The following is a 57,671-nucleotide window of genomic DNA, read 5'->3' on the forward strand; positions in this document are numbered from 1 at the left end:
CACTGCACGTAGTGGGTCGTGCACGACTCGTCGTTGGTGTTGAGCGTGCTGAGCACCTTGGCGATCTCGAGCGGTGCAACGGCGCAGCCGAGGCGTGAGCCGGTCATCGCGAACTTTTTGCTGAATGTGTACAGGATGACGGTGCGCTCGGCCATGCCCGGAAGAGATGCGATCGAGCTGGAGACGCCCTCGTAGCGGGTCTCGAAGTAGGCCTCGTCGGAGAGCACCCACAGGTCGTGCTCCTGGGCGAGCTGTGCGATGGCCTCCCGCTCGCCCGCCGTCGACTCCGCCGAGATGGGGTTCTGCAGGTCGTTGTAGATGATGGCGACCGTGTTCGGAGTGATTGACGCGCGGATCTGGTCGAGGTCGATCGCGAAGCCCGTGCTCGTGGGCACGTAGCGGTAGGGCACGGCCGTGCCGCCAAGGTACTCGATCTGCGATTCGTAGATCGGGAAGCCGGGGTTCGGGTAGAGCACTTCCTGGCCGGGGTTCATGACCGCCTGCAGGAACTTCGTGATGACGGGTTTGCCGCCCGTCATCACCACGACGTTGTCCGGGGAAAAGTCGATGCCACGGCGCGAGCCAATGTCCCCGGCCAGCGCTTCGCGCAGCTGCGGGATGCCGGGGCCGGGGCAGTAGCCCGTGTAGCCGTCCGCGATGGCCCGGTTCATTGCTTCCACGATGTTCCCGGCCGTGGGGATGTTGATGTCACCAAGATGGAAGGGGTACACACGGTTCCCCTTCGCCTTCCAGGCGGCCGCGGCCTGGGCGACGCTGAAGGCGGTTTCGGTGCCCAGGCGTTCGAGCCGGTGCGCGAGTTGCTTCATGCTGTTCCACTCCTCGTTGAGTTGACGATCAATTCTCCGGCGAATTCGGATCAAGTTCAGGACTAATATATCAAACCATGAATTAAGATATACGAACAGTCCCAAGGGGACCAATGGTTCTTGTTTACGAGGTAAATCGTCTCTGGCGTACGGTCCACGACGGGCGTAGCGTCGGTTACATCCACACGGGAGCAGCAAAGGTCCACCCGCGCCCCGGGCGGGTCAGGAGTGCATTCGTAAGAAGGAGCCGGCAGTGGCTGGATGGAATGCCGACACGGCGGCTGGACCCCTTGGGTCAGGCACAGTGACTTTGGTTGAAGGATCGTCCTTCTGCATTTCATCGGCCAATGGAGACATCCATCCCGAACTCCCACACGGGGTCTTTCACCTGGATACCCGCATCCTTTCCCGCTGGAACCTAACCATCAACGGCCAGCCCCTCGAACCCTTGGCTGCCGAGACGAAGGAACCATATCGGGCCATTTTCGCCGGCCGCCTGCAGCTCTCGGATGGGTATGCGGACAGTCCTCTGATCGTAGAGCGGCTGCGTGAGGTGGGGGCAGGGATCCGGGAACGGATCACCATCCGCAACTACTCGACGAAGCCCGTTGAATGCCAGATTGTGCTGGCCGTCGAAGCGGACTTCGCCGACTTGTTCGAAGTGAAAGAGGCACGAATCCAGCGTCGCTGGGCGGAGACACGCGGTCACGACGGCGACGCCCTGGAAATCCAGGCCACATGGCACGACGTCCGGAAGGGCGTCGTCGTCAAGGCGGATGGGGCCAAAGCCACACCTGAAGGGCTGATATTTGAGATAGTCGTCCCGCCCTATGGGCAGTGGAGTACTCGATTGAATGTTGTGCCCACGGACAACGGCGCACGCCCCGAGGCCCCATTTGTCCATCCGGCGCCTGGCGAAATGTCTCCGAGTGACCGGCGCCGTCAAGAGTGGGTGGCGAAGATTCCGGCACTGCAGATGGGCAACCGTTCCATCCAGCGGACTCTGCGGCGAAGCTACGACGACTTGGGAGCGCTGAGAATCGAGGACCCTGGCCATCCTGAACGGGTGGTCGTCGCCGCCGGAGCGCCCTGGTTCATGACCCTGTTCGGTCGCGATTCGCTCTGGGCTTCGGAAATGTCGCTTCCAGTGGATCCTTCCCTTGCATTGGGCACTCTGAAGACCCTGGCTGACCGCCAGGGCGCCGTCGTGGACGCGATGAGCGAAGAGGAGCCCGGCAAGATCCTCCACGAGGTGAGGCTCGATGTTTCTACCGGCCTGGCGCTGGGTGGCAAATCCGCCTACTACGGAAGCGTCGACGCAACTCCACTGTTCGTGGTGGTCCTGGGGTCCGTCAGCCGCTGGGGTTTTGACAGAGAGACCATCGACGCCCTTCTGCCCAACGCTGACCGCGCCTTGGAGTGGATCCGCGAATACGGGGACCGGGATGGGGACGGTTTTGTCGAGTATAAGCGCCTCAACGATCATGGGTTGGTCAATCAGGGATGGAAGGACTCCTGGGACGGCATCAACTTCGCCGATGGAACCCTGGCGGAACCGCCGATCGCCCTTTGCGAGGTCCAGGCTTACGTCCACGGCGCATACGTGGCGCGCTCCTGGATGGCGTACGACGCCGGCGACCTCGCCTTGGCAGCCGAACTTCGGGACCGGGCCGCGACGCTGAAGCGGCGGTTCAACGAACAGTTCTGGCTGCCGGACAAGGGGTACTACGCCGTCGCGCTGGACCGCGATAAGCGGCCGGTGGATGCCTGCGCTTCCAATATGGGCCACTGCCTCTGGTTCGGCCTTGTGGATGAGGACAAGGCGCCACAAATGGTGGAGCATCTGATGTCCCCGGAGATGTTCAGCGGATGGGGAATACGGACCCTCGCCAGCGACATGCGGGCGTATAACCCTGCCAGCTATCACAACGGATCGGTCTGGCCCCACGACAACGCGCTTATTGTGGCAGGGCTGCTCCGGTATGGGTTTGTGGAAGAGGCACAGCGGATAGCCACTGCACTGCTGGAGGCGGCCGAATACTCCGGCGGGCGGCTGCCCGAGCTGTTCTGCGGCTTCGGCCGCGACCAGTTCGCCGAACCGGTACCCTATCCCACGGCTTGTTCCCCACAGGCCTGGGCCGCCACCACACCGATCCTGCTGGTGACCAGCCTGATGCGCTACGACGCACACATTTCCCAAGGGGGGCTTTGGTTGGACCCTGTGCTGCCGGATTCCTACGGCGAACTTCACATCACGAACGCCCCTATGGGCTCGGGCCGGATCACCATCGACATATCCGGTTCAGCAGCGTCCGTGCAGGGCGTACCGGAAGGCCTGGTACTGCACCGCGGGCAACGGCCGTGGATCAGCGATCTCGTGGAGCAAGCCAAACTGCATCCGGACAAGTAGCGTTCCCACCACGATCACTCCAGCTTGGACATCGGAGGAGGGCGGTCTTCCTACGCAGCAAACAGCGCTGAACGGACCGCCTTTTCGAAGCCGTCTACGTGAAGTCGCGCCAGTTCCGCAGCCCTGGCCTCGTCGCCGTCGATCACGGCGCCAAGAAGGTCGAGGTGTTCATGCACGTGGCGGGAAAGATCCGGCAGGCGATCGAGCACCATGCACCAGATCCGTGTCGCCAGGTTGTCGTAGCGGATCAGCACATCTTCGAGGTGGGGATTTGCCGCTGCCGCATAGATCCCCTGATGCACACGGGCATCAAGGCGCAGTGTCTCCACCACGGAGGCGCCGTCGACCTCGAATGACTCGACTGCACGCATCACGGAGCGCAAGTTCTCCCTGGCTGCCGGTGTTGCAACCCGAGCCGCCCGCGCGGCCGCCAGCGGTTCGAGCTGGGCGCGAATCTCCGAAATGAACGCCAGATCGGTCACCTCTACGCGCGTGGCGAAAGTTCCCCTGCGTGGATAGCTAATGACCAGACGGTCCAACTCGAGGCGCTTCAACGCTTCCCTCACAGGAGTGCGCCCGATGCCAAGGTCCCTCGCCAGCACGTCGTCGTTCACCAAGTCACCCGGCTTGATGTCCAGCGTCAGGAGCCTGTCGCGTATCCGCTCGTAGGCCACTTCCGCCAGGGATCTCGGACCGGCGGCATCCACCGCTGCCAGCGCTTCAAATACCACGGTACCGACCTTTCGCGTCCAGCCAAGCGGACTATTGACCTCACTCGAACTCCAGTATACGCTATATCCCAATCTGATATATCAGTTATCGAATCGAAAATATATCTTAAGGAGGAGACATGACGCTCGTGGAGACCACTCCAATAAAAAGCACACTTCCGCAGGCGAGTGCCTCTGAAGACGACGGTTCGCGGAGGTTCGTGCTCACATTGTCGTGCATTGAACGCGCCGGCATCGTCCAGGCGGTCACGACGTTCCTGTTCGAACGGGGATTCAACATCGAAGAGCACCAGCAGTTCGACGACGGACTCCGCCAGACCCTGCACCTGCGCACGGCGTTTTCCGGATCCCCGGAGTACTCACCGGACGCGCTCGAGGAAGAGTTCCGGGCGATCGCCGACCGTTTTGACATGAAGTTCGGATTCCATGACGAGACTAAGCAGCGCGTCCTGGTCATGGTGTCAAAGTTCGGGCACTGCCTGAACGACCTGATTTTCCGCTGGCGTGGGGGCAGCCTGGGCGGGGACCTGGTGCTGGTAGTTTCCAATCACGAAACCCACCGGGCCATGGCCGAGGCTGCCGGGCTTCCATTCGTACACATTCCGGTGACGCCGGACACCAAGGCGGATGCGGAACGGCGCCTTCTCGAACTGGTTGACGAGTACAACATCGATTTGGTGGTTCTCGCCCGCTACATGCAGGTTTTGTCCGACGAGCTGAGCCGCGCCCTGGAGGGCAGGGCGATCAACATCCACCACTCATTCCTGCCAGGCTTCAAGGGCGCGCGTCCTTACCACCAGGCGTACGACCGCGGCGTCAAGCTGGTAGGTGCCACGGCACACTATGTCACCGCGGATCTTGATGAGGGACCGATCATCGAACAGGAAGTCATCCGCGTAGACCACAGCTATGGGCCGACTGCCCTTTCCACGGTCGGGCAGGACGCCGAAGCACTCGCGCTCTCCCGGGCCGTGCGGTGGCATTGCGAACACCGCGTGCTGTTGAACCAAACCAGCACCGTCGTCTTCCGCTAGCCGACGCCCGACAACAAGCAGCAGCAGTAGCCCAACCACGAGAAATAGCAGGAGAAACCACATGGCATCGACGCCACGCATAGTCATCATCGGAGCTGGGATCGTCGGCACCAACCTGGCAGATGAACTGGTCGCCCGCGGCTGGAACAGCATCACTGTCCTGGACCAGGGACCGTTGAACATGCCCGGGGGCTCCACGTCCCACGCCCCGGGGCTGGTCTTCCAGACCAACGCCTCCAAGACCATGGCAGCTTTCGCCAAGTACACGGTCGAAAAGCTCCTGTCGCTGACCGAGGACGGCGTCAGTTGCTTCAACCAGGTAGGCGGCCTGGAAGTCGCCACCACGGAGACCCGGCTCGCCGACCTCAAACGCAAGCTCGGCTACGCCGCATCCTGGGGAATCGAAGGCAAGATCCTTTCCCGCGACGAGTGCAAGGAGCTCTACCCGCTCATCAACGAGGAAGACATCCTTGGAGGCCTCCATGTACCTAGCGACGGGCTGGCCCGCGCCGCCCGCGCCGTCCAATTGCTGATCAAGCGCACTGAGGCAGCCGGGGTGGAGTACCGTGGCTCCACGACCGTGACCGGGATCGAGCAATCCGGGCGCCGGGTCACCGGAGTCCGCACCTCCGACGGTGTCATCCCTGCGGACATCGTTGTCTCCTGCGCAGGCTTCTGGGGCGCCAAGATCGGCGAAATGATCGGCATGTCCGTTCCCCTCCTGCCCTTGGCCCACCAATATGTCACGACAACTCCCGTACCGGCACAGCAGGGCCGGAACGAACTACCCAACGGCGCTTCCTTGCCCATCCTGCGCCACCAGGACCAGGACCTCTACTACCGCGAGCACGGCGACCGCTATGGCATTGGCTCCTACGCCCACCGCCCCATGCCGGTGGACGTCGAGAAACTCGGCAGCTACGCGCCGGACAGCATCAGCGAACACAACATGCCTTCCCGCCTTGACTTCACCCTCGAGGACTTCCTCCCGGCCTGGGAGGCGACCAAGCAGTTGCTTCCGGCGCTGGCGGAAAGCGACATCGAAGATGGCTTCAATGGCATCTTCTCCTTCACCCCCGACGGCGGCCCGCTGGTGGGCGAATCAAAGGAGCTCGATGGTTTCTTCGTCGCCGAAGCCGTGTGGGTCACCCACTCGGCCGGCGTTGCCCGCGCTGTTGCCGAACTGCTGACCACGGGCAAGTCCCAGATCGACCTGGGCGAATGCGACATCCACCGCTTCGAAGACGTCCAGCTCACCCCCGAATACGTCAGCGAAACGTCCCAGCAGAACTTCGTGGAAATCTACGACGTCCTGCACCCGCTCCAGCCCAAGCTCTCCCCCCGCAACCTCCGCGTCAGCCCGTTCCACGCCCGCCACAAGCAACTGGGAGGATTCTTCCTCGAATCCGGCGGCTGGGAACGCCCCTACTGGTTCGAGGCCAACGCCGAACTGCTGAAGGAAATGCCGGCCGAATGGCAGCCCCCGGCCCGCGATGCCTGGTCCGGAATGTTCAGCTCGCCCATCGCCGCCGCCGAAGCGTGGAAGACCCGCACCGCGGTGGCCATGTACGACATGACACCGCTCAAGCGCCTCGAGGTCTCCGGCCCCGGAGCACTCAAGCTGCTCCAAGAGCTCACCACCGCGGACCTGGACAAAAAGCCAGGTGCAGTGACCTACACCCTCCTGCTGGACCACGCAGGCGGTATCCGAAGCGACATCACGGTGGCCCGCCTGAGCGAAGACAGGTTCCAGCTCGGGGCCAACGGAAACATCGACACCGCCTACTTTGACCGGGCCGCGCGCCACCAGACCGAAAGCGGCTCCGCCAGCGACTGGGTCCAGGTACGTGACACGACGGGCGGCACTTGCTGCATCGGTCTCTGGGGCCCCCTCGCCCGGGACCTCATCAGCACCGTCAGCAGCGACGATTTCTCCAACGACGGTCTCCGTTACTTCCGGGCCAAGAATGTCGTCATCGGCGGAGTCAACGTCACCGCCATGCGCCTTTCATACGTCGGCGAGCTCGGCTGGGAGCTTTACACCAGCGCGGACAACGGCCAGCGCCTCTGGGACGCACTGTGGAAGGCAGGGCAGCCCTTCGGTGTCATCGCGGCGGGCCGGGCCGCCTTCAGCTCGCTCCGGCTTGAAAAGGGCTACCGCTCATGGGGCACCGACATGACCACTGAGCACGACCCCCTCGAAGCAGGCCTCGGATTCGCCGTGAAGATGGCCAAGGACAGCTTCGTCGGCAAAGCCGCTCTGGAAGGGCGAACCGAGGAAAACTCCGCCCGCCGCTTGCGCTGCCTGACCGTCGACGACGGACGCAGCGTCGTCCTGGGCAAGGAACCGGTCTTCTATAAGGACCAGGCGGTCGGTTACATCACCAGCGCCGCCTATGGTTACACCGTTGCCAAGCCGATCGCCTACGCATACCTCCCTTCCGGCGTCTCCTTGGGTGACTCCGTCGAGATCGAGTACTTCGGACGGCGCATCCAGGCAACGGTCACGGCCGATCCGCTGTACGACCCCACGATGACCAGGCTCCGAGGCTAAGACCGGCCCGGCATCCAAAGGCACGCGGCCCGGACTCATCCTCGCAACCAGAGTCCGGGCCGCCGTCTTTCCGACTCTTCTGCCGCCCCTGCCTAGGAAGACACACAACAGGAAGACCCATGATCAGTTCAGAAACAATCAACAATTACCTCACCAGGCTTGCTTCACGTGAGCCGACCCCCGGCGGAGGCGCGGCCGCTGCGCTTCACGCCGCCCAAGGTGCCGCCCTCGTTGCAATGGTCGCCAGGTACACCACGGGCGCCAAATACGAGCAACACGCCGCATTGGTCTCAAGGATCATCGCGGCCGCGGACGAACTTGTAGACGAAGCCCTGCGACTTGCGGAAGCCGACGAACTAGCCTTCCAAGGGGTCATCGATTCCTACAAGCTGCCCTCAGGGACGGAGGCCTCCAACGAAGCGCGGTCGGCCGCCATCCAAGCTGCCCTCATTCACGCAGCGCAGACCCCGGCACAACTGGTCAAGGTCTCAGGAGCCGTCGTCGAACTGGCCACGGAACTGTTCGACGTCGCAAATGCCAACGTGATCAGCGACGTCGCAGCCGCCGCGGATGCCGCCCGCGCAGCTGCCAGCACGGCGCGGGTGAATATCGACATCAACATTGTGGCCATCAAGGACGGTGTTACCCGTTCCCAGCTTGCCCAGCAGACCGACGGGATCGAAGAGAAGGTCGTCTTGGCAGCAGACGCGCTCGTGAAGCGCGTACGCGAAAGGATCCTCGGTTGAGCGCCACCCTCCTTTCCGGCAAGCCGCTCGCAGCAGTCATCCAGCTGAGAGCCCGGGATGAGGCAATGAAGCTCGAAAACGAAGGAGCGCGCCCGGTCCTCGCGGTGGTGGTGGCAACCGACGACGAGTCCACGCATTGGTACGTCCGCTCCATTGAACGTGCAGCCGACCGCGCGGGCATCGGCTGCCGGATTGTCGACCTTGGCCCTGGCGCCACAGAGCACGTCCTGGCCAGCGTCCTGAAAGACCTCAGCGCGGATCCGTCCGTCAACGGAATCATCCTGCAGACGCCCCTGCCCGCCGGGGTCGGGACGGATGCCCTGGTCAGCCACATCGCACCAGAGAAGGACATCGACGGCGCGAACCCGCTCAGCCTCGGCCGGCTGGCCGTGGGGCAACCCGCCTTCGCACCTGCTACCGCCCGGGCCGTCGTCGAGATCCTCGACCACTACGGCATCCCGGTGGCGGGCCGGAACGTCGTCGTCATCGGCCGTTCCGCCGTCGTCGGCAAACCGCTTTCGCTGCTCCTCCTGGAACGCGACGCCGCCATCACCGTCTGCCATTCCAAGTCGGGTCCGCTCGAGAGATACACGGAGACTGCCGACATCGTTGTCGTCGCAGCCGGGCGGACCGGCCTGCTCACGGGCGCCCATGTTTCCTCCCGGTCGATAGTGATCGACGTCGGCACGAACGTCCTTGCCGACGGATCCCTCGTCGGGGACGTGGACGAAGCCAGCGTGCTTGGCGTCGCGGCAGCACTGACGCCCGTTCCCGGCGGCGTCGGAACGGTGACCACCGCACTGTTGCTTCTGCACACCGCCGAGGCCGCCCGTGAACAGTCGCGCTCTTTGATCCCTGGACCTGTCGGCTGACACAAAGGGCAAAACCATGCCCGGCCGCCGAAGGGAACGGCGCCGGGCATCCGGGACGCTCAATCTTGCTAGAGGACCGCCCGGATCAGGTTCTCGAAGTCGGTAACGTGCTTGGCGGTCAGGTCTGCAGCCGCTTCTACCTCGCCATCCGCAATGTATTCAAGCAGCTCCACGTGCTGGGCAATGTGTTCGGAAACCGGCGGGAGCTTCTCCAGTACGAGACTCCAGATACGGGTCGCCAGGTTGTCACAGCGAATCAGGACATCCTCCAGATGCCGGCTGCCAGTCGCCCGGTAGATGCTGCGGTGCACTCGCATGTCCAAGCGCATGAGGTCCCGCTGTGCCAGGTGGTCGGCCAAGAGCTGCCGAACCTCCCGGGCAAGCTCCCTTAGCTCCTGCCGCGTCCGGTCCGATGCCATGCGAGCGGCACGTGCAGATGCCGCAGGCTCCAAGAGTTGACGAATCTCGGAGATTTCGGCAAGGTCCGTAATATCCACGCCCGCGGCAAAGGTTCCCCTGCGTGGATAGGCCACCACCAGGTGGTCGCTTTCCAGCCTCTTCATGGCTTCCCGGATAGGCGTTCTTCCCACACCGAGCCGACGCGAGATCTGGTCATCATTCAAGGGCTCCCCGGGCTTGATATCAAGGACGATCAGCTCATCACACAGCACCCGGTACGCATACTCGGCATAGGACTCGTCATCCTGCCTCGCAGGCACTTCCGACTCCCCCATGACCGATAACTTGCCGCTGCTCTCCACGTCTGATCCTTCCTGTTCGGTGACGGCGCCCTTGACTCACCGGCCCCGTGAACATAGTATCCCTACAACTGATATATCAATATGCGCGGGATAAGAATGTCACGGACTTCCTCCTCCTCACCGCCAGACCTCTCTATCCGGCCAAGATCTGAAGGAAAAGCCCATGGACTCAAAAGCCCCCCGTGAAAATATCGACGAGTCAAAGCTGACTGTCACCAAACCCAAGTCGAAGGCCGTGGGCCTCCCGGCCGTCACCAATGCGCTGAAGATCTCCCTCGAGCAGATGGGCCCACTGCGCAGCGTCCAAACATTGCTGGCGGTCAACCAAGTAGACGGGTTCGACTGCATGGGCTGCGCCTGGCCGGAGCACGACAAACGGCATACGGCCGAGTTCTGTGAGAACGGCGCGAAGGCCGTCGCGGAAGAAGCCACACGCCGCCGGGTCACACCGGAGTTCTTCGCCTCGCATTCCATAGCTGAACTGAAGACACGGGACGACTACTGGCTGGGACAGCAGGGGCGTCTGACGCATCCGATGCTCCTGGACGAGGGCGCGACGCACTACAGGCCCGTCGAGTGGGATGATGCCCTGGAGCTGATCGCACAGGAGATCAGGGACATGGACAGCCCGGACCAGGCGGTGTTTTACACCTCCGGCCGCACGTCAAACGAGGCGGCTTTCGCCTACCAGCTCCTCGTGCGCGGCGTCGGGACCAACAACCTTCCGGACTGTTCCAACATGTGCCACGAATCCTCCGGTTCGGCCCTCGTCGAGACCATCGGCATCGGCAAGGGCTCCGTCAGCCTCAAAGACGTGGAAACAGCGTCGCTGATCTTCGTTGCCGGCCAAAATCCAGGCACGAACCACCCGCGCATGCTCAGCTCGCTGGAGAAGGCCAAGAAAAACGGTGCGGTTATCGTGTCCGTGAATCCACTTCCCGAAGCCGGACTGCTCAAATTCGAAAACCCGCAGAACGTGGTTGGCATGATGGTTGGCACCGAGCTGACCGACGACTTCCTGCAGATCAGGGCCGGAGGCGATCAGGCGCTCTTCCAGGGACTGGGCAAATACCTGCTGGAGGCCGAAAGTGCCGGAAGGACCAGCCCGGGCCTGCGCACGGTGTTCGACCATGACTTCATCAGCAAACACACCGTCGGCCTCGATGCCTATGTGAAGCAACTGGAAGACGTGGCATGGGAGGACATCCTCGAAGCGACCGGGCTGACGATGGAACAGATCGAGGCCACCGGTGAGCGTCTCCTGGCTTCGAAAGCAACCATTGTCTGCTGGGCCATGGGCCTCACACAGCACAAGCATTCCGTGCCTACGCTCCGCGACGTCGTCAATGTCCTCCTTCTTCAGGGCAACATCGGCAAGCCCGGGGCCGGAGTCTGCCCCGTCCGCGGGCATTCCAATGTCCAGGGCGACCGCACCATGGGCATTTTCGAGCAAATGCCGGAGAAGTTCCACGACAGGCTGGACCAAGAGTTCCAATTCCTCTCCCCCCGGGCCCACGGCTACGATACCGTCGCAGCCATCAGGGCGATGCGGGACGGCAAGGTCCGGGTTTTCATCGGGATGGGCGGCAACTTTGTGCGGGCGGCCCCCGACTCTGAGACCACGGAGCAATCGCTGGCCAGCACTCGCCTTACGGTCCAGATCTCCACTAAATTGAACCATTCCCACCTGGCAACGGGGCGGCGCGCCCTGATCCTTCCCACGCTCGGACGCACCGAGAGGGACACGCAGCGGACAGGTGATCAAAGGGTAACGGTGGAGGATTCCATGAGTGCCGTCCACGCGTCCCGTGGACGCCTCAAGCCCGCAAGTGAGCACTTGATGTCCGAAGTGGCGATCGTCTGCAACCTGGCCCACCGGCTCTTCACGGACAGCGACGGCCACCCCCTGCCGAACACCCCGAAGGCCGCCTGGCTCGCGCTCAGGGACGACTATTCACTGATCAGGAAACACATCGAAGCGGTACTCGACGGCTTCGAAAATTTTGAGGAGAAGGTCCAGAACCCGGGAGGCTTCGTTCTCCCCCACCGGCCCCGGGATGCCCGGGAATTCGACACCGCTTCCGGCAAGGCCCACTTTACGGCGAACCACTTGGAGTACCTCCGCGTCCCGGAGGGCCGCCTCATCCTCCAGACGCTGCGCTCCCACGACCAGTACAACACCACCATCTACGGCAAGGACGACCGCTACCGCGGCATTCACGGCGGCCGCCGGGTGGTCCTCGTGAACGAATCCGATGTGTCCGAACTTGGTTTCGAGGACGGCGACATGGTTCACCTGGTATCCGAATTCCGGGGTACCGAGCGACGGGCGGAGAATTTCCGCATCGTTTCCTATTCGACGCCAAAGGGCTGCGCAGCCGCCTACTACCCGGAGACCAACGTCCTCGTACCGCTGGACTCGGTAGCCGACATCAGCGGAACCCCGACGTCAAAGTCAGTCATTGTCCGCCTCGAGCCGGCAGGCGCAGGCAGCCATGGGTGACAGCCGGGGCGCGGTTGCGGTGTCCTCCCCAGGGGTTGACCGTCCGCGGGTGGAACGGGCCGTCCGGGAATTCCTCCTGGCCGTAGGCGAAGACCCGGACAGGCCCGGCCTGGTTGAGACCCCCGCGCGCGTCGCCCGCGCAGCGGCGGAAATGTACGGCGGCCTCCACGAAGACCCCCTCGCCGTGCTGGACAAGACGTTTGACCTTGGCCATGAAGAACTCGTCATCGTCAAGGACATACCCTTTTACTCGACCTGCGAGCATCACCTGGTCCCGTTCCACGGCGTAGCCCACGTCGGATACATCCCCTCCCCGGATGGATTCGTCACGGGGCTGAGCAAGCTCGCCCGACTGGTGGACACCTTCGCTCGAAGGCCCCAAGTTCAGGAGCGGCTCACGACGCAGGTGGTTGATGCCCTGGTCACTTCGCTTCGACCCCTCGGTGCGATCGTCGTCGTCGAGTGTGAACACCTGTGCATGTCCATGCGGGGCGTCAGAAAACCAGGGTCAAAGACCATCACCTCCGCGGTGCGGGGCGAGATCCGGCTGCCGGCCGCCCGCGCAGAAGCACTGAGCCTCATACTCGGCCGCTGAAAACCTCTGGACATGACCCGTTCGGCTCACGTAACATATTTCTGATATATCTTTAATCTAAGATCGCCATATCAGCATGGTTGCCTCTCTCATCCCCTGAACCGGTCTTGGGGAATCGCGTTTCCCGTAAGCGGTGCTTCGGTTGCCTGAATGCCTGGGGAGGTAAGCGCCGGAGCACCGCTTACGGGCAACGGGCAAGCCGTTGGCAACTGTTTTAGCGAATGTCCGACCACTGAATCAAAACACCATGAAATGGCCCTTAGGAGTGTCCATGTCAGGAAACAGAGCAGTCGCATACAAGGAACCTGGCGTAGTCGAGATCATTGACACCGACTACCCGACGTTCGAGCTCAAGGACGGCCCCGGCGTCAACCCCGCCAATGTCGGGCGGAAGGTGCCCCACGGAGCGGTCCTGCGCACCGTGACCACAAACATCTGCGGCTCCGACCAGCACATGGTGCGCGGCCGCACCACCGCACCGCGGGACCTGGTCCTCGGTCATGAGATCACCGGCGAAGTGGTGGAAGTTGGCCCGGATGTGGAATTCATCAAGGTCGGCGACATCGTATCGGTGCCTTTCAACATCTCCTGTGGCCGCTGCCGGAACTGCAAGGAACGCAAGACCGGCATCTGCCTGAACGTCAACCCGGACCGGCCAGGCAGCGCCTACGGCTACGTCGACATGGGCGGATGGGTCGGAGGCCAGGCCGATTATGTTCTGGTGCCTTATGCGGACTGGAACTTGCTGAGGTTCCCGGACCGGGACCAGGCCTTGGAGAAGATCATGGACTTGACCATGCTCTCGGACATTTTCCCCACCGGCTTCCACGGAGCAGTCACGGCCGGGGTCGGGGTCGGCTCTACCGTCTACATCGCAGGCGCAGGCCCGGTCGGCCTGGCGGCGGCCGCCGGAGCGCAACTGCTCGGCGCAGCAGTCGTCATTGTGGGTGACATCAACGAAAACCGCCTCGTCCAGGCCAGGTCATTCGGTTGCGAAACCGTCAATGTCTCCAAGGGCGACCCCAAGGACCAAATCGAGCAGATCCTCGGCGTGCCCGAAGTGGACTGCGGCGTGGACGCCGTCGGATTCGAAGCCCGCGGACACGGCAAGGACGCCTCACACGAAGCGCCGGCCACGGTGCTGAATTCCCTCATGGACATCACGGCCGCCGGAGGGGCCCTGGGCATCCCTGGCCTGTACGTCACCGGCGATCCAGGTGGAATCGACGACGCCGCCCAGCATGGTTCCCTCTCACTCTCCCTCGGCACGGGATGGGCCAAATCCCTGTCCTTCACCACAGGCCAGTGCCCCGTGATGAAGTACAACCGGCAACTGATGATGGCGATCCTGCACGACAAAGTCCAGATCGCCAAAGCCGTCAACGCCAAGGCCATCGCGTTGGAGGACGCACCCCGCGGGTACGCCGAGTTCGATGCGGGAGCCGCCACGAAGTACGTGCTGAACCCCAACGGTTACGTCAAGGCCTAGGCGCCGCGTTTTACGGGCCGGGCCTGGTCTGGCTCGTTTGCTCCCCGAAGGGACGGCGTTAAGGGCCAAGAAGGTGCCTTAACGCCGTTCCCGGGGAGCAGCATCCCATTCGGAAAGCCTTCAGATAAGGGGCAAGGCTTGCCTGCTCACGATTTAATCGATCGCGGCGGTGAACAGCGTTGGCCTTCGGGTCGACCGGCCGTCGGGAAGTCCGCGACGAGCTGGTCTGAGGCCCGCCGATTGGCATTCGAATGTGCCGCCCCCATCCGGGCGCTGCCCGTGCCCCTGGCGGAAAGCATCGGACGCACGCTTGCCCGGGCCGTCACAACGAGCCAAGACCTACCGCACTACGCGTCCTCGGCCATGGACGGCTGGGCCGTCAGCGGCAGCGGACCCTGGACCTTGGTGAAACCGGGCCAACCGCTGGCACTGCACCGTGCCAGCCCCATAGCCACCGGCGGAGTGGTGCCTGCCGGTACCGACGCCGTATTACGCCGTGAAAGTGGCCGGACAAGCGATGACATGGCGGGCGTGCCCACTCTGACCTCCTCCGGGCTGCCCGGGCCGGGTCAGGTCAGGGACGCCTTCGGCCCGCAACTGGGCACGGTGCTGGCAATGCTGGGAGGCGTCCCGGCGGGACAGCGAAGAATCGGGGACTCCTATCACGAGTGGCTCGCCGCCCTCAGCGATACGGGCAGCCGCCCGGTGGAGCGGCCCGACGTCGTCATCACCACAGGCGGAACCGGCCGCTCCGGAACGGACCACTTTCGCAACGCCACAGCCGCGCTAGGCGGCGGCGCCTCCCAGCGGCGCGCGGGCAGGGGACCCGGTTCCCGCACTGCCGCTCCCGTGGACCCAAACCCTGACCGCCGGATCGGCGGGAAGCCACCCGTTCAATGCCTCTGTGGTTCCGGTCTAGGATTTAGAGAAACAAGGGGGAAGTTCCAGCCTCTTGTTTCGCCGCAGAAAGACGTAGGTATGGCTCATGGCCACGATTGACTTTGACTCCGAAAAAGGCGGAAACGGGCAGCCCGGTGGCGTGCAATCCGTTGACCGCGCCCTCCAGATCCTCGAAATCCTTTCCCGTGACGGACACGCCGGCGTGAGCGAAATCGCCGAGGAAATCGGCATCCACAAATCCTCGGTCTCTCGACTGCTGGGCTCGTTAGTGAACAGGGAGATGGTCCACCAGAACAGCGACCGGGGAAAGTACCAGCTGGGCTTTGGCATCCTGCGGCTTGCCAGCTCGATTCCCGGCCGGCTCAGCTTGGTCCGCGAGGCCCGGCCAGTGTTGGAGAGTCTTGCGGAGGAGTTCAAGGAGACGGTGAACCTCGCTGTCCTGCGCTCGAACTATGCCGTCAACGTGGATCAGGCCATGGGACCGTCGTCGTTGGCCACCTATGACTGGGTGGGCGGCTTGACGCCGCTCCATGCCACCTCGAGCGGGAAGGTTTTATTGGCTGCACTGTCCGCCGACGAACGGGACCGCATCCTGACGGAAGCCGGGTTTCATGCCAGGACTCCCCGCACTATCACCAATCGGGAAGACCTCGAGAAGCAGCTGATCGATGTGGCCCACGACGGGTATGCGGAGACACGCGAGGAACTGGAAATCGGCCTGAACGCGATTGCGGTTCCGATCTACAACCACTTGGGAACCGTCATCGGAGCCGTCAGCATCTCCGGACCCGCGTTCCGCTTTGACCCGCAGAAGATCCCTGGACTTATTGACGCACTTCGTCAGGCCGGAATCCGGATCAGCGTGCAAATGGGCTACACGCACCGATGACCCCGGGCACTGGGGCGCCGGGTCATCAGTAAAGGGTCAGGGGACCAGGAGGACGAAATAGCGTCTCCGACTTTTCGTGACAGCCAAGCACTGCGGATGCATCATCAATAAAGGGGGTAGTGATGGCGGAAAGAGCAGAAGAGCATGAGCACGCACACTGCGATAGAAGAGACCCTCGGCTCCAACGCGACTGAGTCCGCGCTCAAGGTCGATGGACTATGGAAGATCTTCGGCCAGAAGTCTGACGAGATCATCGGCACCCCAGCCGAGCACCTCTCGCGCAAGGAGCTCCAAAGCAAGACCGGCTGTGTCGCGGCCGTCAGGAACGTCTCGTTCGCGGTGGCCCCTGGGGAGGTCTTCGTGGTCATGGGACTCTCCGGCTCCGGCAAATCGACTCTCGTACGCCTGCTCACCCGACTGATCGAGCCGACGGCGGGAAGCGTCACGATCGGCGGCGAAGACGTTATCCGCGCGAGCAAGGCCCGCCTCCGGGCTATGCGCCGGAACCACATGGCGATGGTGTTCCAGCAGTTCGGCCTGCTCCCGCACCGCAAGGTGATCGACAACGTCGCCTACGGCCTCGAAGTCCGCGGGGAGGGCAAGTCCCAGCGCCGCGCCCGAGCCCAGGACATGGTCGACCTCGTCGGCCTGACCGGGTACGAGAATTCGTTCCCCGACCAGCTCTCCGGCGGCATGCAGCAGCGCGTCGGCCTTGCCCGGGCACTCGCCGTGGACCCGCAGGTCCTGCTCTTCGACGAGCCGTTTTCCGCCCTTGACCCGCTCATCCGCCGCGACATGCAGAACGAGGTCCGCCGCCTGCACGAGGAGGTGGGGAAGACGATGGTCTTCATCACCCACGACCTCCAGGAGGCCCTCAAGCTCGGTGACCGCATCCTCATCATGCGCGATGGCGAGGTCGTCCAGATCGGAACCCCGGCCGACATCGTAGCCAACCCCGCTGACGACTACGTGCGCGACTTCATCTCGGATGTCCCCCGCTCCCATGTGCTCACGCTGCGCTATGTGGTGCGGCCCCCGCGCGAACGCGAGGCCCTCGACGGGCCGGTGATGCAGGCCGACCGCATCGTGCGCGAAGCCGCGCGGCAGGTCCTCCACTCGGAGCTCCCCGTTAGGGTTTTCGACGGCGAGGAATTCCTCGGCATCGTCGACGACGAGGATATCCTCCGCGTCGTCGTCGCCGAAGAGCCATCCCCGACTTCCCACCAAGGCGGTGCCGGGTGAGCATCGCCACAGTGCGGGCCAACCGTCGACGACGGTCCGGGGGCGCGCGTTCCAACTCACCTGGAGGACGAACCCCTGCCACCCCGTCCGGAGGTCCTGCTGTCCTGGGATTCTGCCGACGTCATTGGCGCCCGGTCTCGCTCGTGGGCATTGGTGTCGTCTGGCTCGGACTCTGGGCCACGCTCAAGGGCGTGGACACCCTCGAGTTGGGCGGCGCAGACAAGACGGACTTCCAACTCTGGCTGAACAGCGTCCGCGACGCCTTTGACAGCGCCCGCACCAACTCCTTCGTGTTCCAGCACATCGTCCAGCCGGTCACGGACGGAATCAATGGGCTCGTTACCTTTCTCCAAGGCATCTTCAGCCAGGCCTCGGACGGACGCCCGGTGCCGGAGATCGGCTGGCTCGGCGTCGTCGCGCTCCTCGCCTGGCTGGCCTTGGCGTTCGCCGGCGTGCGCTCGATGCTCCTCGTCGGCGTGTGCGTGTTGCTCTTCGGGTTCTTCGGCTACTGGGCACAAAGCATCGACACGCTCATCGTCACGTTTTTCGCAGTCGGCATCTGCACAGTCGCGGGACTCCCGCTAGGCATTGTCATGGCCCGAAGCCGCCGAGTCTCGGCCGCGGTCTCACCCTTGCTCGACCTCATGCAGACCCTGCCGTCGTTCGCCTACCTGGCACCGCTCGCACTCGTCTTCGGCATCGGCCCGGCGGCCGCGATTGTCACGACCATCATCTACTCGCTGCCCCCGCTGGTGCGCATCACCGAGCACGGCATCCGAGGGGTCTCACCGGCCACGCTCGAGGCCGTCGCGTCCATGGGCAGCACCCCCTGGCAGGCCCTCGTGAAGGTGCAACTTCCCATGGCCCGGCGCACTATCGTGGTCGGCATCAACCAGTGCACAATGGCGGCGCTCTCGATGGCCACCATAGCCGCGCTCATCAATGGCCCGGGACTGGGCACTCCGGTGCTCCAGGCGCTCCAGTCGCTCGACGTCGGCTCGGCGTTCGTCTCCGGCCTTGCCATCGTGCTCATGGCGATCATGCTCGACCGCACCACGACGAGGGCCTCCGAACGTTCAGGCATCGAAGCCCGCATGCAGCGCGGGTCCGGAGTGGGACAGACCGGCACATTCGGGGGCCGGCAGATGCGTCGGACCACTATCATCGCCAGCGCTGTCGTCGCCGCCGTGGCCATCTATCTCTCGCACATCTATCTTGCACTCTCGAAGTTCCCGGCTTCGCCCGACCTCGGCACCCCACTGGCGAAGGCCGTCTCAGCCGCGACCGACTGGACGGTCGGCACGTTCTCAGGCTTCACGGAATGGCTCAAGGACACCGTTACCGCACTTCTCGTCGACCCACTCCAGTCGGTGCTCGCGCAGTCGCCGTGGTGGGCCATGGCGCTCGCGCTGCTCGGAATCGCGTTCGTGCTCGCCGGCCGGCGGGCCGCCACAGTCACGATCGTGTGCGAAGCCGTGATCCTCGGAAGCGGGCTGTGGAATGAGAGCATGAAGACGCTCGCGACCACGCTAGTAGCCGCGTTCGTTGTGATCATCGTCGCTGTCTGCCTGGGCGTCTGGATGGGTCGGAGCAAGCCCGCCGACTCGGTTATCCGACCCGTGCTCGACGCCTTCCAGACCATCCCGTCCTTCGTGTACCTGGTACCGGCCCTCGCCCTCTTCGGTCCCACACGATTCACGGCGATCGCCGCCGCGTTCGCTTACGGTGTGCCCATCGCGACGAAACTGGTTGCCGACGGGGTCCGAGGTGTCTCGCCGGTTGCCGTGGAGGCCGCGGAATCACTCGGAACAACGTCGTGGCAGATGATCGCGAAGGTCCAGCTCCCCATGGCCCGCGCGGCAGTAGTCCTCGCCGCCAACCAGGGCTTGCTTTACGTCCTGTCCATGGTCGTCGTCGGCGGACTCGTCGGCGGCGGAGGACTCGGCTATCTCGTAGTCGCCGGATTCTCCCAGAGCCAGCTCTTCGGAAAGGGTCTTGCCGCCGGCATCGCCATCACCGCGCTCGGAGTCATGCTCGACCGGATCACCCAACACGCCACTGCCCGCTTCGGCAGCACCCGATAGAGGAAAGAGCCGTGAAGAAATCACTGACGGAGCGTGGCCCAAAGATGGGGAAGGGAACGTCTGCCGCAATTGTCCTCACCGCGGTCCTCGCGCTCACGGCCTGCTCCGGGGATATCCCTAGCGCAACCCCGCCAAGCGGAAAGAGTGGATGCGGAGCATTCAACGTCGCCGTAAACCCTTGGGTCGGGTACGAGGCGGACGCCTACGTCGTAGGGACCGTTGCCAGGGAAAAGCTCGGCTGCACCGTAAATTACAAGACCCTCAAGGAAGAGGTGTCATGGCAGGGCTTCGGCAGCGGCGAGGTGGACACCGTCCTTGAGAACTGGGGCCACCCCGAGCTCGCGGACAAGTACATCAAGCAGCAAAAGACTGCGGTCGACGCCGGGCCGACCGGTAACACCGGCGTAATCGGCTGGTACGTGCCGCCGTGGATGGCCAAGCAGTACCCGGACATCACGGACTCCAAGAACCTCAACAAGTACGCTGACTTGTTCAAGACCTCCGAGTCCGGAGGACAGGGCCAACTCCTCGACGGTGACCCCTCCTTTGTCACCAACGACGCAGCCCTCGTGAAGAACCTCGGCCTCAACTTCAAGGTTGTGTACGCGGGCAGTGAACCGGCGCTCATCCAGGCCTTCCGGCAAGCGGAGCAGAACAAGACCCCGCTGATCGGCTACTTCTACGAGCCCCAGTGGTTCATCGCAGAGGTCCCGCTCGTCAAAGTCAACCTCCCGGCCCACACGCCCGGCTGCGACGCCGACGCGGCCAAGGTCGCGTGCGATTACCCCAAGTACGAGCTCAACAAGGTCGTCTCCACCAAGTTCGCCAACTCCGGCAGCCCCGCGTATTCCCTCGTCAAAAGATTCACGTGGACGAACCAGGACCAGGACACGGTTGCCGGGTACATCGCCAAGGACAACATGAGCCCGGATTCCGCCGCGCAGAAATGGATCGACGCGAACTCGGACAAGGTCGCCGCCTGGCTCAAGTAGGTTCGTTGTTCCCAAGGACCATCGGCCGCAGCCGAAGGACTATACGCAACAAGAATCACGATAAGCAACATATTTGCGCAACATCCTTGACAATCACTGTGATCTAACGCACTCTGTTGCTTATGGCGAATTCTGTTGTTCCATGCGGAACGACTAGGAATTGGCGCCTACCGGTATTTGCGAGTCCCTTCCCAAATGAAGGGAGAGGTGCTTCATGCCCAAGGCCTGCGAGGGAAGCACTACGCCTATCCGCCGGGCGAACCGAACCTGTCACAAGGTGCCGGCCGACGGCCACATATGAGCCAATTGCAACATTGAGCAAAAGGAACCGTTATGACCCAGAAACCGAAGCTCCTTAGACACAGGCGGCTAGAGGTGTCCGACGTCAACGTCGTCAACCAGCCGATGCTCAAGAAGGCACTCGGCGGTACGATCGTCGGCAACACCATGGAATGGTACGACGTCGGCGTGTTCGGCTACCTGATAACCACCATGGGCCCCGTCTTCCTCCCGGAAGCTGACAGGTCCGTCCAAACCTTATTCCTGCTCGGCACCTTCGCCGCAACATTCATCGCCCGCCCGCTGGGCGGTGTCATCTTCGGTTGGCTCGGCGACAAGATTGGCCGCCAGAAGGTGCTGGCGGCGACGCTCCTGCTGATGGCGGCAAGTACCTTCGCCGTCGGACTCCTTCCCGGATACGCTCAGATCGGCGTATGGGCAGCCGCCCTGTTGGTGATCCTGAAACTCGTCCAGGGCTTTTCCACCGGCGGCGAGTACGCAGGCGCCACTACCTTCGTCTGCGAATACGCCCCCGATAAGCGGCGCGGCTTCTTCGCGAGCTTCCTGGACATGGGCTCGTATCTCGGCTTCGCGTTGGGAGCTGCGATCGTGTCCGTGCTGCAACTGTCTCTGGGCCAAGCGGCCATGGAGGAATGGGGCTGGAGGCTGCCCTTCCTGATCGCCGGGCCGCTCGGTGCGATCGCCGTCTACTTCCGGAACAAGATCGAGGAATCCCCCCAGTTCCAGGCAACCCTCGACGCCCGGCAAGCACAATCTGCAGATGCTACAGCAGCCGACAAAACGGTGGTCAACGGTCCCCTGGCCATCATCAAGGCTTACTGGCGTCAAATCATCCTCGCCATGATCCTCGCCGCCGCTGCCAACACAGTAGGTTATGTCCTGACGTCCTACATGCCGACATACCTGACCGAATCCAAAGGCTACGACCCCATCCACGGCACGCTGCTAACCATTCCCGTGATGGTGATAATGGCAGCCTGCATTCCGCTGACCGGGAAACTGTCCGACCGCATCGGCCGCCGCCCCGTCCTCTGGATCGGTGCCGGAAGCACCATCGTGTTCGCTATCCCGGCATTCCTGCTGATCGGCGTCGGTAATGTCTGGTCCACGCTCGCTGGCCTTGCCCTTGTCGCCTTCCCCGTGACGTTCTATGTCGCAAACCTCGCCTCGGCGCTTCCCGCGCAGTTCCCGACGTCGGGCCGCTATAGCAGCATGGGCATTGCCTACAACTTCTCCATGGCGCTTTTCGGCGGCACAACGCCATTCATCGTCCAAGGCCTGATCGAGGCTACGCACAATGACATGGCCCCGGCCTACTACCTCATGGGCACTTCCATCATCGGTGCGATCGGCATCTACTTCCTGCGCGAATCCGCCCGGCGGCCGCTGCCCGGCTCCATGCCGAGCGTTGATACTGAGGCCGAGGCCCGCGAGCTGGTCGCTACCCAGGACAACAACCCGCTGATCGACCTGGACGGAATGCCGTTCCTGGAGGATCATGCGTTCGAAAATACGGCCAGAGCCTCACTGCGATGATTTTCGAGGACCTAACTAATGCCCCAAAGCTCGCCAAACGGCGCCCAAAGAAGGAATCCACAATGAATCAATCCCTGCCGAAGGAAAACGTGCTTCGCATCTCAGGCGCCGGCGCCGATCCGATAATCGTCAACTTCGAAGGTTCCGAACCCGTCACGGTCCGGCTACAAATCGACGCCAAGTGCAACTGCCAAGACGACGGTGGCGCCAGCCGGCCGGGTTCCTACGCCTACAGTGATCCGCGGGGCCGAACCAAGCCAAGCGACGTTATCGATGCTCCATCGCGGCCGGAAAACATGGGTGTTTAGCTGAACATGCCACAGCCGCGGAGCGGAAACGGTCACGCGGCGCCCCCGATGCTGAGACGGCCCTTCCTGGACGAGGCCCCGGCCGGCGTCGATGCCGCGTGCCCTTCGGCAAGGAATCGCGGCCATCCGATTTTAGAGATCGTCTTCGGGCCGGGCGGTGAGGATACGATTGGCGCTGACCCGCAGGATGCCGAGCGACTCCTTGATCAGGGGCGATGCAATGCTGCCACTGCGCACCGCAGCGACAATGCGCCGCGATGGCTTCCCCTTGCCAGTGATGCGCAGTCGAACCACGTTTTCGGCACTATGCAGGGGGGCGAGTCGCGGCAGCAGGCCCACGCCCAGCCCCGCACCAACGAAGGCGATCTGGGTTTCCCATTCCACGGCCTCATGGGCAATCCGCGGCGTCACCCCGACTGCCGTGAACGCCGCGGTGAACAGGGAATGGTAGGTGGATCCGGCAGCCTCGGTGATCCAGGGTTCCGACGCCAGCTCTTCGAGCGTCACCTTTTCCCGCGATGCCAACGGATGGTTGGAGGGAATGATCACGTCCAGGGGATCGTCGAGCAGAACGGTCTGCTCGAAGCGCGGATCGTCCTCAACATAGGTGTCGGACTGCATGGCGACAATGACAGCGATGTCGATTCGCTCGGCAACCAACAAGTCGAAGCAGCGGGCCGGGTTGGCCTCGAGTACCTGCACCTCCAGTAACGGGTGGGTTGAGCGCAAGGTGGCGGCCAGTGGCGCGAGCAACTGGGCGGCCGCGGTGGAGAATCCGCCGAGCCCAAAACGCGCGGGTATCTGCTCGCCGGCCTCCATGGCCGCAGCGCGCAGGTTCTCCCATTCGGCAATGAGGGTGTCCGAGCCCGCCACGAGAAAACGGCCTGTGGCGGTCAGCCGCACACCCCGGCCATCTTTCGTCAGCAGCTGCATTCCGAGCACGCGCTGGAACTCCCGTAATTGCGCGGAGACGGCGGAGGGAGAATAGCCCGTGAGCTCTGCGGTTGCGCCAATGGTGCCGCACTGGGCAAACACCCGAAGTGTTATGAGCCGTGGATCGATCATGCAGCTATTGTGCACTGTTATCTCCCAAATCTTGCGCTTTTGTTGCAGATCGATCGGCTCTAATCTCATGAATAAAACGTTCGACAACGGCGATTGCACCCACCAACGCCGGTCTCGATGGATCGCCCTTACCTAGCCCTCCGGGAGGAAACACATGTCTGCTCCAGTGAACGCGCCCCTCAATTCACGCCGAAAACTCGCTTCGTCATTGCCTGCCGAACAGTTGGCGGAAATCACCGAGTTGTTCGAGTTCCGGCGCGTGGGGTATTCCCTCAACGCCCCCTTCTACACCGATCCGACGATTTTCAAGATCGACATGGAGGCCATTTTTGGCCAGCACTGGATCTATGCCGCCAGCATCGCCGAACTGCCGGAGCCGGGCGACTACGTCACCGTCGACTACGGGCCCTACTCCCTGATCGTGCTGCGCAACGACGACGGCGGCGTGAACGTCCTGCACAACGTGTGCCGCCACCGCGGCGCCCGCGTCCTGACCGAGCCCGCGGGGTCAACGGGAAACCTCGTGTGCGGCTATCACTCCTGGACCTACTCTCCCGAAGGTAATTTGATCCATGCCTCGGCGCCGGGGGAAACCAAGTTCGACAAGGGCTGTTTCGGCCTCAAGCGCGCCCACAGCCGCATGGTCGCCGGACTCGTCTTCGTCTGCATTGCCGACGAACCGCCAACCGACTTCGACGAAACCTCAAAGATCTTCGAGCCCTACCTCGCGCCGCACGATCTGTCGAAGACTAAAGTCGCCTACCAGCAGAACATCATCGAGGAGGGCAACTGGAAGCTCGTCATGGAGAACAACCGTGAGTGCTACCACTGCGACGGCCACCCCGAGCTTGCCTGTTCCCTCTTTCCCACCTGGGGTCTGACGGAGGGCCTGATCCCGGCCCATCTCGAAGAAGTGTGGGACCGCAACAAGGAAGCACAGTCCTCGCTCGAGGAGCGTTGCCGCCGCTATGGCCTTCCCTACGAGGTGGTCGAGGAGCTCGACACCCGCATCGCGGGAATCCGTATCTCACGTGAATCGCTCGACGGAGAGGGCGAATCGTTCTCGGCCGACGGGCGCAGGCTCTCCAAGAAGCTGCTCGGCGACTTGCGGGACTTCCGCCTTGGCCGCTGCTCGATGCACCTGCAGCCCAACAGCTGGTTCCACTTCCAGAGCGACCACGTCATCACGTTCGCCGTCTTCCCCATCAACGAACACCAGACACTGGTACGCACCACCTGGCTGGTGGCTGACGACGCCGAGGAAGGCGTCGACTACGACCTGGAGAAGCTCACCTACACCTGGAAGCAGACCAATCTGCAGGACAAGGAGTTCGTGGAGCTATGCCAGAAGGGCGCAGGCAGCCCCGCCTACGAACCCGGCCCGTACATGAAGAGCGAATACCAGGTGGAGGCGTTCATCAACTGGTACGTGCAGCGCGTGCAGGAGCACTTGGCATGATCGAACTCCGCACTGAGACGACCGTCCAGGAACCACAGCGCATTCGCGGTCTTGAGATGCCGTGGAACAGGGTCATGGGCAGCACCGAGGGACCCGCAAGCGCCGCCCGCGCATTGGGCCCCTGGCATCCGCAGGAGTTCTTGGCCGAATGCGTCGAGACCGTTCCCGAGGTGGGCGGCATGATGACCTTCGTGTTTCGCCGCTGCGATGGTGCGCCGCTGGCGTTCCGTCCGGGCCAGTACGTGAACGTCGCCTTTCCCGTGAAGGGCGCGAACCAGGACGCGGTGGACCGCAGCTACTCGCTGTCCAGTTCGCCCACCAAGCCGTGGACCTTCGACATCACAGTCAAATGCGACCCCACGGGACAGGTCTCGCCGTGGGCGCACCAGAACGTCAAACCCGGCACCGTCCTCGACATGCTCGGACCAGTCGGGGCATTCCACCTGCCCGACGCCGACCGGCGGGCACGGTACCTGTTCCTGGCCGCCGGCGCTGGCATCACCCCCATCATGTCGATGGTGCGGACCATCCACTCGCTGCCCGGACAAGCCGATGTCGTGGTGCTCTACCACGGGGCGGCGGCCGGAGACTTTGCCTTCCACCAGGAGCTGGCCTACATCGCCTCCGTGGACTCGCGGGTCAAGGTCTTCTACTCCCTGGGCGACCGCAGCAAACCCGAGGGCTGGGAAGGGCTCACCGGAAGGCTGACGGCGGCCATGCTCGACGAGGTGGCTCCCGACGCCAACGGCCGCCAAGTCTACGCCTGCGGCCCCGAGGGTTACCTGAACACAGCCACCGAGCTCCTCAAGAAGGTCGGCGTCGACGACACCTCCATCTACATGGAATTCTTCTCGGGAGATCGCCAGACGCTCCTTGAATACCAGGCGGAGCTCGCGTTTGCAGTGGACATTGCGGAGGAAATAGCCGAGGAAATCGCCGATTCCGCCGAGGACTACTACGAAAGCCAGCCCACCGCGTTCGGGCTCTACGAGCCGGGCTACGACGCAGATGGAACCTTGCAGGCCACGGGCCTGCCGCTGGAAACCGTCGACCCTGACGTACCCGGTCCCGAAGCCCCCGACGGCAGTCCGGACGTGGGACCGCAGGCCGGGTCCTCCGATGCCTCGAGCTTCGACACGGTCGGAACGGGAAGCCTCACCCTGTCCTTCATGCGCACCGGCATTAACGTGCGCATCGACCCCTCCGAACACATCCTCGAGGTGGCGCAGCGGGCCGGCGTCAGGATCGGAGCGAACTGCAAAGAGGGCATGTGCGGCTCCTGCAAGGTCGTCAAGCTCTCCGGGGAGGTCGAGATGAACCACCAGGGCGGCATTCGGGCACGGGAAATCGAGGCAGGCAAGTTCCTGCCCTGCTGCTCCACAGCACGAACCGATTTGGTGATCGATGCCTAGCAGCTTCCAGCTGCCGGGCCTCACGGAAGACCCGGTGCTCCTAGGGGGCCAGTTCGCCTGCCCGCGTCCACCCGAGGGCCTCGTACCGGTCCGCCGCCGCGGCGTCCACGGGCGCATAGACGACATCCGCGCCTTCGACGAACGCTTCCTCCGCCAGGCGGGCCAGAATCACAGCCTCGTGATCGAGCGCCACAGAGTCGCCGTCCACTGCGCGCACCGGGCCCACCACAGCGAAACCATCGCCGAAAGCCACCCGGCCCCGCGCCAGAGGGCGGTCGAAGCGGGTCAACTCCACGACGTCGTAATCCTCCAAGGGCGCCTCGAACACCCCGAACTCGGACTCCAGCGGCAGCGCGCTGTTGACCTCGCCCGGCGGGGCGGTCATCAGGACGCCGGCGGGAAGTGTTTCCTCGCCTGCATTGAGCCGCGCCCATAGGGGCTGCCAGTCGTGTGTCGTTTCCGGTGCGCTCATGCACCAACCCTATCGTCGTCCCTGACTGCCGGTACATGCGGAATAGCTTGGCTTTCCGGGGTTTACCAGCGTGAATGGACCATCTCGCGGAAGTACGTGTCGTAGATTTCCCTGACGCTGTTCTCGAAGTCCGGACCCAGGTGGTCCAGTATCTGGATGGAGGCGGCGTTGGAGCGGGCTTGTTCGGGGCTTCGGGCACCTGGTATGACGGTGCTGACGCCGTCTTGTGCCGCGATCCAGGCGATGGCCGCTTGGGCTGTAGTTGCTCCGGACGGGACAAGTTTTTTGAATTCTTCCACCGCTTTGAGGCCTTGTTCAAAGTCAACTCCGGAGAAGGTCTCTCCGACGTCGAATGCTGCACCGTCCCGGTTGTATTTCCGGTGGTCATTTTCGGCAAAGACTGTGTCCTTGGAATACTTGCCCGAGAGCAGGCCGGAGGCCAGAGGGACCCTGGCGATGATGCCGACTCCGGCGTTCTTCGCCGCAGGCAGGACGCCCTCCAAGGGTTTGAGTCGGAAGGCGTTCAGAATGATCTGGACGGTGGCCGTGCCGTGTTCGATGGCTTCGAGTGCTTCATCGGTCCGCTCGACGCTGACGCCGTAGTCCTTGATTGCGCCTTCACTGACGAGCGTCTCCAGCGCATCGTAGACTTCCGGCCGGCTGTAGACCGGGGTCGGTGGGCAGTGCAACTGCACCAGGTCCAGGCAATCCGTCCGGAGGTTCCGCCGGGAACGGTCGGCCCACTGCCGGAAGTTGGCCAGTGTGTAGTTCTCCGGTTTCTGTTCCAGGCGCCGCCCGATTTTGGTGGCTACAGTGATGTCCAGTCCGGGGTTGGCAGCGAGGTACGCCCCTATGGTTAGCTCGCTCCGCCCGTCGCCGTAGACATCGGCGGTATCGAAGAAGGTCACCCCGGAATCCACTGCGGCTTCCAGGATGTCGTTGGCTTCCTTCGGGTCCACGTTGCCCCAGTCCGCACCGAGCTGCCATGTGCCCAGCCCCACAACGGAGACGGACCGCCCCGTCTTGCCCAATACTCGCTGCTTCATCCTTCGACTATAACCACGGCACAACAGCCCCGTCCGCATGGAGGGGGGCCAGTTGATCCTAGGACCGGATGGGCCAGCCACGCCTGGTCAAAAGATGCTGCCGGACGATCTCGGGCTCTCCCGATTCCTCACCCGCCACCCGGGAAGCATAAGCACCAAGTGGCAGGGGACGGCCGGACGCCCCCGTCACACAGCTCAGGTGATGATGACGTTCTGGATGCTCTTTTCCAGGTTTTTGAGGTCGACCACGCCGACCATCGCGTCCAAGTGTCGCAGCGGCACGGTGGCCCATGTTCGGTTAGCGGCGGAGTTTGACGGTCTGCGTCTGGCCGCCGAGTCCGGCAGTGTCGAGCGTGAGGGTTGAGCGGCCCTCGGCATCAGCGCCGAGGGTCGCCCCGGAGCCTTCCAGCACTGTGGACCATGTTCCTTCGGGCAGCGTCAATGTGATGCTGGATGCCTTCTGCGTGGGCTCGCTGACCGCCAGACTGAGCACATTTCCGTGCCTGGAGTAGACAACGCACGCGGGACCCGAGGCACCAAGGTCCCCCGCTGTTCCGGCCTTCCAAAAGGTTGCCGCCGTAGTCTTCTCGCTCTTGAACTCCACGGACTGGGCGGTGGCATCGTTCCGGATCACCGTGTGGTTGTCGCCTTGTGCGATCTGCCTGATTTGGGCGACCGATGCGCCTGGAGCCACCACGTAGGCGTAGCTGCCCGGTGTATCGCTTGCGCCGTGGTCAATGTAGACGGTGGCGAAGTTGCGCTGCTGGACGGTGGTGCTGCCGGCAAGGAGATTGACCGCCGACCAGCTTCCGGAGCGGCTTTCGCGGAGGACCGTGAGCGGTGAGGCGTCGAGGACGGCGTAGCCGCCGAACCCTTCCAAATGGACCCAACGACCGTCGTCAAGAACCACTGCGCTGCCGGCCGATTCGGCGATGCTGCCCGACGCCGTCGTGAGGGCGTTGTTTCCTTCGTGAAGATTGCGGTGGTCCACAATGCTCTCCACGCGGGCGCCGCTCCTGGTGCTGATGTCGGCGCCGAGGCATACCGCCAGGTCCCCGCTGATGAACCAGGACTTCCTGGCCGACAAGCCGGTGCCACCGGGACCCACAAGATGCTGCCCGACGGCGGCCACTGCGCCCAGGGCCGCGGAGCCTGTCCACTCGTTCGCAGGGCGGGCTGCACCCCATTCGCCCTCCACCTTGTCCGGCAAGGGCGTGGTGTCCACGGTGGTGCCGGGCAGCCGGTTGTAGTTGGCGGTGGCCCAATAGGCGTCGTCGTATTGGCCCAGGTCGGCCGTATAGAAATGTGTCATGCCGGAACCCGTGTGGTAGCCGCGGTTGTTTTCGCCGTTGCCGCATTCGTACCAGGCAATGCGGTTACTTGACATGGATAAGGACAGTGCCCAGCCACTCCCCCGGTGGATGGTACGGTCCATGGCAGGGAAGAGCCGGTGCCCCGCGGTCTCGGCGATGGGCGCAATACCGCTGGCCTGGAGTTCCTTGACCAGGGCAGTCCTTGGCACGCTGGCCCCTGCAAGAATCGGGCGGCAGGTGTTGCGGGTGATCCATCCGGCGCACAGGCCCCGCCATCTTCCGGCGGTAGCTGGATCCATGGCGCGTGCCAGGAGGAGGATGGCTTCGATCGCGGAAGCCCCGAGGTCGTAGCCGGTGTTGGCCTCTCGGCTAATTGAGCGGCCACGCACGGCATCCGCCATGGCTCCGTTGATGATGAACGGCGCGTACGAACCCTCGACTGCGTCGAGGAAGATGCTGCGGCTTGGATCGGAGATTTCAGAGGCCGTGCCGCCAAGGAGCGCGAACAGCTTGGACAATCCAGTGAGCAGCACTACCCCGTACGAACCTGTGTATGCGGTGGTGCTGTGCTGGATGAAGGAGCCGTCCCTGAAGAATCCGTCTCCGCTAGTGACGTATTGCCACACTTGGCTCAGTCCCGTGATGGCGTGCTGAAGCTTTGCGGTATCTTCCCCGGCCAAGGAGCGGATGATGATTGCTTGGCTGAGGTCGACGCGGTTGGCTCCCACGGACGTGACCTTGGCTCTTGGTGCCATGAACTGCTGCCACGGGTCTGGCACGAAGTGGTCGATGGCTGCGCAGTTGGCAGCGATCTCGGCGGCGGTCAGTTCCCCGTGAATCAGGACCAATGTATCGGCCAAGGCCCTTGTCACACCGATTTCCCAGTTCCACCAGTTCCCGGATTCTACTTTCGTATCGTTGTAGGCAACGGCATGCGCGTCCGCCAGCCCCGCTTTGATGTCTGCAAGCACGGAAGCATCCCCGAACACTGTGGCAGTGGGGGTCGCCCAAGCGATGGCGAGCTGCTGCAGACGCTGGTAGGTGGAAGCAATGTGGACGTCGTTGGCGAGCGACAGGTCGGTGAAGACCGAGGTACGGCCTGCCGCGCGGTCGACCTTGGCCAGCGAGGCGGCGGCCTTGTTGTTCAGCGCAGTGATAGCCGTGGCGAAGTCTGGATCACCCGCCTGGATCACCGTGCGGCCGGTGATCTGGTCCACCCAGCGGGTCCGCAGCGCGGCGAAGTCCGCGGCGCTCGGCACTGATGCCGCCCAGGAATTTTGGGCAAACATCGAGCTGACAACGGCTGCAAGGGATAGCGTGCCTGCGGTCTGGAGAACCGTTCGGCGTGAGATCTGTGGTGACACGGAGTTGCTCCTAAGTAGGTGTGGTGGACGTGCCAAAGGCGCCCTGGACGCCGAGGCACAAAATGGACGGACTTGAGAACTAGGCGGTGATGCCGAGATCTTCGGCGCGGACGCGAAACGAGAGGGGGGCGCCCCGGGAAAGCCGGAGGGCTTCCTGGACGGTGCTGGCTGCCATGCGTTCCAGTTCGTTGCCCAGGGAACCGGCGATGTGCGGGGTCAGCAGGACATTTGGGTGCGCGTAGAAGCCGGAGTCCGCTGGCAGGACCCAAGGGGCGGTGACATCCAACACGGCATAGAGATCACCGCGCTCCACCCGCGCCAGCAAGGCGCCTTGGTCGACGAGGTCACCCCTAGAGGTGTTGATGAACGTGGCTCCGGGGCGGAGCCCTTCGATCCGGCCGGCGTCGATGAGGTTCTTGGTGGAGGGGAGCGACGGCGCGTGGAGGGACACGACGTCGCTGCTCGCCACGAGCTCGTCCAAGGTGACGAGCTCGACGCCGATCGCGGCCGCCTCGGCGGCGTCGAGGTAGGGGTCGGCCACCACGACGTCAAGCTCGTACGGAGCGAGCAGGCGGATGACATGGCGCCCGATCTTGGAAGCACCGATGATCCCGACGCGCTTGCGGTAGTTTCCCATGTCAGGGAAGAGCCGTTCGGGCTGGATCTCCGCGCGGGCGGTATGCAGGGCGCGGGCGATCTGAAGGACGCGCTTGTTGGCCAGGATAATCATGGCCACGGTGTATTCGGCGACCGGGATGGCGTTGGCATCCGCGGCAGAGCTGACCTGGACGCCGCGTTCCCAGCAGGCGTCCGCAACGTGGTGTTTCACGCTCCCGGCCGCGTGCAGGACGTAGCGCAGGCGCGGTGCCGCATCCAGGACGGCGTCGTCAATCATGGGGCAGCCCCAGCCCGTGATGAGGATGTCGGCCTCCGCGAGCAGCGCCTTGCCTTCGGGTGCGTGGAAGTCCTGGATGGGCTCAAGGCTCAGGAGGTTCAGTTCAGGCTCGAGGGTGTCGAGGCTGCGTTCCGGGAACAGGGCCCGGGCGGTGTGGGCCGGCATGGCCAAGGCAACGTTGAGGGTCACTTGACGCCCCCTGCCGTCAAGCCGGACTTCCAGAATCGCTGCAGCATGATGAACGCGAGAAGCAGCGGCACGATGGACAGAAGGGACCCAGTGATCACCAGGGGTGTGAATTCCGGCTGCGGTACGGCGTAGCCCTGCCAGATGGAAATCCCGACGCTGACCGGGAGCAGTTGCTGGTCCTGGAGCATCACCAACGGAAGCATGAAGTTGTTCCAGACGCCGACAAACTGGAACAGGGCGATCGTGACGTATCCGGGGAGCATCATGGGCAGGCCGAGTGAGAAGAAGGATCGGATGGCTCCGGCCCCATCCACACGCGCGGCTTCGAGCGTTTCGGCCGGGACGTAGGCCGCGGAGTAAACCCGGGCCAGGTAGACACCGAAAGGGTTGCAGAGCACGGGGATGAGGACGGCCCAGATGGTGTTGGTGATCCCGAAGACCGATGCCAGCAGATACATGGGCAGGACGGTGGCGGTGTTCGGGATGAGGACGCCCACCAGGACGATACCGAAGAAGGAGTCCTTGCCGCGGAACTGGAACTTGTCGAACGCATACCCGGCCGTGACCGAGATGAGCCCGCCAAAGACGGCTCCGAAAGCCGCGTAGAACATGGAGTTCGCCATCCAGCGGAGGAACACGCCGCCGTCTTGGCTCAGGACCGCGACGACGTTGTCAAAAAAGGCCGGGTGCCCGAAAGCGTAGGCCGCCGTTCCGTAGAGGTCCGCGGTGCTTTTGGTGGAGGCGAAGAAGAGCCACAGCACCGGAAGCACCATGTAGGCGGAACCGAGGATCAGGAGTGCGTTCACGGTGAAGGTGCTGGCGAACCCGACTCGGGCGGCCCGGCGTCGTTTCAAAGGTGAAGGCGCAAGCGCAGTTCGGGGCCGGGGGAAGGTGGTGGCGCTCATGCTTTGTTCATCCTTGAGCTGAAGCGGGTAACGGCCCAGGACAGCACGGCGGCCATGAGCGCAATGATGATGGAGGCGGCCGCGGCCTGGTTGAGGTTGTGCCGATTGAAGGCCGCGTCGTAGGCCCACATGTTCGGAACCCATGTGCTGGTGACGGACGCCGTGGCCTTGGAGATGATGGAGGGTTCGGTGAACAGCTGCAGCGTGCCGATCACGGTGAAGAGCATGATGACGCTGAGTGCGGGCAGGATCAGCGGCAGCTTGATGCTGAGGGCCGCACGGATTTCCCCGGCTCCGTCAACACGAGCGGCCTCGAGGACTTCCCGCGGAACCGCCTGCAGCGCCGTGAAGAGCACGATCACGTTGTAGCCCGTCCATTCCCACACGGCGATGTTCACGATCGACGGCAGGATCAGGTGGGCGTCCAGGAAGTTCAGCGAAATGCCGCCGGTTTCGAGGACGGAGACGATGGGACTGACTCCCGGCGTGTACAGATAGGCCCAGATGAGCGCGGCGATGACGCCCGGAACGGCATGCGGCAGGAAGACAAGGAGTTGGAACAGTTTCCGGGCACGTGCGACGGCGGCATCCAGTAGGAGCGCGAACGCCAAGGCGCCGCCCACCATGCATGGAATGTACATAGCGCAGTACAGCGCGAGGCGGCCGATGCCGCCCACGAAGGCCTCGGATTGCAGGACCTGCAGGTAGTTCTCGAGGCCGACGAACGCGGTCTTCGCCTCGCCGAAGCCCAGGCCGGATTTCTGCTGAGCGAAGAAGCTCAACACGATCGAATAGATGACGGGTGCCACCATCGCCAAGGCGAAGACGGCAAAGAACGGGGTAAGGAACAGGGCGGCGGTGCGGCCGCCGGTTCCGGAAAGGCCGCGTGGCTTGCGGATGGTTGAAGCGGGGGCGGCGGCAACTCGGCTGGCGGGCTTCGTAGGTGCTTGATTGACCATTTGAATCTCCTCGCTGGCGGGGTGGCTTGCCATGAAGCCACCCCGCCGGGCGGGCCTACTCCTTGACGGAGAGGCCGTTCTGCTTGAGTCCGCCCACCGTGGCAGTCTGCGCGGTTTCGATGCCCTGCTTGACGGTGCCGCCGGTGGTCAGCTTGCCGAAAGCATCCTTCATGGCGGTGTTGGTGAGGTCCCAGTTCGGTCCCCACTGCCAGCCGCTCCTGACGGAGGCGAAGGCCTTGTCGAAGACGGCGTAGATGTCGTTGCCGAAGTAGCTCGCGTCGAACGCGCCCTTCGCCACTGGAGTCAGTCCTGGAAACGCCAGGTAGGCCGAGCCGGCACTGCCGCGGGCCTTGACGGCGTCGGGGTTGGTGGTGAGGAACTCGATGAACTTAGCTGCAGCGGCGGGGTTCTTGCTGCCCTTGGGGATGTTGAAGCTGGAACCGCCCAGGAAACCGTTCGAGGGAGTGCCCCAGTTCGGCACCTCGGCCGCAATCCACTGGCCGGCCTGGTTGTTTGCTTTCGTACGCGACTGCAGGCCAGGGGCACTCCAGCTCGCGCCGAGGACACCGACAACGGTGCTGCTGGCCAGATCGGCGGACCATTCGTCGCTGAAGGACTGTTCGACCTTGACGATCTTCTCGTCGATCAACTTCTGCCAGTAGTTGGCCACCTTCAGCGTGGCCTCATCCTTGACGCCGATCTTCCAGGTGTCGCCCTCGGTTGAGAACCACTTGGCACCGGCCTGCCAGGCCAGGCCCGCGGTGACGACCGGATCGTTCGGGTAGAAGCTGGCGAGGTAGGCGTTCGGCGCCACTGCCTTGACCCTCTGGCCGGCCTTCTCGAAATCATCCCAGGTCTTTGGAACCTCAACGCCTGCCTTTTCCAGCAGGTCCTTGCGGTACCACATGACCATCGGGGTGGTGTCGTAGGGAAGGGCGTAGGTCTTCCCGCCGAGTTGCACCAGTCCGCGGGCTTGGTCCGAGAGCTTGTCCAGCGTTGCGGACTTGTCGATCAGTCCGTCCAGCGGCTGGAGCTGACCGTTGCTGACGAACTGGGCCAGCTGCGGGTATTCGATGGTGGCCACGTCGGGACCGTTGCCCGCCGTGATGGCAGTGGACAGCTTGGCGTAACCCCCGCTGGCGCCGTTGGGGACGGTTTCGAAGTTGACCTTGATCTTGTTCTGGCTTGCGTTGAACGCTGCGGCGACCTTGTCCATCCCGGCGAGCGAGGACCAGAACGTGATGGTGCCGGTGGGTTCTTGAGCCGGGGTCGGGGTTGCGGAGGGGGTTGTCCCGCAGGCCGTGATGAGGGCGGCACTGGCCACGAGGCTGGCCGCTCCGAGCAGAAGCTGGCGACGCTTCATTCTGTTCTCCTTTGAAGTTCACGATGCGAAGTCGTGGTGTGCCTTGAAGCACTTAACTCCCAGTGAAACGGTCAGCGAGTAAACATATCAACGGAATGAACAGAATTGAACACTAGAACCGGAGTGAAGTTGTCTTGGCTTCCGTCATTCGGCGGCCCCGACGTGAAGCGCCTGGCTCTGGGTGGAATCCCGGATATTGAGGCTGGGAGAGAGGCTCAGTCGCTGCAGCGCCGACACGCCCCGTCGCTGGGCTCCGATCCGGTTCAGGCACATCAGCAGCGCTTCGTGGCCGACGTCGTATTTTGGCGGTGCCACGGCGGTGAGGGGAACGGTACCCAGCGCCGCGATTTCGTCGTCATACGCGATGATAGCCAAGTCCCCGGGGATGCGGACGCGGCGATCCTGGCAGGCGCTGGCGAACTGCAGCGCGTCCTCATCACTGTGCACGATCGCAGCAGTCACGTGCGACTCGGCGCACCAGTCGAGAATCCCTTCCACCACCAGGCGGTGCGCCTGTGGATCGTTCAGCGCACGCGAGACGGGGCGCACCATGGTGGAGTCCTGCGGGGTCCCGGCCCGCCGCATGGCGAGGTGGTAGCCCTCGATGACCTGGGAGGCAGTGGGAGTCTTCTCCCGGACGCACAAGGCAATCCTTCTGTGGCCGAGGGACAGGAGATGGTTGACCGCGATCTCCGCCCCGCGCACATGGTCGCTGCGTACGGATTCCAGGCGGCACTCTTCAGAAATGTCGTCGATGGAGCGTTCGACGACGACAACCGGCACCGCCGCCTCAGCCAGCAAGGCCAGGGTTTCAGTTCCGGCCAAGGAAACCTCACTGGGCGTAACCAGGATGCCGTCAACGCCGTGTTCGAACAGACGGCGAAGCTGGCGCCGTTCCTCGGCCCCGGAGTAGTTGGAAACCCCCAGCACCAGCCGAACTCCCGCTTCCTGGGCGGCCGCCTCCGCGCCCCGGATAACCCCGGGAAAATAGTACGACGCGGACGGGACGATCATGCCGATCGTCGCCAGCGGGCGGCTCCCGCCCGGCCGCCCTGACAACAGAGGAACGCTGCCGGGACCCGATGGTCCCCTGGGGTTCATGCCGGTCGCGCGACGCCGGCCGCTTTCAATGGCGGACCCGGCGACAGGGACGGCACCACCTCGGACGCGTTGCAGGAGCCCCTGATCCGCGAGAGCTGCCAAGTCACGACGGACCGTCATCCCGGACGTTCCCATTCTTGCCGCGAAATCCTCAACGCTGAGGGAGCCGTGAAAAGCCAACTCCTTCAGAATCTGCAGGTGCCGGTCCTCGGGGAGCATGAGAGCCTCCGATCAAGTTCGCTTGTGTTTGATTTGTTCATTATGAACTAGAGCGGACGCTGGCTCCGAAAGTCAAGGCCAGTTGGGCCCGTGATAATTGGCCGCGCAGGAGATGTGCATTGTTGTTCAAATCAGCTACCAATGCTTGACCTCAGGTTCCTCAGGGACTTCTCCTTGAATCAGCGGACATTCATCGGAGGAGAAGAATTGATAGTGAAGTGGGCGAAAGGCTCGGCGGCGGCCGCCTGGTTGGTGAGAACTTCGTGAAAGCGAAGGTTGCGTTTTCTACGCTCGGCTGCCCGGAAGCGTCCCTCCAAGAGATTCTGGACATTGCGGCCACCTATGGGGTTCAAGGGCTCGAACTCCGTTCCATGGCAGGACAAATAGTGCATGCTGGCTTATCGAGTGAAGAGCGCGGCTGGATCCGTAGGCGGATCAACGAGGCAGGGTTGCACGTCGTCTGCGTAGCCACGTACGTACGTGTGGGCGATCCCGGGCTAAGCGACGACCACGTACTCGGCGAGCTTGAGGCCCAGAGGCTTCTCGCTCGTGACCTGGGAGCGGCAGGCGTCCGCGTTTTTCCGGGTGGGGCTGGCACGGATTCGGATGCACGCATCGCAAGGCGGCTCGCGGCGGCCGCCCTATCCGCCCCTGACATCCGGATATGGCTGGAAACGCACGACTCGCATCCCCGAGGAACGGACATCCGGCGGGTTATGACGCTATTGGACGAGATATGCCCCGGTCACGGCGTCCAAGTCATCTGGGACGTACTCCATCCGGCCGCTGCCGGTGAGCGCCCCGCCACGACGTTCGAAGCCATCGGCCCGTGGTTTGGCTATGCGCAACTCAAAGATGCCAACTTCGACGGACAGCTACGGCTCCTCGGTCAGGGCGACATTCCGTTGCACGAAATCCTCATTCTCCTCGAAGACCGAACCGAGTGGCTTTCATTGGAATGGGAGCGCCCATGGCATCCCGAACTCCCCGAACTGGCCGTGGCCTTGGCCGGAATGAGGCAGTGGTTTGAAAAACTGACGGGTCCTTAAGCAGAAGGCCATTTCCTGCATTCGCTGGATGATGACCGGAACATGTCAAGCTTCTTTGGCCCCGTTGGGGCGGGGTACGAGTGGCTCCACTTGCGCCGGCTTTTGGTCTGGCCCTGCGGGAGTGGCGTCCGACCGGATTACCGGTCCGTGTCGAATGCCTGAACCGGGGCTCACGGGTCGCGGGAGAGACCTGAGACCTATTCCTCTACTTCCGCGTGGACCATCTCGGTAGGCTCACCATTATGGAGAATTCAGAGTTGAGACCTGACACCGAAGTACTCAGCGTTCATGAGTGCTGGAAGTACCTTCGTTCCTCCTCCGTCGGCAGAATTGCGCTCGTCAGAGGCGACAGCCCGGAGATCTTCCCAGTCAACTACCTGCCTGACGAGGGGACAGTGATCTTCCGGACAGGACCGGGCACCAAACTGGATGCCGTCATGGCCGGGCAAGTGATTGCATTGGAAGCCGATGGTTTCAACACCTACGGCACAATTGCGTGGAGTGTCATCGTCAAGGGACGTGCCGAAATAGTCACGGAAGCTGAAGAACTGCAGGAATCTTCCGTTATGGAACTCTCGCCTTGGGAAGCCGGCGCCAAAAATCATCTGGTCCGGATTACGCCGGCGGAAATGAGCGGTCGCAGGTTCGTGATCAGCCCGCCATCCCAATGGTGGCCCCCACGCGATTCGTGACCGCTGGTCAGGCCGGCTGCCTCGGTCCTCGCCGACCATGGCTTCCCCGCATTGCCTTGTGCCTTGGGCTGCGTGTCCGGTGCCGAAGGGAGGACGCCGCTTCGTTCATGTCACTCGACCAACTGAAAATCCGGAAGATGGAGGACCAAAGACTCTGGGATCAATTCCCCATGCTTCGCATTCTGGAAGGGTCAAGCCGGTTCGGGCATGACCAGATTCCAGGACAAGGAGGTCAGGAATGTCGGACTTAATCAGGTGGTTCGATAACCGTCGCTCACCCATTGAGATGATCGAACGGCTATTCGAAGGTGATGTGGCAGCATCCGGGATCCGGGTCGAACAATTGGTTGAAGGCACCACCTTGGTGGTTCGCGCCGAACTGCCGGGGATCGATCCCGAGAAGGACGTTGAAATCACGCTTGGCGACGGGTTCCTTGAAATAAGGGCTGAACGGCAGGAGAAGGAGGAGCAAAAGGACAAGGGCAGCTACAGAACGGAATTCCGCTACGGCTCCTTCGTCCGCAGGCTGCCAGTTCCGGACACAATCCAAAAGGACGACGTCTCCGCTTCATACAAGGACGGTGTTCTCGAAGTGAGAGCCCCGATTCCGGAAAGGGTCCAACCCTCCTCCGCTCACAAGATCTCGATTACGCGGGAGTAGTACACACGGTCCAGATGATGGCCTGCCACGGGCGGGCCGTGACTTTCGGCCCTATCATCCGGAATCGCAACGGGTCACGCTAGCGGGGAACGAAATCACCCCTATCGCGGGAGGAAAGTCATGGGCCGGGAAGCATCCACTGCAAGGATAGTTGTTGGTGTTGATGGATCGGAAGCCTCCATAGAGGCACTGAGGCAGGCCCAGAGCCTTGCGGTGCCATTGGGAGCGCAAATCGAGGCCGTTGCCTACTGGGAGTTCCCTCAGGTCTATGGCGGCTATGTGGCCATGGGCATCGATGACTTCGAGGAAGGCGCCGGACAGGTCCTCAAGGAATCCTTGGAGAAAGCGTTCGGTCCGGGACTGCCGGACAACGTCGTCTCGCGCGTTGTCCGCGGTCAGGCACGGGAATCCCTCATTGAAGCTAGCCGGGAAGCTGACATGATCGTTCTCGGCAGGCGTGGCCACGGAGGATTTGGCGGGCTGCTGCTCGGATCGGTCAGTTCAGCCTGCGTTGCCCACGCCCACTGCCCGGTCCTTGTTGTCCATGCTCCGGAAAAGAAGTGAACGACACCGACGGCGGAGAGAGGAGACGCCTGATGGCGCCCTTGTGGTCTCTGAGTCGCCTTCTCGCCGATCCAGCCGCTCAAATGCCGTGACTTGCAGAAGCAAAATCGGCCCCCAGGAGAAACAAATGTCCTTTCCCAACATGGATCCCAGCCCCTCTGACGATGTCCGGCACGTCACGGAGGAGCTTAGCGAGGAGCGTTGCTGGGAGCTGTTGTGCTCACAGGACACAGGCCGCTTCGGCTTCAACTACAAGAACAGGGTGATGATCCTGCCCGTCAGCTACCTCGTCCATGACCGGGCGATCTACTTCCGTACGTCCGCTGCCGGGACCATCGGGGACGCCGTTCCTCGCTTGAGTTCATCGTTCGAGATTGATGAGGCGCAGCCCGAGCGAAGCGAAGGGTGGTCGGTCCTGGTCAGTGGACCTTCCTCGCATGTGCAGGAACCGGAGCTGTTGACCTATCTTTGGGGACAGGCCATGGTAGAGCCCTGGGCAGGCGGAGCAAGGAATGACTTCATCCGGATCCACGCCGCGGTGGTGACTGGCCGCCACGTACACCTAGCCTGAATCCGGGTCCTGGCGCCAGGCGTCAACGGTGCTCTCCAGAGTGCCGGGCCTGCCCGAGTCGGGTTCGACGGCTGTGCTGTCGATTCCCGTGATGGCCTCGCCCGCCTTTTCCCCGGGAAGGAACCCCGCCCGCTATTTGCTCTTCTTGACCCGGCGTATGCGGGTAATGATGGTGGGGCACGCCAGCTGGGCAAGGACTGCGTGGGCGGTCGAGCCCAGCAGGAGACGCTTGATTCCGCCTCCGCCGCGGCTGCCAAGGACCAGCAGCTTCGCCGTCGATGCGGCTTCAGCGAGGGCCTGGGCCGGTGGATCGGTGGCCAGGACCCTGTGGACGACGAGGTCGGGGTACTTTTCCGCCAGGCCGGCGACTGTCTCGGCGAGGACCAGCCGTTCTTCTTCCATGAATTGCTCGCCGAAGCTGCCCTCAGGCAACCCCCTTTGCAACCAGGCGCCGGGTATCGGGTAGGCGTGCATGACGGTCAGTTCCTGTCCTTCACGGTCTGCCTCCGCGGCGGCGAATGCTACCGCCTGTGTTGATTCCTCCGAACCGTCCACTCCGACGATGACTCCGTGGCGGTTGTGCACCGTCTCTTCTCCGACGACGGCCACGGGGCAAACGGCCACGGAGGCGATCTGCAGGGCGCGGTCGGTCAGCCGACCTCCGGGCCTGACATGGGTCCCGGAACCGATGACCACCAGGGAAGCCTTCTTGGACCTTTTGCGAAGGGCGTACCCTGCGGTGCCCGAAATCAATACCGTTCGAACTTCAACTTTCGGTTCCACCCCGGCTGCATGGGCTTTGGCCTTGATCAGAAGCTCTGTCGCGACCTTGTTGGCCATCTCGTTGTAGGCAAAGGATTCGGCCATCCAGCGGTCATCCACCGCATGCACGAGTTGCACGGGCAGCTTCAAAGCCGCGGCCCGGTGCATTGCCCAAGTCACCGCGGCGTCATTGGCCCCGGTGTCGTTGATGCCGACGACTATTGGCTCTTTCATGGCATGTCCGCTCTTCCTCGATGATGTCTTCGACCGTTGGGCTTCCACCTCAACTACCCCAGCTCTGCGGGTCCCATGGACTGGGAAGAGCTCGGACGCCACCGTATCTGCGGGGAGCCGAAGCGCCTCGTTGCCAGGTACGCCCCTGCGCCCATGATGGTGAATCCAATGATTCCGAGGGCCGGGGTGCGGGCCGCGACCCCGGTCAGGAGCACAAGGCATCCGACGACGGCGGCGAAGATGCCGAAGGCTGTGTGTCGGGACTTGGGACGCCCGGGCGTCGATCTCATCTTTGCCGCGAATTTCGGGTCATCGCGTTCCAGTTCCTGGGCGATCTGTTCCAGTGTCTTCTTTTCGTGCTCGGAGAGAGCCATCATCGGCCTCCTATGCCGGCGTGGGTGGAAACCATTGCTGCTAGAGCGGTTTGTCGAGCGGGACTGCTTCGAGGTATTCAGGGACCCTGGCGTTCCAGCCCAGCTCCCGCTTGATGCGGCGGCGCAGGGCATCGGAGGCCTCGGGTTCGCCGTGAGTGATGTAAGTCATGTGCGGGGCTTCATCCGCGGTGTGCATCCAACGAATGATTTCGTCGGCGTCGGCATGCGCGGAGAATCCTTCAATTTGTACGACCTCGGCCTGAATGGGGACGTCCTGGCCGTAAATCCTGAGTTCCTTTGCTCCGGCCGCCAGGTCGGCACCGCGTGTTCCTCCGGCCTGGTAGCCGCTGAGGATGATGGCGTTTTTCGGATCCGGGCCATAAGCCTCAAGGTGGTGGAGGATCCTTCCCCCGGTGAGCATGCCACTGGCGGAGATGATGACCATTGGCCCTCCCCTCAGGTTGAGAAGCTTGGAATCGTCTGCGGTACGTGACATGGTGGCCAGCTTGTACATGTCTTCGAACTCGTCCACGAGGAGGCGGTGTTCGTCCGGGTGTTGCCGGTACATATAGGACGCGTCGATGGCCATGGGGCTGTTCAGATAGATCGGAATGTCCGGAATGAGGTGCTTGCGGCGGAGCCGGGAGAGGTGGAGCATGAGGGTTTCCGCGCGGCCGACGGCGAACGCGGCGATCATGACAACTCCCCCGCGTTTGGCGACGCGGGACACCACCGCGCCAAGCTCAGCGGCCGCGTCCTGATCCGGGTGGCGTCGGTTGCCGTACGTCGATTCAGTGACAAGAATGTCCGCGGCCTCCAATTCCCGGGGAGGGAACATGAGGGGATCGTCGGCACGGCCCAAGTCTCCCGAGAAGTGTATGGAATGCCCGTCGACATTTATGTGGATCTGGGCGGCGCCGAGGATGTGTCCGGCTGGGAGGAAGGTGGCCTCGATGCCATCTCCCACTTCAAGCGGAGCATCAAAATCCCGCGGCTCGAATGAGTTCAAGGACCTGACCGCATCGGCCGCGGTGTAGACCGGAAGCGCGGGAACATGCACCGAGGAACCCCGATGATCAGCGTAGCGGGCTTCCTCTTCTTGGAGGTGGCCACTGTCCGGCAGCAGCAGTTTGCATAGTTCACTGGTCCCGTGGGTGGCGTAGACCGGCCCGGTGAAGCCATCGCGCACCAGTGCCGGAACGTATCCGGTGTGGTCCAGGTGCGCGTGGGTGAGCAGCACCGCGTCGATGGAACCAGGGGCGACGGGAAACGGGATCCTGTTTCGGTCGCGGATACGTTTGTAGCCTTGGAAAAGACCGCAATCGACCAGGATCCGCGTGTCCCGGGATTCGAGGAGATAGCGGGAACCAGTAACAGTGTCGGTCGCGCCAAAAAACCGCAGGCGGGCCGGGTGATTGCTGTTCATGCTGGTCTCCTCGAAATTTGCAGTGCCGGGCATCCGGCGGTGGCCGGATGCCCGTTCCGGAATTGCACGGCTACGGGGCCGGCATCACGTGGTGGTGACGGTATTCCTCGGTGCTGGGCTTGATTGCAAAGGCCGTGACAACCAGGGCGACCGCGCCCGGAATCCATGCACTCCAGGCGGCCCCTGTCATGGAGGTGAAGCCTCCAAGCCATGGCGCAAGGAGGAGGACGACGGCGAATGCGGCTTGCGCCCATTCGGCAGCCGGCATCCCTGGCATGGCCAGGTTGGTGACCCCGGCGGCGACCAGCAGGACGCCGAGGATGACCATGAAGGCCGTGGACGATCCACCTTGACTTGTCCACAGCACCGAGAGTGCGGCATAGGCGCCGGCGGCGATGACCGTCCAGTCCTGCCAACGGGTCCACTTCTTCATCTAGATCGTGCTCCTTTGATCGGTTTGGGCTATTTGATGGCCGCCCCGGTGTCGCCGGGACGGGGTTCGGGGTGCTTGGCCGCTTCGGGTTCGTGCACGACGAGAACTGGACAATGGGCATGGACGACACAGGCCGCGCTGACAGAACCAAGCAGCATGATCTTGTCCTGCCCGGTTTGCCTGGCCATGGTGTTCCTTTCCGTTCCCGCGGTTTCTCTAAGAATGGGCAGAAAATCAGCTGCCAAACAGGGCCGAAAGTCATGGCCCCGGCTTGGGTCCTTCGGCCCTTGTTTGCCGTTGGCGGGCAGTGAACAATGACATAGCCGGGAAACATGCCGGACCGGCGGGACCGCGGCCACGGGCTGCCCGACAGGAGGATCATGGAACGCCCAGTATCACCCCAAAGCGACGCCCGGGTCCTTGGCGCGCCGCCTATCCGTGTCTATGTCCTGGACGACCATGAGCTTGTCCGCCGGGGACTGCAGGAGCTGCTCGAAAGCGAAGGCTTTGTGGTGGTGGGCATGTCCGGTTCCGCGGAGGAAGCCGCACGGCGGATTCCCGCTTTGCGCCCCGACGTGTCAGTGCTAGACGCCCGCTTGCCCGACGGCACGGGCATCGAAGTGTGCCGGGAGGTGCGCTCCGTGGACCCCACCCTGAATTGCTTGATACTGACCAGCTACGACGACGAACAAGCCCTGCGGGGAGCCGTCCTTGCCGGTGCGGCCGGGTACGTCCTCAAGGAAATCGGCGGTACCGACCTGATAGGTGCGCTCCGCCAGGCCGCGCGCGGTGAGTCGTTGTTTGATGCGTCAGTGAAGGCGAAGATCATCCAGGGACTCACCGAGCCCCGGCGTGTGGATCCCAGGGTCGCCTCATTGACACCCCAGGAGAGGCGGGTCCTCGATCTGGTCGGACAGGGCCTGACAAACCGGCAGATCGGGGAACTCATGCAGCTCGCCGAGAAAACGGTGAAGAACTACGTGTCCTCGATGCTGGCAAAGCTGGGATTCGAACGTCGCACCCAGGCAGCCGTCTATATTGCCCACGGACCGGAAACGGACACCGGAACCGTCCGTTGACGGACCAGCAGACGGGAAACTCAGTGGGCCGGAACCGACCACACCAAGGTAGTCCCCTTCGTTGGGGCGCTGGTCACCTCAAACGAACCACGCAACTCCGAGGCCCGCTGTTCCATGTTCACCAGGCCATTTCCGGGGACGGCATCCCTGAAGCCCCTGCCGTCGTCTTCGATGATCAAGGTCAGCATGCCGTCTTCCACGGACACTGAGACGCTGATTGCCTCGGCCTCGGAGTGACGGACCGCATTGCTGAGGCCTTCGGAGATGACCGCCAGCGCGTTGGTGACTGTTCCGTCGTCGAGCACTGAATCGACCGCCCCCGTGAGCGTGAGGTGGGGGGCGAAGGGCAGGGACCTGGTGGCAGTGCGGACAGTCTGCAGTATCCGGCTGCTCAGCAACTCCTGCTCGCCGGAAGAGCGCAACGAGTAGATGGTGTTGCGGAGGTCCCTGATGGTCTCATCCAGTTCAGCCGTGACCGCATTGATCCGGGTCAAGGCAGGTTCGCCTGTAGTGAACCGCCGCAGGCTTTGGATGCTGAGTCCCGCGGCGAAAAGGCGCTGGATGACGAGGTCGTGCAGGTCCCGGGCAATGCGGTCCCGATCCGAGAAGACCACCAGTTGTTCACGGAGCCGGTGAATCCGGTCAAGCTCCAGGCCCAAGGCCACGTGTGAGCCGAACACGGCCCCCATCTCCACATCCGTCTTAGCGAACGGCCCCGTTCCAGGGGCCCGAACCAGAAACAGAAGTCCATGATGGGCGCCCTGTGCACTGAGATCTATCGCCAGGAGTTTTCCCTTGGACAAGCCGTCAGCCAGTCCAAGGATGTCTCCGGCCTCGTCCATGCTGGCGGGCATCCCGGTGGCGGCGACCGACCTGATGACGGCGGAATCCATGGGCAGGATATTTCCGGCGAAATGTGCGCTCTCCGTTCCCGCGGCACCCGCGACGCAGTACGAATCCACCCCTCCATCTGGAACGAGAATCAGGGCCAGCTGGGAACCGGATTCCCGGAGCGCCCTGTCGGCTATCTGGTCAAGCCCGACATTTTCCGGCTCCGAGGTCCGGTCGTCGCCGAGCATCCGGCCGGTCACATCCATGCATGCTTCGAGCCAGGACGCGCGGCGGCGGGCGTCCTCATAGAGGCGGGCGTTCTCGATGGCCACGCCGGCAGCAGCAGCCAATGCGACGGCAAGATCCTCGTCTTCGGGAGTGAAATCGCCACCCCCCTCTTTTTCCGTCAGGTACAGATTGCCGAAGACGACGTCCCGGACCCGCACCGGGACACCAAGGAAAGACTTCATGGGTGGATGGTTTGCAGGGAATCCGTATGACTTCGGATGCTGGTGCAAATCATGAAGACGGAGGGGCGCGGGTTCGCTGATCAGCAGGCCGAGGACCCCGTGCCCGGTGGGCAGCGGGCCGATGCGGCGTGCAAGGTCCTCGTCGATCCCGACTGTGACGAAGTGGCTCAAAGACTTGTTTTCGCCGATGACTCCCAACGCGCCGTAGCGGGCATGCAGTAGCCGGCACGCGGACTTGACCACCCGGTCCAGAACGGCTTCCAGGCTCAAGTCTTCGGCGACGGCCACCACCGCTTCCAGAAGCCCCCGCATCTGCTCCTGGGCATCCAGGAGTTCTCCGGCCCTGGCCAAAAAGTCCCTCAGCAGGTCTTCGATCCGGGTTCCCGTGACATGAAGGCGATCAGGCCGCACAGGATCTGGAAGAGAGCCGTTCATTTACTGCCTTTCGAGCGGTGCAGCCCACACGGGGCAGGTACCCGTGTCGTGGCAGCTGGCGTATCCGATGCCAGACTACTCCCCGAGTCTCGCGTTCGCCCAGACGCCCTTGAGGCGCGGGTCTTTGTGCCCTGTTTCCAGCTCACTCCCGGGCGTAGCCTCTCCGTCATGACGAACAAACCATCAACCCCGGAACCGGAGGTCCTGCAACCTCAGCAATGCTGGGAGCTCATGCGCGGCGTCTCGGTGGGACGCCTCGCAGTGTGGGTACTAGACCATCCAGACATCTTCCCGATCAACTACAAGGTTGACCATGGCACCCTCGTTTTCCGGACCGCAGAAGGGACCAAGCTCCACTCGGCCCTGGGCGAAACACCGGTTGCGCTGGAGGCCGACGGCGTCAACCCGGACACCGGGGTGGCGTGGAGCGTGGTCGTGAAAGGTCACGCTGTTGCCATCAAGCTGACCCAGGAGGTGCTCGATACGGTCGGGCTGCTCCTTTTCCCTTGGCAAGCGGGCCGCAAAGACCACTTCGTCCGCATCGTTCCGACGTCGATTACCGGACGCCGCTTCACCGTCACCCCTCCCCTGACGTGGTGGAGTCCCCTGGATGACGCAACGCGCGCCGGACTCGAATGACGGCGTCGCCCGGCGGGCCTAAAGCCCCTAACGACGGCGGACAGCCGCCGGTAGCGTCATGGTCATGAACCCTCAATCGACGGATGAAATCGAAAGTCTGAGTCCAGACGAATGCTTTGAATTGCTTGGCCAAGCAGCCGTTGGCAGGCTAGCCGTCATTGTCGAGGACCATCCGGACATTTTCCCCGTGAACTACGTCGTGGACCACGGATCAATCGTCTTCCGCACAGGCACCGGCACGAAATTCTGGAACACGATGCGCCATCCCTGCGCGCTCGAAATCGATGGTTTCGATGCGGGCACCGGGAAGGCCTGGAGCGTCGTCGCCAGAGGGCAGGCGCACTTCATCGTCGACCCGCGTGAAAAGGCGGCAGCCGATGCCCTCCACCTGGATCCCTGGCAGCCGGGCAGCAAGAGCCACTATCTGCGTTTGACCTTGGATGCCCTCACTGGTCGACGGTTCAAGGCCACCCGGCCCGATATCTGGAACACTCCCCTGTGGGATGCGCGCTCCGAGCTGTTCCACTGACTTTTGCTGCCGGCGTCGCCGACGGTACGTCTTGCCCTAGCTTGATGGAGCATCATGAAAGCACTCGTCTATGGCGGACCCGGACAAAAGTCCTGGACGGACGTCCCTGATCCCCACATCGTCAACCCCACCGACGCCGTCGTCCGCATCGATACCACCACAATCTGCGGGACGGACCTTCATATCCTCAAAGGCGACGTTCCGGCGGTCCAGGAGGGACGGGTCCTTGGGCATGAGGGCGTCGGAACGGTCACCGAAGTGGGTTCGTCCGTCACCGGGCTCAGGACCGGAGACCGCGTCCTCATTTCCTGCATCAAGTCCTGCGGACATTGCGGCAACTGCAAGAAGGGCCTCTACTCGCACTGCTCCGGGGAGGAGGGCCAAGCAGGAACCGGTTGGATCTTTGGCCATCTCATTGACGGCACCCAAGCCGAGTACGTGCGTGTCCCCTACGCGGACAACTCGCTCTACAAACTGCCCCACGGGGTCACCGATGACCAAGCCGTCATGCTCTCGGACATCCTGCCCACGGCGTTCGAAATCGGAGTCCAAGCCGGTCGCATCAAGCCAGGCGACGTCGTCGCCGTCGTCGGAGCGGGCCCCATCGGCCTCGCCGCGATAGCCACATCAGGCCTCCACGGCGCCGCCACAATCATCGCCATAGACCCGGACGAAGGGCGCCTTCTCCGGGCCCGGGAGTTCGGCGCAACAGGGGTCGTGAACCCCTCCGGTCCTGCTTGGATCAGCGACGTCATGTCCTTCACCGACGGCGCAGGAGTGGATGTCGCCATCGAAGCAGTCGGGATCCCGGACACCTTCGATATGGCCTTGCGGCTCGTGCGCCCCGGCGGGAATGTGGCCAACATCGGCGTGCACGGAAAGTCCGTTGAACTGCGCCTCCAGGACCTCTGGATCCGCAACATCAACATCAGCATGGGCCTCGTCAACACCAACACGACGCCGATGCTCCTCCGCCTGGTGGCCCAGCACAAGATCCCCGCCGAGAAATTCGCGACGCACCACTTCACCCTGGGACAGATCATCGATGCTTACGACACTTTCTCAAGGGCGGCTGAAACACACGCCCTGAAGGTCATCCTCAGCCGGGAATCCCACCACTAGGCAACCGTTGCTGAAGCTCCTTCCCCGAATCGGCACCCAAGAGCGGCGGCTCCCATGGCCACAATTCTGCGCTTTCCGCTCGTCGCGGCCACACTCCTCGTAGGAGTGTGCGTCGGGGCACTGTGGGGCCTCGGTCAAATGCCAGCGGCACAGGCAACAGCGACTATCTATGCGCTAACCGTGGCCGCGTACCGCGCCGTGTCCATGATCAGGGATCTCTTCCGGGGACGGTGGGGCATCGACCTGTTGGCGGTGACGGCCATCGCCAGCACCCTCGTGGTCGGAGAATACCTTGCCTCCCTCATCATCGTCCTCATGCTCACGGGAGGAGACGCCCTGGAGGAATTTGCCCACGGAAGGGCTACGCACGAACTGAAAGCCCTCCTTGAGCGGGCTCCGCGGACCGCGCACCGCGAGACCCCGGGCAACCCGGTGGAAGAGGTTCCCGTGGGGAGCATCCGTTCCGGAGACACACTGTTGGTCAAACCCTCCGAAATCGTCCCAGTGGACGGTCTCTTGCTCTCCCCTGCCGGGACTTTCGATGAATCCTCCTTGACTGGCGAAAGCCTGCCGGTCGAGCACGGCAAGGGCGACCCCGTCATGAGTGGATCGGTTAACGGCGACGAAGCCGTTCGCGTTGTTGCAAGTGCCACCGCTGCAGACTCCCAGTACAGCCGGATCGTGGCCCTGGTCCAAGAAGCCGCGGCGAGCCGCGCCCCCACCGTCAGGCTTGCGGACCGATACGCCGTTCCCTTCACGGTATTCGCCTTCCTGCTGGCAGGAATCGCATGGTACTTCAGTCACGATCCGGAACGGTTTGCCCAGGTGCTCGTCGTTGCGACACCGTGTCCCTTGTTGATCGCAGCACCTGTGGCGTTCCTTGCCGGCACCAGCCGGGCAGCCCACTCGGGAATCATCATCAAGAATGCCGGCACACTCGAACAGCTCGCCCGCGTCAGGACGGCGGTCTTCGACAAGACCGGGACACTGACGCACGGCCGCCCCGCGCTGCACGCCATACAGGTTTCCGCGACCGCCGCGCCAGGCATGTCAGCCGATCGGATACTGCAACTCGCAGCGTCCGCTGAACAGTCGTCCTCGCATGTGCTGGCAGCCTCCGTGATTGATGCAGCACGGACCCGCGGCCTCCATCTGTTGCCCGTCACCAGCGCCAACGAGCACGCGACCCAGGGGGTCACGGCAGTCTGCGGAAGCCAGACTGTAAAGGTGGGCAAAGCTGCCTTCGTCGGCCCAGCCACAAGCGGCTTCGAGAAGGCAGACGTGGCCAGCGGACAACTTGGGATCGCCGTCGGCGTGGACGGGCACTTCGCTGGAACGCTGATCATGAGCGACCCTTTGCGGGAAAACGCGGTGGCCACCCTGGCCCAGCTGCGACGCCTCGGGGTGCGGGAAACCATGCTCCTGACTGGCGACACCCGTTCCACTGCCTCACATATTGCGGCCGAAGCCGGGATAACCCGGGTCCTGGCCGATTGCCTGCCTGCCGACAAGGTGGCCGCCGTCGCCGAATTGAACGACCGACCGGTCCTGATGGTCGGTGATGGAGTCAACGACGCACCTGTCCTCGCCGCGTCCGACGTCGGTGTAGCAATGGGTGCCCGGGGAGCAACCGCGGCCAGCGAATCGGCCGACGTCGTCATCATGCTCGATGACCTATCCAAGGTGGCCGCTGCCGTTGACATCGGCCGGCACACCATCCACATCGCTCGCACCAGCATCTGGACAGGCATTTTCCTTAGCGTGGGGTTGATGGCCGCGGCAGCATACGGCTTCGTCCCGGCGGTTGCCGGGGCTCTCCTGCAGGAGTTGGTAGATCTCGCGACCATCTTGAATGCCCTCCGGGCCTTGGGGCACAGCCGAAAACCGGGGGTCGATTCGCCAGGGCGTGTCCCCCTTGACCGGCTCCGGAAATTGGACCGCGACTTTCGGCCCTAGGCTGCCGGCCGCCCGCCCGACAGGGTGGAGCAACCAAGGCCGGTTGCTTCCGCCCGGCGGCTATGTTTGCTCAACCGGGCGGGTTATCAGCGTCGGGCACTGGACGTTGAGCAGCACATGCTGAGCCACAGAGCCGACGAGCACGCGGGCACCGCCTCTTCCTTTGCAGCCCATGACCAGCAGCCGTGCACGGGTACTGGCGTCCAGGAGCGCTTCGGCCGGCGCACGCTCAAAGTCCAGGATCTTGAGTATGGCCAAACCCGGGTGCCGCCCCTCCAGGCCGTGGACCGATTTGGACAACAGCGCGTGCCCATCGAGTCCAGGTTCTGCAGGCCCGGTCCCGCGCACTGATCTCCCGGACGGTGCAGGAGCGCGGCCGCTACCGGCATGGACGATCACGAGTTCCTGCCCCATTCGCTGCGCCTCGTCAGCTGCACACTCGACGGCGAGTTCGGAGTCCCGGGAACCATCGACACCAACTACTACGCCGGATGACTCGCGCGTTGAGGGGGCTGGCACAATCGCGACGGCGCAATGGCTGATGACCGCGATCTGAAAGCTGACCGAACCGAATCCTTCGCCGTGGTTGCCGGGGCGTCTATCGGTTCCCACGACGACCATTTCCGCATCCGCAGAAAGCTTGCGCATGGTTTCGGCGGGCTCTCCGGAACTCAGTGTCGTCACTACCTCCAGGGAGGGAAACCGTGCGGCGACCCGCGCTGACTCGCCTTTCAGCAGGTCCTTTGCTTCTGCAGTCGCCCCATCGTGGAGGGCCTTCTCCGGGAACGCCCATGGCTCAGGAACGGCATGGACCAGGTTGAGCTGAAGACCAAGATCACGGGCCCGTTCGGCAGCCCAGTCCGCGGCAGCACTACCGACCACGGACCCATCGACACCAACGAGGATCTTTGTCTTCACGAGCCCACGTGCCTTCCCGGAACCAGCAGCAATCTCCCCCCAGTTTCGTCGGCTGCGTCGTTGACCTGCAAGGGCCGTAAGACCCTCCCCGCGAGCGCAATTTCCGGGTTATGTTCCTCGAGGGGTATCGCGTTCCATGGTCGGGTGCCGCGTGGTCTTCCTGAAAGGACGTCAGAGTGCTGATCCTCGTATTGAATCCAGGTTCCTCATCCTTGAAGTACCAGCTACGGCGCCTCGGACCATCTGACCCGAGTCCCGGTATCCTGCTGGAACGGGCCATCAACAGCCCGCAAGAGGGCACGCTGGATCCAGTCTTCCTTGGAAACGTGTTCGACGTGGTCGATGCCGCCATTCGGGACATTACGGGCGGGGAACGCCCTGACGCCATCGGACACAGGGTGGTCCACGGCGGGGATCGCTTCAGTTCTCCGGTCCGTGTTACCCAGACCGTCATGGATGACATCCAGGAACTTGTCGAGTTTGCGCCGCTCCACAACGCGGCCAGCGCGACGTGCATGCGTGCCGCGGCCGCCCGTTGGCCGCGCACGCCCCAGGTGGCCGTATTCGACACGGCCTTCCACCGCACGATTCCCGACCATGCCTCCCGCTACGCCGTTCCGGACGAGCTGCATACGAAATACGGGATCAAGCGTTACGGTTTCCACGGGATCTCCGTCGAGATGGCTTGCCGCCATACGGGGACGTACCTCGGTGTCCCGCCGGGCGCCTTGAATGCGGTGGTGGCGCACCTTGGCAATGGCGCCTCGGTTACCGCCGTACGGGAGGGCCGCAGCGTCGACACGTCCATGGGCATGACCCCCCTGGAGGGGTTGGTCATGGGCACCCGTTCCGGCGATCTGGATCCGTCCATTGTCACCTTACTGCAGCGCCGCGGCCTCGGACCGGATGAAATCGACGAGCTCCTCAACCATCGGGCGGGCCTTCTGGGCCTGGCCGGATCGGCTGACATGCGCGCAATCCAGGACGCCGCACGGCAGGGTGACACCCGTGCGATCCTCGCTTCGGACATGGCCGCCTACCGGCTGGCCAAGTACATCGCCGCTTACAACATGGTGGTCGGCGGGGCTGCTGCCCTGATCCTTACCGGGGGCATTGGCGAACATTCCAGCCGGTTCAGGTCCCAGGTTGTGTCGCGGCTAGGGCCCCTCGGCCTCTTTGTCGACGAAGCCAGGAACCGCTCCGCCGAGACCGGCGTCCGCGTCATCAGCACGGACGCATCGGCTTTTCCGGTCCTGGTGGTCCCGAGCGACGAGGAACGCGCCATCGCCGAGGCGACGGCCGCCGTCGTGCTTTCGGACGAATCGGCGATTCGATGCCTCAACGAAGAGTGACTGATGGACGCCCTGGCGCAATCCCGGCAACGGGAGCGCTGAAGCGGGCGGCGCGGCGCGAGATGTGGTGGGTATCCGGCCGACGGCGCACCGGCGTCGGAAGCTCCGGCAGCTGCTGCGCGGCCCGGGCGAAGAACCATTGCTTGGCGACTTCCACCAGGACCATGTAGACGACGATCATTCCCAGTAGCGACAGGAAGAACGGCACCGGCAATGGATCGAAGCCCAGCAGGCCCGCCAGTGGTGACAACGGCAGGAAGATCCCCGCGGCCACCACTCCCAAGGATGCAGTCAACAGACCAGCCGAAGGGCGGCTTCGCAGGAACGGGACCCGCCGGGTCCGGATGGCGAAAATGATGAGGGTCTGCGTGGCGATGGATTCGATGAACCAGCCTGCCCGGAACTCCCCCGGGACCGCGTTAAAGACGAACAGCATGAGCGCGAAGGTCGCAAAGTCGAAGAGTGAACTGATCGGCCCGAAGAGGAACATGAAGCGCCGTATGAACGCGATGTTCCAATGCGATGGTGCCAACAGCTGTTCCTTGTCCACGCGGTCGCCCGGGATGGCCAATTGGCCGCTGTCGTAGAGCAGGTTGTTGAGCAGGATCTGCCCCGGCAGCATGGGGAGGAAGCTCAGTACCACCGACGCCGTGGCGGCGCTGAACATGTTTCCGAAGTTGCTGGACGTACCCATCAGCACGTATTTAATGGTGTTCGCGAAGATCCTCCGGCCCTCCCTCACGCCCTCGGCCAGGACTCCCAGGTCCTTTTCCAAAAGCACTATGTCGGCGGCGTCCTTGGCGACGTCGGTGGCGCTGTCCACGGAGATCCCGATGTCGGCTTTGTGAAGGGCCAGGGCGTCATTCACACCGTCGCCCATGAAGCCCACCGCTCCGCCGCTTTGGCGCAGCAGGGTGATGATCCGCGCCTTCTGCTCGGGCGAGACGCGGGCAAAGATGGTGGCTTCCCGGGCGGCCGCGGCCAGCTCGGTGTCTGACAATACGTCCACGTCGGCGCCGGTCAGGGTTCCGCCCGAAATCACGCCGAGTTCGGAGCATACTTTTTCGGCGACTTTGGCGTTGTCCCCGGTGGCGATCTTGACGGAGATACCCAGCGTGGCCAATTGTTCCAGGGACGCTCCCGCGTTTGCCTTGGGCCGGTCGAGGAAGACGAGGAAGCCTGCCAGGACGAGGTCCCTTTCGTCAGCAGGCGTGATGTTACTCATCCCCGTGGCTGGACGGGTAGCCACCGCGACGACGCGCGATCCGGCGTCGAACTGTTCGTCCAGCATGGCCTGCACGTTGGGCGACGTCGGCCCGCAGAGGGCGAGCACGTCCTCGGGGGCACCCTTGGTGACCAGGCGTGCGGGGCCGCCGGCTTCCCGCACCAGAACGCTGGTCCGGCGGCGCTGGTGGTCGAAGTCGATCAGGTCGAGGCGCTCAAAGCGGGTGGGATCAAACGGTGCCGCACCCGAGCTTTCCCACAATGCGGCATCCAGCGGATTCTGCCCGGCCGTGGATTGCTTGGCCTCGGAGTAGTCGGTTTCGGTGGCCAGCAGACCCAAGGTGAGGAGTTCGGCGTCGGAGACGTCCGGGGAGGAGGGCAGCGCGCCGATGAAGCTGATGCGCCCCTCGGTGAGGGTGCCCGTCTTATCGGTAACCAGGATGTCCATGTCGCCCAGGTCCTCGATGCAAACCAGCCGTTTGACCAGGACCTTCCGCCGGGCCAGCTGGCGGGTGCCGGTAGCGAGGCTGGTGCTCACGACGGCGGGCAGCAGCTGCGGAGTGATGCCGACGGCGATTGCCAGGGAGAACAGCAGAGACTCGATCAGCGGGCGCTGCAGGAGCAGGTTCGCGATGAAGATCAGCGTGGTGAGCCCGATAGCCACCTGCAAAAGCAGGAACGAGAACCTCTTCAGCCCGAGCTGGAACTCGGTCTGGGGTTGCCGTTCTCCCAGGCCCAGCGCGATACGGCCGAATTCGGCGCGGCCGCCCGTGGCTACGACGACGCCCGTGCAGCCGCCGGACTGGATGACGGTTCCCATGAAGACGCAGGATGCGAGGTCCCCCAGGGACGATCCGGGTGCCACGGGGGCGTGATCTTTGCCGGCCGGCAGGGACTCCCCCGTCAGGATGCTTTCGTCGCAGAGGAGGTTCTTGGTGCTCAGGAGGCGGATGTCGGCGGGGATGATGGCGCCCAGGCTCAGGTGTACGACGTCGCCCGGCACCAGAGCGGTGACGTCCACCTCCTGCGTGGTTCCGTCGCGCAGCACGACGGCGCGGTGGGTTACCCGGGAATGCAAGGCTTCGGAGGCCCGTTCGGCGCGGAATTCATTGGTGAAGCCCAAACCCACGCTGACCAGGAGGATCACGCCGATCACGATCGAATTCGTGGCATCGCCCAGGAAGAGGGAAAGCCCTGCCGTAATGATCAGCAGGATGAGGATGGGGCTGGCGAACTGCCGGCCCAATACCGCCCAACCGTTGGCCCGGTGCGTCCGGACGGCGTTCGGGCCGAGTTGTGCGAGGCGTTCCGCGGCTTCTTTGTTTGTCAGGCCGGCTGGGCTGGAACCCAGATGTTCGAGCACTTGGTCCGGAGGAAGGCATGCGGCCTCGTTGATCGGCAGCTGCATGCGGTGCCGCTCCTTGACGTTGAGATCTGACATGCCGTATCCGTTCGAATGCGTTGCCTGAGGGAGTCGCCCTTGGGATAAGGGTACGGCTTGGGGAGGGAGGACGAGTGCCGTGGGTTGGGCTGTGTCGAGCGGTTGGAAATGGCTACGTGGAGTTGTGATAGCAGCCTCGCAGCGGCGCGGCCTAGGGCCCTATGGCCCTAACCGCCCCGGTGGTGCATCTGACACCGTGAAGACCAGAACAGTCCAGACGCCAGAAACGCGTGCATTCCACGCCGTCGAACCCGGAAGAGGCAAGCCCATGGAAACCGGAACCCCCGTCACCGGCGCGTCGGCCGAAGACTTCGAGCTGTTGAACCGGTACTGGTCCGCGGCCAATTACCTCACGGTGGCCCAGATTTACCTTCAGGAAAACCCTCTACTGAGAGAGCCCTTGCTCCCGCGCCACATCAAGCCCCGGCTCCTTGGTCACTGGGGAACCAGCCCCGGGCTGTCGTTGATCTATGCCCATTTGAACCGCCTGATCAGGCGAACCTCAGCGGAAGTCTTGTTCGTCGCTGGTCCAGGCCACGGCGGTCCCGCCGTCGTCGCCAACGTCTATCTTGAGGGCACCTACTCGGAGATCTATCCCAAAGTGGGGATGGACCTCCAGGGACTCCGGCGCCTTGTCCGGCAATTTTCGACGCCGGGCGGGATCGCGAGCCATGTCGGTCCGGCCACTCCGGGATCCATCCACGAAGGGGGCGAGCTTGGCTACTCCTTGATGCACGCCACGGGCGCGGCCATGGACAACCCCGGACTGATTGTCGCTTGCGTCATCGGCGATGGCGAAGCCGAGACCGGCCCGTTGGAGGCTTCATGGAAGGCGCCATCCTTCCTCAATCCGGCCCGCGACGGCGCCGTGCTACCGATTCTCCATCTGAACGGATACAAGATCTCGGGACCGACTGTCCTGGGCCGCAAATCCGACGAGGACGTCGAAGCGCTGCTCAGTGCCCATGGCTGGGATCCGGTGACCGTCTCCGGCGAGGGCCCGGTGCTTGTCCACCGCGCATTGGCCTCCGCGATGGACGAGTCTTATGGGCGCATCCGCGAACTGCAATCCACGGCGCGTAGCCAGGGCGTGCACGGCCCGGCGCGATGGCCTGCCATCATCCTGCGGACGCCAAAAGGGTGGTCCGGGCCAGCCATGGTGGACGGGCTTCCCGTCGAAGGAACCTTTCGCTCCCACCAAGTGCCCTTGGCAGACGTTCGCGAGAATCCCGAACACCTGGCGCAGCTTGAGGCCTGGATGCGCTCCTACCAGCCGGAAACTCTCTTCGACGACGCGGGCCGGCTCGTCTCCGAACTGGCCGCGCTTGTTCCGGAGGGCAGTCTTCGCATGGGCGCAGCCCGCGCGGGCCGGGGCGGGACAGGGACTGTCCTTGAGATCCCCGGGCTGGAACAGTACGCGGTACCGGCGGCCCCGCGGGGGTCGGTCGTCCACGAAACCACCCGGCCGCTCGGGGAACTGCTCCGGGATGTCTACATCGCTACGGCCCCGGATCCGCGGTTCCGGCTCTTCTGCCCGGACGAAACCAACAGCAACCGGCTCGGGGCTGTCTTCGAGGCCACCGACCGTTGCCTCCTGGAACCGGCGCGAGCCGGCGACCATGCCGCGACGGAAGACCACGTCTCGCCGGGAGGCAGGGTCATGGAAGTCCTGTCCGAACACCTGTGCCAGGGTTGGCTGGAGGGATACCTCCTCACGGGCCGCCATGGACTGTTCGCCAGCTATGAGGCCTTCGCGATGGTCAGCGCGTCGATGACCGTCCAACACGCCAAATGGCTCCAGCATGCGAGGGAACTTGAATGGCGAGCCCCCGTGCCGAGCCTGAACATTCTCCTGACCTCCACCTGCTGGCGCAACGACCACAACGGATTCAGCCACCAAGGGCCCGGACTGATCGATACGGTGCTGTCCCTGTCGGGCACCGTCACCCGCGTCTACCTGCCACCGGACGCAAATACCCTCCTCGTCACTGCCGACCACATCCTTCGCAGCAAGGACTACGTCAATCTGGTGGTCGTAGACAAACAACCGCACCCGCAGTACCTCACCCTGGAGGAGGCGAGGCGCCACGCCGAGGCAGGAGCGTCCATCTGGTCTTGGGCCGGGAACGAGCAGTCCTTCGGCGGCGAGCCCGACGGCGCCCGGGCTGTGCCCGACGTCGTCCTGGCCTGTGCAGGGGACATCCCCACCCAGGAGACGCTGGCCGCAGCCTGGTTGCTGCAAGAACATCTGCCCGGACTCGTGGTCCGCGTTGTCAACGTCATGGATGCCATGGTCCTCCCGCCCCGCGACGCCCACCCCCATGGACTCTCCAGTGAGAAGTTCGAAGAGCTGTTCACGGCAGACCGAGAAGTC

49 protein-coding genes (1 of these 49 running past the window's edge) are annotated in these 57,671 nt (G+C 63.5%); 29 read left to right on the forward strand and 20 right to left on the reverse strand.

Annotated features, from left to right (window positions below; genetic code table 11):
* Window positions 1-827, reverse strand: an 827-nt coding sequence (locus tag AC3WJU_RS10325) for a pyridoxal phosphate-dependent aminotransferase (RefSeq protein WP_492259799.1), incomplete at its 3' end; no start/stop codon positions are given.
* A gap of 253 nt (window positions 828-1,080) precedes the next feature.
* Between AC3WJU_RS10325 and AC3WJU_RS10330 the strand changes: the two genes are divergently transcribed.
* Window positions 1,081-3,237: an amylo-alpha-1,6-glucosidase gene (locus AC3WJU_RS10330; protein WP_492259800.1), complete on the forward strand. Its 2,157-nt coding sequence runs from the start codon at window positions 1,081-1,083 to the stop codon at window positions 3,235-3,237.
* A gap of 50 nt (window positions 3,238-3,287) precedes the next feature.
* Here the strand turns inward: AC3WJU_RS10330 and AC3WJU_RS10335 are convergent, their stop codons facing one another.
* The gene (locus tag AC3WJU_RS10335) at window positions 3,288-3,968 is read right to left on the reverse strand and encodes a GntR family transcriptional regulator (protein ID WP_059388974.1); all 681 of its coding nucleotides are present in this window, start codon (window positions 3,966-3,968) and stop codon (window positions 3,288-3,290) included.
* Between the two features lie 119 nt (window positions 3,969-4,087).
* Between AC3WJU_RS10335 and purU the strand changes: the two genes are divergently transcribed.
* From purU to AC3WJU_RS10355, 4 genes are all read left to right on the forward strand, one after another.
* The gene (gene purU / locus AC3WJU_RS10340; protein WP_059388975.1) at window positions 4,088-5,002 is read left to right on the forward strand and encodes a formyltetrahydrofolate deformylase; all 915 of its coding nucleotides are present in this window, start codon (window positions 4,088-4,090) and stop codon (window positions 5,000-5,002) included.
* A gap of 61 nt (window positions 5,003-5,063) precedes the next feature.
* Window positions 5,064-7,556: a GcvT family protein gene (locus AC3WJU_RS10345; protein WP_492259801.1), complete on the forward strand. Its 2,493-nt coding sequence runs from the start codon at window positions 5,064-5,066 to the stop codon at window positions 7,554-7,556.
* Between the two features lie 119 nt (window positions 7,557-7,675).
* Entirely contained in the window at window positions 7,676-8,302 is a 627-nt protein-coding gene (locus AC3WJU_RS10350; RefSeq protein ID WP_492259802.1) for a cyclodeaminase/cyclohydrolase family protein, read from the forward strand.
* On the forward strand, window positions 8,299-9,174 hold the full coding sequence (locus AC3WJU_RS10355; RefSeq protein ID WP_492259803.1) for a bifunctional 5,10-methylenetetrahydrofolate dehydrogenase/5,10-methenyltetrahydrofolate cyclohydrolase: 876 nt from the start codon (window positions 8,299-8,301) through the stop codon (window positions 9,172-9,174). Before AC3WJU_RS10350 ends, AC3WJU_RS10355 begins: the two co-directional genes overlap by 4 nt.
* Window positions 9,175-9,242: 68 nt before the next feature.
* On the opposite strand, the gene AC3WJU_RS10360 is transcribed toward AC3WJU_RS10355, so the two are convergent.
* Window positions 9,243-9,908, reverse strand: a complete 666-nt coding sequence (locus AC3WJU_RS10360) for a GntR family transcriptional regulator (protein WP_492259835.1) — start codon at window positions 9,906-9,908, stop codon at window positions 9,243-9,245.
* A 190-nt stretch (window positions 9,909-10,098) separates the two neighbouring features.
* Here AC3WJU_RS10360 and AC3WJU_RS10365 point away from each other — a divergent pair, with 190 nt between their 5' ends.
* From AC3WJU_RS10365 to AC3WJU_RS10410, 10 genes are all read left to right on the forward strand, one after another.
* Window positions 10,099-12,438 carry an FdhF/YdeP family oxidoreductase gene (locus AC3WJU_RS10365; protein ID WP_492259804.1) on the forward strand — a complete coding sequence of 780 codons (2,340 nt, stop codon included), beginning with the start codon at window positions 10,099-10,101 and terminating at the stop codon, window positions 12,436-12,438.
* Window positions 12,431-13,033, forward strand: coding sequence for a GTP cyclohydrolase I FolE (gene folE / locus AC3WJU_RS10370; protein ID WP_492259836.1), 603 nt, complete (start codon window positions 12,431-12,433; stop codon window positions 13,031-13,033). Before AC3WJU_RS10365 ends, folE begins: the two co-directional genes overlap by 8 nt.
* Window positions 13,034-13,304: 271 nt before the next feature.
* Window positions 13,305-14,522 (forward strand): formaldehyde dehydrogenase, glutathione-independent, encoded by a 1,218-nt coding sequence (gene fdhA, locus AC3WJU_RS10375; RefSeq protein WP_307053734.1) that lies wholly within the window; start codon window positions 13,305-13,307, stop codon window positions 14,520-14,522.
* 138 nt (window positions 14,523-14,660) lie between these two features.
* Window positions 14,661-15,521: a molybdopterin-binding protein gene (locus AC3WJU_RS10380; protein ID WP_492259805.1), complete on the forward strand. Its 861-nt coding sequence runs from the start codon at window positions 14,661-14,663 to the stop codon at window positions 15,519-15,521.
* On the forward strand, window positions 15,508-16,311 hold the full coding sequence (locus AC3WJU_RS10385) for an IclR family transcriptional regulator (RefSeq protein WP_307053732.1): 804 nt from the start codon (window positions 15,508-15,510) through the stop codon (window positions 16,309-16,311). Before AC3WJU_RS10380 ends, AC3WJU_RS10385 begins: the two co-directional genes overlap by 14 nt.
* A gap of 144 nt (window positions 16,312-16,455) precedes the next feature.
* Window positions 16,456-17,553: a quaternary amine ABC transporter ATP-binding protein gene (locus AC3WJU_RS10390; RefSeq protein ID WP_492259806.1), complete on the forward strand. Its 1,098-nt coding sequence runs from the start codon at window positions 16,456-16,458 to the stop codon at window positions 17,551-17,553.
* Window positions 17,550-19,637: an ABC transporter permease gene (locus AC3WJU_RS10395; protein WP_332602309.1), complete on the forward strand. Its 2,088-nt coding sequence runs from the start codon at window positions 17,550-17,552 to the stop codon at window positions 19,635-19,637. The genes AC3WJU_RS10390 and AC3WJU_RS10395 overlap by 4 nt, the downstream gene beginning before the upstream one ends.
* 11 nt (window positions 19,638-19,648) lie before the next feature.
* Window positions 19,649-20,629 (forward strand): ABC transporter substrate-binding protein, encoded by a 981-nt coding sequence (locus AC3WJU_RS10400; protein ID WP_476909988.1) that lies wholly within the window; start codon window positions 19,649-19,651, stop codon window positions 20,627-20,629.
* 333 nt (window positions 20,630-20,962) lie between these two features.
* The gene (locus AC3WJU_RS10405) at window positions 20,963-22,465 is read left to right on the forward strand and encodes an MFS transporter (RefSeq protein ID WP_476909989.1); all 1,503 of its coding nucleotides are present in this window, start codon (window positions 20,963-20,965) and stop codon (window positions 22,463-22,465) included.
* 62 nt (window positions 22,466-22,527) lie between these two features.
* The gene (locus tag AC3WJU_RS10410) at window positions 22,528-22,773 is read left to right on the forward strand and encodes a hypothetical protein (RefSeq protein WP_332602311.1); all 246 of its coding nucleotides are present in this window, start codon (window positions 22,528-22,530) and stop codon (window positions 22,771-22,773) included.
* Between the two features lie 132 nt (window positions 22,774-22,905).
* On the opposite strand, the gene AC3WJU_RS10415 is transcribed toward AC3WJU_RS10410, so the two are convergent.
* The gene (locus AC3WJU_RS10415) at window positions 22,906-23,838 is read right to left on the reverse strand and encodes a LysR family transcriptional regulator (RefSeq protein WP_441437534.1); all 933 of its coding nucleotides are present in this window, start codon (window positions 23,836-23,838) and stop codon (window positions 22,906-22,908) included.
* A 154-nt stretch (window positions 23,839-23,992) separates the two neighbouring features.
* Between AC3WJU_RS10415 and AC3WJU_RS10420 the strand changes: the two genes are divergently transcribed.
* Together AC3WJU_RS10420 and AC3WJU_RS10425 are read left to right on the forward strand one after the other, a co-directional pair.
* A complete protein-coding gene (locus AC3WJU_RS10420) occupies window positions 23,993-25,297 on the forward strand; it encodes an aromatic ring-hydroxylating oxygenase subunit alpha (protein ID WP_441437535.1) in 1,305 nt (434 codons plus the stop codon).
* A complete protein-coding gene (locus AC3WJU_RS10425; protein ID WP_492259807.1) occupies window positions 25,294-26,709 on the forward strand; it encodes a ferredoxin reductase in 1,416 nt (471 codons plus the stop codon). The genes AC3WJU_RS10420 and AC3WJU_RS10425 overlap by 4 nt, the downstream gene beginning before the upstream one ends.
* Window positions 26,710-26,749: 40 nt before the next feature.
* Here the strand turns inward: AC3WJU_RS10425 and AC3WJU_RS10430 are convergent, their stop codons facing one another.
* The 8 genes from AC3WJU_RS10430 to AC3WJU_RS10465 form a co-directional block, all read right to left on the reverse strand.
* Entirely contained in the window at window positions 26,750-27,181 is a 432-nt protein-coding gene (locus AC3WJU_RS10430) for a hypothetical protein (protein ID WP_306960123.1), read from the reverse strand.
* 62 nt (window positions 27,182-27,243) lie between these two features.
* Window positions 27,244-28,227: an aldo/keto reductase gene (locus AC3WJU_RS10435; RefSeq protein ID WP_492259808.1), complete on the reverse strand. Its 984-nt coding sequence runs from the start codon at window positions 28,225-28,227 to the stop codon at window positions 27,244-27,246.
* A gap of 298 nt (window positions 28,228-28,525) precedes the next feature.
* The gene (locus AC3WJU_RS10440; RefSeq protein WP_492259809.1) at window positions 28,526-30,904 is read right to left on the reverse strand and encodes a polysaccharide lyase 8 family protein; all 2,379 of its coding nucleotides are present in this window, start codon (window positions 30,902-30,904) and stop codon (window positions 28,526-28,528) included.
* A gap of 79 nt (window positions 30,905-30,983) precedes the next feature.
* On the reverse strand, window positions 30,984-31,988 hold the full coding sequence (locus tag AC3WJU_RS10445; protein WP_492259810.1) for a hydroxyacid dehydrogenase: 1,005 nt from the start codon (window positions 31,986-31,988) through the stop codon (window positions 30,984-30,986).
* Complete coding sequence (locus AC3WJU_RS10450) at window positions 31,985-32,893, reverse strand: carbohydrate ABC transporter permease (RefSeq protein WP_492259811.1); 909 nt, start codon at window positions 32,891-32,893, stop codon at window positions 31,985-31,987. Before AC3WJU_RS10450 ends, AC3WJU_RS10445 begins: the two co-directional genes overlap by 4 nt.
* Window positions 32,890-33,852, reverse strand: a complete 963-nt coding sequence (locus AC3WJU_RS10455; protein WP_332602316.1) for a carbohydrate ABC transporter permease — start codon at window positions 33,850-33,852, stop codon at window positions 32,890-32,892. The genes AC3WJU_RS10450 and AC3WJU_RS10455 overlap by 4 nt, the downstream gene beginning before the upstream one ends.
* A 55-nt stretch (window positions 33,853-33,907) precedes the next feature.
* Window positions 33,908-35,215 (reverse strand): ABC transporter substrate-binding protein, encoded by a 1,308-nt coding sequence (locus AC3WJU_RS10460; RefSeq protein ID WP_492259812.1) that lies wholly within the window; start codon window positions 35,213-35,215, stop codon window positions 33,908-33,910.
* A 144-nt stretch (window positions 35,216-35,359) separates the two neighbouring features.
* On the reverse strand, window positions 35,360-36,535 hold the full coding sequence (locus AC3WJU_RS10465) for a LacI family DNA-binding transcriptional regulator (protein ID WP_492259813.1): 1,176 nt from the start codon (window positions 36,533-36,535) through the stop codon (window positions 35,360-35,362).
* Window positions 36,536-36,753: 218 nt separating this feature from the next.
* On the opposite strand from AC3WJU_RS10465, the gene AC3WJU_RS10470 reads away from it, so the two are divergent.
* From AC3WJU_RS10470 to AC3WJU_RS10490, 5 genes are all read left to right on the forward strand, one after another.
* Window positions 36,754-37,584: a sugar phosphate isomerase/epimerase family protein gene (locus tag AC3WJU_RS10470; protein ID WP_492259814.1), complete on the forward strand. Its 831-nt coding sequence runs from the start codon at window positions 36,754-36,756 to the stop codon at window positions 37,582-37,584.
* A 257-nt stretch (window positions 37,585-37,841) separates the two neighbouring features.
* The gene (locus tag AC3WJU_RS10475; RefSeq protein WP_492259815.1) at window positions 37,842-38,276 is read left to right on the forward strand and encodes a pyridoxamine 5'-phosphate oxidase family protein; all 435 of its coding nucleotides are present in this window, start codon (window positions 37,842-37,844) and stop codon (window positions 38,274-38,276) included.
* A 238-nt stretch (window positions 38,277-38,514) separates the two neighbouring features.
* A complete protein-coding gene (locus AC3WJU_RS10480) occupies window positions 38,515-38,937 on the forward strand; it encodes an Hsp20/alpha crystallin family protein (RefSeq protein WP_284989202.1) in 423 nt (140 codons plus the stop codon).
* Window positions 38,938-39,057: 120 nt separating this feature from the next.
* On the forward strand, window positions 39,058-39,501 hold the full coding sequence (locus AC3WJU_RS10485) for a universal stress protein (protein WP_492259816.1): 444 nt from the start codon (window positions 39,058-39,060) through the stop codon (window positions 39,499-39,501).
* A gap of 127 nt (window positions 39,502-39,628) precedes the next feature.
* Window positions 39,629-40,072 carry a pyridoxamine 5'-phosphate oxidase family protein gene (locus AC3WJU_RS10490; RefSeq protein ID WP_492259817.1) on the forward strand — a complete coding sequence of 148 codons (444 nt, stop codon included), beginning with the start codon at window positions 39,629-39,631 and terminating at the stop codon, window positions 40,070-40,072.
* Window positions 40,073-40,204: 132 nt separating this feature from the next.
* Here the strand turns inward: AC3WJU_RS10490 and AC3WJU_RS10495 are convergent, their stop codons facing one another.
* The 5 genes from AC3WJU_RS10495 to AC3WJU_RS10515 all read right to left on the reverse strand — a co-directional run bounded on the left by AC3WJU_RS10495 (window position 40,205) and on the right by AC3WJU_RS10515 (window position 43,489).
* Window positions 40,205-41,068 carry a universal stress protein gene (locus tag AC3WJU_RS10495; RefSeq protein WP_284989205.1) on the reverse strand — a complete coding sequence of 288 codons (864 nt, stop codon included), beginning with the start codon at window positions 41,066-41,068 and terminating at the stop codon, window positions 40,205-40,207.
* 53 nt (window positions 41,069-41,121) lie between these two features.
* Window positions 41,122-41,445 carry a DUF3040 domain-containing protein gene (locus AC3WJU_RS10500; RefSeq protein ID WP_284989206.1) on the reverse strand — a complete coding sequence of 108 codons (324 nt, stop codon included), beginning with the start codon at window positions 41,443-41,445 and terminating at the stop codon, window positions 41,122-41,124.
* Window positions 41,446-41,482: 37 nt separating this feature from the next.
* Window positions 41,483-42,868 (reverse strand): MBL fold metallo-hydrolase RNA specificity domain-containing protein, encoded by a 1,386-nt coding sequence (locus AC3WJU_RS10505; RefSeq protein WP_059389006.1) that lies wholly within the window; start codon window positions 42,866-42,868, stop codon window positions 41,483-41,485.
* A gap of 70 nt (window positions 42,869-42,938) precedes the next feature.
* Window positions 42,939-43,301 (reverse strand): SPW repeat domain-containing protein, encoded by a 363-nt coding sequence (locus AC3WJU_RS10510; protein WP_492259818.1) that lies wholly within the window; start codon window positions 43,299-43,301, stop codon window positions 42,939-42,941.
* A 29-nt stretch (window positions 43,302-43,330) separates the two neighbouring features.
* Window positions 43,331-43,489 (reverse strand): universal stress protein, encoded by a 159-nt coding sequence (locus AC3WJU_RS10515; RefSeq protein WP_492259819.1) that lies wholly within the window; start codon window positions 43,487-43,489, stop codon window positions 43,331-43,333.
* A gap of 192 nt (window positions 43,490-43,681) precedes the next feature.
* On the opposite strand from AC3WJU_RS10515, the gene AC3WJU_RS10520 reads away from it, so the two are divergent.
* Complete coding sequence (locus tag AC3WJU_RS10520) at window positions 43,682-44,380, forward strand: response regulator (RefSeq protein ID WP_307053711.1); 699 nt, start codon at window positions 43,682-43,684, stop codon at window positions 44,378-44,380.
* A 20-nt stretch (window positions 44,381-44,400) separates the two neighbouring features.
* Here AC3WJU_RS10520 and AC3WJU_RS10525 read toward each other — a convergent pair whose 3' ends face one another.
* Window positions 44,401-46,116: a GAF domain-containing sensor histidine kinase gene (locus tag AC3WJU_RS10525; protein WP_492259820.1), complete on the reverse strand. Its 1,716-nt coding sequence runs from the start codon at window positions 46,114-46,116 to the stop codon at window positions 44,401-44,403.
* Between the two features lie 168 nt (window positions 46,117-46,284).
* On the opposite strand from AC3WJU_RS10525, the gene AC3WJU_RS10530 reads away from it, so the two are divergent.
* From AC3WJU_RS10530 to AC3WJU_RS10545, 4 genes are all read left to right on the forward strand, one after another.
* Window positions 46,285-46,755, forward strand: a complete 471-nt coding sequence (locus AC3WJU_RS10530; protein ID WP_059389003.1) for a pyridoxamine 5'-phosphate oxidase family protein — start codon at window positions 46,285-46,287, stop codon at window positions 46,753-46,755.
* A gap of 64 nt (window positions 46,756-46,819) precedes the next feature.
* On the forward strand, window positions 46,820-47,284 hold the full coding sequence (locus AC3WJU_RS10535; protein WP_307053709.1) for a pyridoxamine 5'-phosphate oxidase family protein: 465 nt from the start codon (window positions 46,820-46,822) through the stop codon (window positions 47,282-47,284).
* A gap of 54 nt (window positions 47,285-47,338) precedes the next feature.
* A complete protein-coding gene (locus tag AC3WJU_RS10540) occupies window positions 47,339-48,406 on the forward strand; it encodes a zinc-dependent alcohol dehydrogenase family protein (protein WP_059389005.1) in 1,068 nt (355 codons plus the stop codon).
* A 54-nt stretch (window positions 48,407-48,460) separates the two neighbouring features.
* Window positions 48,461-50,362, forward strand: a complete 1,902-nt coding sequence (locus AC3WJU_RS10545; protein ID WP_492259821.1) for a heavy metal translocating P-type ATPase — start codon at window positions 48,461-48,463, stop codon at window positions 50,360-50,362.
* A gap of 60 nt (window positions 50,363-50,422) precedes the next feature.
* Here the strand turns inward: AC3WJU_RS10545 and AC3WJU_RS10550 are convergent, their stop codons facing one another.
* Window positions 50,423-51,280 carry a universal stress protein gene (locus AC3WJU_RS10550; protein WP_492259822.1) on the reverse strand — a complete coding sequence of 286 codons (858 nt, stop codon included), beginning with the start codon at window positions 51,278-51,280 and terminating at the stop codon, window positions 50,423-50,425.
* Window positions 51,281-51,456: 176 nt separating this feature from the next.
* Here AC3WJU_RS10550 and AC3WJU_RS10555 point away from each other — a divergent pair, with 176 nt between their 5' ends.
* Window positions 51,457-52,632: an acetate/propionate family kinase gene (locus tag AC3WJU_RS10555; RefSeq protein WP_441437550.1), complete on the forward strand. Its 1,176-nt coding sequence runs from the start codon at window positions 51,457-51,459 to the stop codon at window positions 52,630-52,632.
* Here the strand turns inward: AC3WJU_RS10555 and mgtA are convergent.
* Entirely contained in the window at window positions 52,619-55,297 is a 2,679-nt protein-coding gene (gene mgtA, locus AC3WJU_RS10560) for a magnesium-translocating P-type ATPase (RefSeq protein ID WP_492259823.1), read from the reverse strand. The genes AC3WJU_RS10555 and mgtA overlap by 14 nt on opposite strands.
* A 268-nt stretch (window positions 55,298-55,565) precedes the next feature.
* Here mgtA and AC3WJU_RS10565 point away from each other — a divergent pair, with 268 nt between their 5' ends.
* Window positions 55,566-57,671: the 5' portion of a phosphoketolase family protein gene (locus AC3WJU_RS10565; protein WP_492259824.1), read on the forward strand. The gene runs 318 nt beyond the window's last position; only the first 2,106 of its 2,424 coding nucleotides appear in the window; the start codon lies at window positions 55,566-55,568; its stop codon lies off the right edge, out of view.

The sequence above is a fragment of the Arthrobacter sp. FW306-1B-F12A genome, from assembly GCF_058781865.1.

Excerpts from the sequence above, each read along its gene's own strand:
- purU (WP_059388975.1), top strand. The coding sequence starts at position 4,088 with ATGACGCTCGTGGAGACCACTCCAATAAAAAGCACACTTCCGCAGGCG.
- AC3WJU_RS10345 (WP_492259801.1), top strand. The coding sequence starts at position 5,064 with ATGGCATCGACGCCACGCATAGTCATCATCGGAGCTGGGATCGTCGGC.
- AC3WJU_RS10350 (WP_492259802.1), top strand. The coding sequence starts at position 7,676 with ATGATCAGTTCAGAAACAATCAACAATTACCTCACCAGGCTTGCTTCA.
- AC3WJU_RS10360 (WP_492259835.1), bottom strand. The coding sequence starts at position 9,908 with ATGGGGGAGTCGGAAGTGCCTGCGAGGCAGGATGACGAGTCCTATGCC.
- AC3WJU_RS10365 (WP_492259804.1), top strand. The coding sequence starts at position 10,099 with ATGGACTCAAAAGCCCCCCGTGAAAATATCGACGAGTCAAAGCTGACT.
- folE (WP_492259836.1), top strand. The coding sequence starts at position 12,431 with ATGGGTGACAGCCGGGGCGCGGTTGCGGTGTCCTCCCCAGGGGTTGAC.
- fdhA (WP_307053734.1), top strand. The coding sequence starts at position 13,305 with ATGTCAGGAAACAGAGCAGTCGCATACAAGGAACCTGGCGTAGTCGAG.
- AC3WJU_RS10385 (WP_307053732.1), top strand. The coding sequence starts at position 15,508 with ATGGCCACGATTGACTTTGACTCCGAAAAAGGCGGAAACGGGCAGCCC.
- AC3WJU_RS10390 (WP_492259806.1), top strand. The coding sequence starts at position 16,456 with ATGAGCACGCACACTGCGATAGAAGAGACCCTCGGCTCCAACGCGACT.
- AC3WJU_RS10405 (WP_476909989.1), top strand. The coding sequence starts at position 20,963 with ATGACCCAGAAACCGAAGCTCCTTAGACACAGGCGGCTAGAGGTGTCC.
- AC3WJU_RS10410 (WP_332602311.1), top strand. The coding sequence starts at position 22,528 with ATGAATCAATCCCTGCCGAAGGAAAACGTGCTTCGCATCTCAGGCGCC.
- AC3WJU_RS10415 (WP_441437534.1), bottom strand. The coding sequence starts at position 23,838 with ATGATCGATCCACGGCTCATAACACTTCGGGTGTTTGCCCAGTGCGGC.
- AC3WJU_RS10420 (WP_441437535.1), top strand. The coding sequence starts at position 23,993 with ATGTCTGCTCCAGTGAACGCGCCCCTCAATTCACGCCGAAAACTCGCT.
- AC3WJU_RS10425 (WP_492259807.1), top strand. The coding sequence starts at position 25,294 with ATGATCGAACTCCGCACTGAGACGACCGTCCAGGAACCACAGCGCATT.
- AC3WJU_RS10430 (WP_306960123.1), bottom strand. The coding sequence starts at position 27,181 with ATGAGCGCACCGGAAACGACACACGACTGGCAGCCCCTATGGGCGCGG.
- AC3WJU_RS10435 (WP_492259808.1), bottom strand. The coding sequence starts at position 28,227 with ATGAAGCAGCGAGTATTGGGCAAGACGGGGCGGTCCGTCTCCGTTGTG.
- AC3WJU_RS10450 (WP_492259811.1), bottom strand. The coding sequence starts at position 32,893 with ATGAGCGCCACCACCTTCCCCCGGCCCCGAACTGCGCTTGCGCCTTCA.
- AC3WJU_RS10455 (WP_332602316.1), bottom strand. The coding sequence starts at position 33,852 with ATGGTCAATCAAGCACCTACGAAGCCCGCCAGCCGAGTTGCCGCCGCC.
- AC3WJU_RS10460 (WP_492259812.1), bottom strand. The coding sequence starts at position 35,215 with ATGAAGCGTCGCCAGCTTCTGCTCGGAGCGGCCAGCCTCGTGGCCAGT.
- AC3WJU_RS10465 (WP_492259813.1), bottom strand. The coding sequence starts at position 36,535 with ATGCTCCCCGAGGACCGGCACCTGCAGATTCTGAAGGAGTTGGCTTTT.
- AC3WJU_RS10480 (WP_284989202.1), top strand. The coding sequence starts at position 38,515 with ATGTCGGACTTAATCAGGTGGTTCGATAACCGTCGCTCACCCATTGAG.
- AC3WJU_RS10485 (WP_492259816.1), top strand. The coding sequence starts at position 39,058 with ATGGGCCGGGAAGCATCCACTGCAAGGATAGTTGTTGGTGTTGATGGA.
- AC3WJU_RS10490 (WP_492259817.1), top strand. The coding sequence starts at position 39,629 with ATGTCCTTTCCCAACATGGATCCCAGCCCCTCTGACGATGTCCGGCAC.
- AC3WJU_RS10495 (WP_284989205.1), bottom strand. The coding sequence starts at position 41,068 with ATGAAAGAGCCAATAGTCGTCGGCATCAACGACACCGGGGCCAATGAC.
- AC3WJU_RS10500 (WP_284989206.1), bottom strand. The coding sequence starts at position 41,445 with ATGATGGCTCTCTCCGAGCACGAAAAGAAGACACTGGAACAGATCGCC.
- AC3WJU_RS10505 (WP_059389006.1), bottom strand. The coding sequence starts at position 42,868 with ATGAACAGCAATCACCCGGCCCGCCTGCGGTTTTTTGGCGCGACCGAC.
- AC3WJU_RS10510 (WP_492259818.1), bottom strand. The coding sequence starts at position 43,301 with ATGAAGAAGTGGACCCGTTGGCAGGACTGGACGGTCATCGCCGCCGGC.
- AC3WJU_RS10515 (WP_492259819.1), bottom strand. The coding sequence starts at position 43,489 with ATGGCCAGGCAAACCGGGCAGGACAAGATCATGCTGCTTGGTTCTGTC.
- AC3WJU_RS10520 (WP_307053711.1), top strand. The coding sequence starts at position 43,682 with ATGGAACGCCCAGTATCACCCCAAAGCGACGCCCGGGTCCTTGGCGCG.
- AC3WJU_RS10525 (WP_492259820.1), bottom strand. The coding sequence starts at position 46,116 with ATGAACGGCTCTCTTCCAGATCCTGTGCGGCCTGATCGCCTTCATGTC.
- AC3WJU_RS10530 (WP_059389003.1), top strand. The coding sequence starts at position 46,285 with ATGACGAACAAACCATCAACCCCGGAACCGGAGGTCCTGCAACCTCAG.
- AC3WJU_RS10535 (WP_307053709.1), top strand. The coding sequence starts at position 46,820 with ATGAACCCTCAATCGACGGATGAAATCGAAAGTCTGAGTCCAGACGAA.
- AC3WJU_RS10540 (WP_059389005.1), top strand. The coding sequence starts at position 47,339 with ATGAAAGCACTCGTCTATGGCGGACCCGGACAAAAGTCCTGGACGGAC.
- AC3WJU_RS10545 (WP_492259821.1), top strand. The coding sequence starts at position 48,461 with ATGGCCACAATTCTGCGCTTTCCGCTCGTCGCGGCCACACTCCTCGTA.
- mgtA (WP_492259823.1), bottom strand. The coding sequence starts at position 55,297 with ATGTCAGATCTCAACGTCAAGGAGCGGCACCGCATGCAGCTGCCGATC.